Annotated in this window: 56 protein-coding genes; 23 read left to right on the top strand and 33 right to left on the bottom strand. The window is 65.9% G+C overall.

Going from position 1 to position 55699, the window contains the following annotated elements; all coding sequences use genetic code 11:
- Nucleotides 1-146: 146 nt before the first annotated feature.
- On the bottom strand, nt 147-1145 hold the full coding sequence (locus tag NS365_RS02195; protein ID WP_058598647.1) for a peptidylprolyl isomerase: 999 nt from the start codon (nt 1143-1145) through the stop codon (nt 147-149).
- Between the two features lie 293 nt (nt 1146-1438).
- Between NS365_RS02195 and secA the strand changes: the two genes are divergently transcribed.
- On the top strand, nt 1439-4174 hold the full coding sequence (secA, locus tag NS365_RS02190; RefSeq protein ID WP_058598646.1) for a preprotein translocase subunit SecA: 2736 nt from the start codon (nt 1439-1441) through the stop codon (nt 4172-4174).
- An 80-nt stretch (nt 4175-4254) separates the two neighbouring features.
- On the opposite strand, the gene NS365_RS02185 is transcribed toward secA, so the two are convergent.
- From NS365_RS02185 to NS365_RS02165, 5 genes are all read right to left on the bottom strand, one after another.
- Nucleotides 4255-4659: a hypothetical protein gene (locus NS365_RS02185; protein ID WP_153003619.1), complete on the bottom strand. Its 405-nt coding sequence runs from the start codon at nt 4657-4659 to the stop codon at nt 4255-4257.
- 51 nt (nt 4660-4710) lie between these two features.
- Nucleotides 4711-5751, bottom strand: coding sequence for a L,D-transpeptidase family protein (locus tag NS365_RS02180; RefSeq protein WP_058598644.1), 1041 nt, complete (start codon nt 5749-5751; stop codon nt 4711-4713).
- Nucleotides 5752-6106: 355 nt separating this feature from the next.
- Entirely contained in the window at nt 6107-7066 is a 960-nt protein-coding gene (locus NS365_RS02175; protein WP_058598643.1) for an acetyl-CoA carboxylase carboxyltransferase subunit alpha, read from the bottom strand.
- A 172-nt stretch (nt 7067-7238) separates the two neighbouring features.
- Nucleotides 7239-8192, bottom strand: a complete 954-nt coding sequence (gene xerD, locus NS365_RS02170) for a site-specific tyrosine recombinase XerD (protein WP_058598642.1) — start codon at nt 8190-8192, stop codon at nt 7239-7241.
- Between the two features lie 5 nt (nt 8193-8197).
- Entirely contained in the window at nt 8198-8404 is a 207-nt protein-coding gene (locus NS365_RS02165) for a hypothetical protein (protein ID WP_058598641.1), read from the bottom strand.
- A 213-nt stretch (nt 8405-8617) separates the two neighbouring features.
- On the opposite strand from NS365_RS02165, the gene NS365_RS02160 reads away from it, so the two are divergent.
- Complete coding sequence (locus NS365_RS02160; protein ID WP_058598640.1) at nt 8618-9202, top strand: shikimate kinase; 585 nt, start codon at nt 8618-8620, stop codon at nt 9200-9202.
- Nucleotides 9199-10326, top strand: a complete 1128-nt coding sequence (gene aroB / locus NS365_RS02155; protein WP_058598639.1) for a 3-dehydroquinate synthase — start codon at nt 9199-9201, stop codon at nt 10324-10326. Before NS365_RS02160 ends, aroB begins: the two co-directional genes overlap by 4 nt.
- A gap of 50 nt (nt 10327-10376) precedes the next feature.
- Here aroB and NS365_RS02150 read toward each other — a convergent pair whose 3' ends face one another.
- Together NS365_RS02150 and NS365_RS02145 are read right to left on the bottom strand one after the other, a co-directional pair.
- A complete protein-coding gene (locus NS365_RS02150; protein ID WP_058598638.1) occupies nt 10377-11090 on the bottom strand; it encodes a YoaK family protein in 714 nt (237 codons plus the stop codon).
- Nucleotides 11091-11109: 19 nt separating this feature from the next.
- On the bottom strand, nt 11110-11412 hold the full coding sequence (locus tag NS365_RS02145) for a BolA family protein (protein ID WP_058598637.1): 303 nt from the start codon (nt 11410-11412) through the stop codon (nt 11110-11112).
- Between the two features lie 151 nt (nt 11413-11563).
- Between NS365_RS02145 and NS365_RS02140 the strand changes: the two genes are divergently transcribed.
- The 4 genes from NS365_RS02140 (at nt 11564) to NS365_RS02125 (ending at nt 16233) form a co-directional block, all read left to right on the top strand.
- Nucleotides 11564-12199 carry a J domain-containing protein gene (locus NS365_RS02140; RefSeq protein ID WP_058598636.1) on the top strand — a complete coding sequence of 212 codons (636 nt, stop codon included), beginning with the start codon at nt 11564-11566 and terminating at the stop codon, nt 12197-12199.
- A 122-nt stretch (nt 12200-12321) separates the two neighbouring features.
- Nucleotides 12322-13308, top strand: a complete 987-nt coding sequence (cobS, locus tag NS365_RS02135) for a cobaltochelatase subunit CobS (RefSeq protein WP_058598635.1) — start codon at nt 12322-12324, stop codon at nt 13306-13308.
- 4 nt (nt 13309-13312) lie between these two features.
- A complete protein-coding gene (cobT, locus tag NS365_RS02130; protein ID WP_058598634.1) occupies nt 13313-15220 on the top strand; it encodes a cobaltochelatase subunit CobT in 1908 nt (635 codons plus the stop codon).
- On the top strand, nt 15217-16233 hold the full coding sequence (locus tag NS365_RS02125; RefSeq protein ID WP_058598633.1) for an esterase-like activity of phytase family protein: 1017 nt from the start codon (nt 15217-15219) through the stop codon (nt 16231-16233). Before cobT ends, NS365_RS02125 begins: the two co-directional genes overlap by 4 nt.
- Nucleotides 16234-16252: 19 nt before the next feature.
- Here NS365_RS02125 and NS365_RS02120 read toward each other — a convergent pair whose 3' ends face one another.
- The gene (locus NS365_RS02120; protein WP_058598632.1) at nt 16253-16945 is read right to left on the bottom strand and encodes a queuosine precursor transporter; all 693 of its coding nucleotides are present in this window, start codon (nt 16943-16945) and stop codon (nt 16253-16255) included.
- Nucleotides 16946-17105: 160 nt separating this feature from the next.
- Complete coding sequence (gene rpmB, locus NS365_RS02115) at nt 17106-17405, bottom strand: 50S ribosomal protein L28 (protein ID WP_058598670.1); 300 nt, start codon at nt 17403-17405, stop codon at nt 17106-17108.
- Nucleotides 17406-17677: 272 nt separating this feature from the next.
- On the opposite strand from rpmB, the gene NS365_RS02110 reads away from it, so the two are divergent.
- A complete protein-coding gene (locus tag NS365_RS02110; protein WP_058598631.1) occupies nt 17678-18457 on the top strand; it encodes a DUF3108 domain-containing protein in 780 nt (259 codons plus the stop codon).
- Nucleotides 18458-18563: 106 nt separating this feature from the next.
- Here NS365_RS02110 and NS365_RS02105 read toward each other — a convergent pair whose 3' ends face one another.
- Nucleotides 18564-19397: a PhzF family phenazine biosynthesis protein gene (locus NS365_RS02105; RefSeq protein ID WP_058598630.1), complete on the bottom strand. Its 834-nt coding sequence runs from the start codon at nt 19395-19397 to the stop codon at nt 18564-18566.
- 276 nt (nt 19398-19673) lie between these two features.
- Between NS365_RS02105 and NS365_RS02100 the strand changes: the two genes are divergently transcribed.
- The 4 genes from NS365_RS02100 to NS365_RS02085 all read left to right on the top strand — a co-directional run bounded on the left by NS365_RS02100 (nt 19674) and on the right by NS365_RS02085 (nt 24617).
- A complete protein-coding gene (locus NS365_RS02100) occupies nt 19674-21740 on the top strand; it encodes a M10 family metallopeptidase C-terminal domain-containing protein (RefSeq protein WP_058598629.1) in 2067 nt (688 codons plus the stop codon).
- A gap of 121 nt (nt 21741-21861) precedes the next feature.
- Nucleotides 21862-22374: a hypothetical protein gene (locus NS365_RS02095; RefSeq protein ID WP_058598628.1), complete on the top strand. Its 513-nt coding sequence runs from the start codon at nt 21862-21864 to the stop codon at nt 22372-22374.
- Nucleotides 22375-22885: 511 nt separating this feature from the next.
- Nucleotides 22886-23773 carry an aromatic amino acid exporter YddG gene (yddG, locus tag NS365_RS02090; protein WP_058598627.1) on the top strand — a complete coding sequence of 296 codons (888 nt, stop codon included), beginning with the start codon at nt 22886-22888 and terminating at the stop codon, nt 23771-23773.
- Between the two features lie 43 nt (nt 23774-23816).
- Complete coding sequence (locus NS365_RS02085) at nt 23817-24617, top strand: SDR family NAD(P)-dependent oxidoreductase (protein ID WP_058598626.1); 801 nt, start codon at nt 23817-23819, stop codon at nt 24615-24617.
- An 11-nt stretch (nt 24618-24628) separates the two neighbouring features.
- Here NS365_RS02085 and NS365_RS02080 read toward each other — a convergent pair whose 3' ends face one another.
- Both NS365_RS02080 and gloB read right to left on the bottom strand, forming a co-directional pair.
- Nucleotides 24629-25075: a cupin domain-containing protein gene (locus tag NS365_RS02080; RefSeq protein WP_058598625.1), complete on the bottom strand. Its 447-nt coding sequence runs from the start codon at nt 25073-25075 to the stop codon at nt 24629-24631.
- Nucleotides 25072-25839: a hydroxyacylglutathione hydrolase gene (gene gloB, locus NS365_RS02075; RefSeq protein ID WP_058598624.1), complete on the bottom strand. Its 768-nt coding sequence runs from the start codon at nt 25837-25839 to the stop codon at nt 25072-25074. Before gloB ends, NS365_RS02080 begins: the two co-directional genes overlap by 4 nt.
- Nucleotides 25840-26134: 295 nt before the next feature.
- Between gloB and NS365_RS02070 the strand changes: the two genes are divergently transcribed.
- The 3 genes from NS365_RS02070 to NS365_RS02060 are packed head-to-tail and all read left to right on the top strand — an operon-like array spanning nt 26135 to nt 28459.
- A complete protein-coding gene (locus tag NS365_RS02070) occupies nt 26135-26878 on the top strand; it encodes a class I SAM-dependent methyltransferase (protein ID WP_058598623.1) in 744 nt (247 codons plus the stop codon).
- 37 nt (nt 26879-26915) lie between these two features.
- The gene (locus NS365_RS02065) at nt 26916-27899 is read left to right on the top strand and encodes an aldo/keto reductase (RefSeq protein WP_058598622.1); all 984 of its coding nucleotides are present in this window, start codon (nt 26916-26918) and stop codon (nt 27897-27899) included.
- Nucleotides 27900-27958: 59 nt separating this feature from the next.
- Entirely contained in the window at nt 27959-28459 is a 501-nt protein-coding gene (locus tag NS365_RS02060; RefSeq protein ID WP_206612113.1) for a hypothetical protein, read from the top strand.
- 42 nt (nt 28460-28501) lie between these two features.
- On the opposite strand, the gene metW is transcribed toward NS365_RS02060, so the two are convergent.
- Nucleotides 28502-29155 (bottom strand): methionine biosynthesis protein MetW, encoded by a 654-nt coding sequence (metW, locus tag NS365_RS02055; RefSeq protein WP_058598620.1) that lies wholly within the window; start codon nt 29153-29155, stop codon nt 28502-28504.
- Nucleotides 29152-30336 (bottom strand): homoserine O-acetyltransferase MetX, encoded by a 1185-nt coding sequence (gene metX / locus NS365_RS02050; protein ID WP_058598619.1) that lies wholly within the window; start codon nt 30334-30336, stop codon nt 29152-29154. The genes metW and metX overlap by 4 nt, the downstream gene beginning before the upstream one ends.
- A 162-nt stretch (nt 30337-30498) precedes the next feature.
- On the opposite strand from metX, the gene hisC reads away from it, so the two are divergent.
- Entirely contained in the window at nt 30499-31602 is a 1104-nt protein-coding gene (gene hisC / locus NS365_RS02045; RefSeq protein ID WP_058598618.1) for a histidinol-phosphate transaminase, read from the top strand.
- Nucleotides 31599-32555, top strand: a complete 957-nt coding sequence (locus NS365_RS02040; RefSeq protein WP_058598617.1) for a prephenate/arogenate dehydrogenase family protein — start codon at nt 31599-31601, stop codon at nt 32553-32555. Before hisC ends, NS365_RS02040 begins: the two co-directional genes overlap by 4 nt.
- Nucleotides 32556-32600: 45 nt before the next feature.
- Here the strand turns inward: NS365_RS02040 and NS365_RS02035 are convergent, their stop codons facing one another.
- Both NS365_RS02035 and NS365_RS02030 read right to left on the bottom strand, forming a co-directional pair.
- Complete coding sequence (locus tag NS365_RS02035) at nt 32601-33536, bottom strand: Dps family protein (RefSeq protein ID WP_082684359.1); 936 nt, start codon at nt 33534-33536, stop codon at nt 32601-32603.
- 108 nt (nt 33537-33644) lie between these two features.
- A complete protein-coding gene (locus NS365_RS02030) occupies nt 33645-34679 on the bottom strand; it encodes a DUF2125 domain-containing protein (RefSeq protein ID WP_153003617.1) in 1035 nt (344 codons plus the stop codon).
- A 152-nt stretch (nt 34680-34831) separates the two neighbouring features.
- Between NS365_RS02030 and NS365_RS02025 the strand changes: the two genes are divergently transcribed.
- Nucleotides 34832-35344 (top strand): gamma-glutamylcyclotransferase, encoded by a 513-nt coding sequence (locus tag NS365_RS02025; RefSeq protein ID WP_058598615.1) that lies wholly within the window; start codon nt 34832-34834, stop codon nt 35342-35344.
- Nucleotides 35345-35353: 9 nt separating this feature from the next.
- On the opposite strand, the gene NS365_RS02020 is transcribed toward NS365_RS02025, so the two are convergent.
- The 4 genes from NS365_RS02020 to ftsE all read right to left on the bottom strand — a co-directional run bounded on the left by NS365_RS02020 (nt 35354) and on the right by ftsE (nt 38575).
- A complete protein-coding gene (locus tag NS365_RS02020) occupies nt 35354-36130 on the bottom strand; it encodes a lysophospholipid acyltransferase family protein (RefSeq protein WP_058598614.1) in 777 nt (258 codons plus the stop codon).
- Between the two features lie 73 nt (nt 36131-36203).
- Complete coding sequence (locus NS365_RS02015) at nt 36204-36929, bottom strand: YdcF family protein (protein ID WP_244498331.1); 726 nt, start codon at nt 36927-36929, stop codon at nt 36204-36206.
- Between the two features lie 25 nt (nt 36930-36954).
- On the bottom strand, nt 36955-37923 hold the full coding sequence (locus NS365_RS02010; RefSeq protein WP_058598613.1) for a cell division protein FtsX: 969 nt from the start codon (nt 37921-37923) through the stop codon (nt 36955-36957).
- Complete coding sequence (gene ftsE / locus NS365_RS02005; RefSeq protein ID WP_058598612.1) at nt 37916-38575, bottom strand: cell division ATP-binding protein FtsE; 660 nt, start codon at nt 38573-38575, stop codon at nt 37916-37918. The genes NS365_RS02010 and ftsE overlap by 8 nt, the downstream gene beginning before the upstream one ends.
- Nucleotides 38576-38788: 213 nt before the next feature.
- Here ftsE and NS365_RS02000 point away from each other — a divergent pair, with 213 nt between their 5' ends.
- Both NS365_RS02000 and hpt read left to right on the top strand, forming a co-directional pair.
- The gene (locus NS365_RS02000; RefSeq protein WP_058598611.1) at nt 38789-39160 is read left to right on the top strand and encodes a hypothetical protein; all 372 of its coding nucleotides are present in this window, start codon (nt 38789-38791) and stop codon (nt 39158-39160) included.
- Nucleotides 39157-39693 carry a hypoxanthine phosphoribosyltransferase gene (gene hpt / locus NS365_RS01995; protein WP_058598610.1) on the top strand — a complete coding sequence of 179 codons (537 nt, stop codon included), beginning with the start codon at nt 39157-39159 and terminating at the stop codon, nt 39691-39693. Before NS365_RS02000 ends, hpt begins: the two co-directional genes overlap by 4 nt.
- On the opposite strand, the gene NS365_RS01990 is transcribed toward hpt, so the two are convergent.
- Entirely contained in the window at nt 39630-40844 is a 1215-nt protein-coding gene (locus NS365_RS01990) for a GGDEF domain-containing protein (RefSeq protein WP_153003616.1), read from the bottom strand. The genes hpt and NS365_RS01990 overlap by 64 nt on opposite strands.
- Nucleotides 40845-41164: 320 nt before the next feature.
- Here NS365_RS01990 and NS365_RS01985 point away from each other — a divergent pair, with 320 nt between their 5' ends.
- Nucleotides 41165-41572 carry a response regulator gene (locus NS365_RS01985; RefSeq protein ID WP_058598608.1) on the top strand — a complete coding sequence of 136 codons (408 nt, stop codon included), beginning with the start codon at nt 41165-41167 and terminating at the stop codon, nt 41570-41572.
- A gap of 57 nt (nt 41573-41629) precedes the next feature.
- Here NS365_RS01985 and tam read toward each other — a convergent pair whose 3' ends face one another.
- The 5 genes from tam to argH form a co-directional block, all read right to left on the bottom strand.
- A complete protein-coding gene (gene tam, locus NS365_RS01980) occupies nt 41630-42418 on the bottom strand; it encodes a trans-aconitate 2-methyltransferase (protein ID WP_058598668.1) in 789 nt (262 codons plus the stop codon).
- A 328-nt stretch (nt 42419-42746) separates the two neighbouring features.
- Nucleotides 42747-45347 (bottom strand): TIGR02302 family protein, encoded by a 2601-nt coding sequence (locus tag NS365_RS01975; RefSeq protein WP_058598607.1) that lies wholly within the window; start codon nt 45345-45347, stop codon nt 42747-42749.
- A 320-nt stretch (nt 45348-45667) separates the two neighbouring features.
- The gene (lysA, locus tag NS365_RS01970) at nt 45668-46933 is read right to left on the bottom strand and encodes a diaminopimelate decarboxylase (RefSeq protein ID WP_058598606.1); all 1266 of its coding nucleotides are present in this window, start codon (nt 46931-46933) and stop codon (nt 45668-45670) included.
- A 34-nt stretch (nt 46934-46967) separates the two neighbouring features.
- Nucleotides 46968-47225, bottom strand: coding sequence for a hypothetical protein (locus NS365_RS01965; protein WP_058598605.1), 258 nt, complete (start codon nt 47223-47225; stop codon nt 46968-46970).
- A gap of 79 nt (nt 47226-47304) precedes the next feature.
- Nucleotides 47305-48681 (bottom strand): argininosuccinate lyase, encoded by a 1377-nt coding sequence (gene argH, locus NS365_RS01960; protein ID WP_058598604.1) that lies wholly within the window; start codon nt 48679-48681, stop codon nt 47305-47307.
- Nucleotides 48682-48723: 42 nt separating this feature from the next.
- Here argH and tlpA point away from each other — a divergent pair, with 42 nt between their 5' ends.
- The gene (gene tlpA / locus NS365_RS01955) at nt 48724-49404 is read left to right on the top strand and encodes a thiol:disulfide interchange protein TlpA (RefSeq protein WP_058598603.1); all 681 of its coding nucleotides are present in this window, start codon (nt 48724-48726) and stop codon (nt 49402-49404) included.
- 55 nt (nt 49405-49459) lie between these two features.
- Nucleotides 49460-50398 (top strand): hypothetical protein, encoded by a 939-nt coding sequence (locus tag NS365_RS01950; RefSeq protein WP_153003615.1) that lies wholly within the window; start codon nt 49460-49462, stop codon nt 50396-50398.
- Nucleotides 50399-50583: 185 nt separating this feature from the next.
- Here the strand turns inward: NS365_RS01950 and NS365_RS01945 are convergent, their stop codons facing one another.
- From NS365_RS01945 to NS365_RS01920, 6 genes are all read right to left on the bottom strand, one after another.
- Nucleotides 50584-51462, bottom strand: coding sequence for a 3-hydroxybutyryl-CoA dehydrogenase (locus tag NS365_RS01945; protein ID WP_058598601.1), 879 nt, complete (start codon nt 51460-51462; stop codon nt 50584-50586).
- A gap of 24 nt (nt 51463-51486) precedes the next feature.
- Entirely contained in the window at nt 51487-52416 is a 930-nt protein-coding gene (locus tag NS365_RS01940; RefSeq protein ID WP_058598600.1) for an electron transfer flavoprotein subunit alpha/FixB family protein, read from the bottom strand.
- Nucleotides 52417-52464: 48 nt separating this feature from the next.
- Nucleotides 52465-53211 carry an electron transfer flavoprotein subunit beta/FixA family protein gene (locus NS365_RS01935; protein WP_058598599.1) on the bottom strand — a complete coding sequence of 249 codons (747 nt, stop codon included), beginning with the start codon at nt 53209-53211 and terminating at the stop codon, nt 52465-52467.
- Between the two features lie 172 nt (nt 53212-53383).
- A complete protein-coding gene (locus NS365_RS01930) occupies nt 53384-53956 on the bottom strand; it encodes a cob(I)yrinic acid a,c-diamide adenosyltransferase (RefSeq protein ID WP_058598598.1) in 573 nt (190 codons plus the stop codon).
- A gap of 85 nt (nt 53957-54041) precedes the next feature.
- Entirely contained in the window at nt 54042-54230 is a 189-nt protein-coding gene (locus tag NS365_RS01925; protein WP_058598597.1) for a twin transmembrane helix small protein, read from the bottom strand.
- Nucleotides 54231-54323: 93 nt separating this feature from the next.
- Nucleotides 54324-55217, bottom strand: coding sequence for a DMT family transporter (locus tag NS365_RS01920; protein ID WP_058598596.1), 894 nt, complete (start codon nt 55215-55217; stop codon nt 54324-54326).
- Nucleotides 55218-55699 lie beyond the last annotated feature (482 nt).

Here is a 55699-nt window from a genome sequence, read left to right as displayed (position 1 = left end):
CGAACGCGCGCTTCCTGCCCGATGCGCCCCTGCGCCGCAAGGGCCGGCGAGCGAACGGGCGCACTTGGCGAAACGAAAACGCCCGCGAGGGATCGCGGGCGTCTGCAACGGGCTGTCGGGAGCGCACGATATGCGCCCCCGAAATCTTAGTTGGCGGGCTTGGCGGCGGCGTCGGGCGTGGCCTGATCGGCCTCGTCGGCGGCCTCTTCCGGGTCGGCGGCAGCGGCGCCCGACATGGCCTTTTCCATGGCCTCGACCTGCGCCTTCAGGGCGGGGTCCTCATAGGTGACCTTCTCGGCCTCGCGGGCGGCCTGCACCATGGCGATATACTTCTCGCGCATGACGATCTGGCGCACCTGATCCTTCACCTGGTCGAAGGCCGGCGGCTGCTGCTTGCGCTTTTCCAAGACCTTGATCACGTGCCAGCCGAACTGCGTCTGCACCGGCTCCTTGGTGTAGGTGCCCGGCTCCAGCTTGAAGGCAGCCTCTTCAAACGGCGGCACCATCTGGCCGGGGCCGAAGAAGCCGAGATCGCCGCCCTGCGGGCCGGTCGGGCCGGTGGACTTCTCAGCGGCGACCGCGTCGAAATCCTTGCCGGCGTCGAGTTCCTTGATCGCAGCCTCGGCCTCTTCCTTGGTCGGAACGAGGATATGCTTGGCGTGGATTTCCTCCACCGGCTTCATGGCCGCGACCTCGGCGTCGTAGCGCGCCTTCAGCTCGGCATCGGTGATGGCGGCCACGCCTTCCTTCTCGAAATAGGCGTTATGCAGCGCGCGCTCGCGCAGGAAGGCGATGCGACGGGCGACATCGGGCTGGTCCTGCAGCTTGGCCGCTTCCGCCTTTTCGGCCAGCGCCTTGATGTCGATCAATGCCGAAAGGACGGCGAGGCGCTGCTGCTCGGGCGGCAGCTGGCCGAACTGGCTGGCGAGATCGGCGGAAGCGGCCTGAAGATCGGCCTCGGTGATCACCTGCGAGCCGACCTTGGCCAGCACCGTCTCGGGCGGCAGGGGCTTGGCGGGCGCGGGCGCTGCGGCGGCGGGCGCTGCCGGCGCGGGCGTGTCCTGCGCCAGCGCGGGAACGGCGACGAGGGCCGTCATCAAGGCGAGGCTGGAGGCGGCGAGCCGGAGGCGGGTCAGGTCGAGCATGAGGCGAAGGAGCCTTTCAGGGAAAGCGGCCCGGGGCGAAGACGAATCGCCCAAGACGGCACAGGTCTCTTGCATACCGCAAAGAAGCGGCTTTGCGGTGTTTTGAGGGCCGCGCGGCACGAGGGTCGCGGCGTTGACATCGATCAGGCCCCCTCTTATCTCTCGCACAATTTAGAAGTCCAGCTGCCTTCATGCCGCCGTGATGGTGCGGGTGACGGGGCCGATCTCGGCTTGAAGCATGGGACGACGGGCGCGCCGCGCCCGATAGAGAGTTTCCTGGAAGGACGTTACGGATGGTGAGTTTCGCTGGCCTTGCCCGCAAGCTTCTGGGGTCGGCCAACAGCCGCCGGGTCCGCAAGTTCGACCCCACGGTACGCGCCATCTCGGCGCTCGAGCCCGAACTGTCGGCCCTGTCGGACGATCAGCTGCGCGCCCGCACGGAACAGTTCCGCGACGAGATCGCCAAAGGCAAGACGATCGACGATCTTCTGGTGCCGGCCTTCGCGACCGTTCGCGAGGCGGCCAAGCGCGCGCTCGGCCTGCGGCCCTTCGACGTGCAGCTGATCGGCGGCATGGTGCTGGCCGGCGGATCGATCGCCGAGATGCGCACGGGTGAAGGCAAGACGCTGGTCGGCACCCTGCCCGTCTATCTCGCCGCGCTGGAAGGCAAGGGCGTCCACGTCGTCACGGTGAACGACTATCTCGCCCGTCGCGACGCCGCCACGATGGGCCGGGTCTATAATTTCCTGGGCCTTACGGTCGGCGTCATCATGCACGGCATGTCGGACGACGAGCGCCGCGACGCCTATAATTGCGACATCACCTACGCGACGAACAACGAACTCGGCTTCGACTATCTTCGCGACAACATGAAATACGAGCGCTCGCAGATGGTGCAGCGCGGGCATCATTTCGCGATCATCGACGAGGTGGACTCGATCCTCATCGACGAGGCGCGCACGCCGCTCATCATCTCCGGCCCGCTGGACGACCGCTCCGATCTTTACCGCACGATCGACAGCTTCATCCCCCAGCTGACGGCCGAAGATTACGAGGTCGACGAGAAGCAGCGTCAGGTCTCCTTCACCGAAGACGGCACCGAGAAGCTGGAGCGCCTTCTAGAGGCGGCCGGCCATCTTGTCGGCGACTCGCTCTACGACATCGAGAACGTCACCATCGTTCACCACGTGAACAACGCGCTGAAGGCCCACAAGCTCTTCCAGCGCGACAAGGACTATATCGTCCGGGGCGACGAGATCGTCATCATCGACGAATTCACCGGCCGCATGATGCCGGGTCGCCGCTTCTCGGAAGGCCTGCATCAGGCGTTGGAAGCCAAGGAAGGCGTCACGGTCCAGCCCGAGAACCAGACGCTCGCCTCGATCACCTTCCAGAACTATTTCCGCATGTACAAGCGCCTCGCCGGGATGACCGGCACGGCGGTGACGGAAGCGGCCGAGTTCGCGGACATCTACAATCTCGACGTTCTGGAAATTCCGACCAACCTGCCGGTCAAGCGGTTGGACGAGGATGACGAGGTCTATCGCACGAACGAAGAGAAGTTCCGCGCGATCGCCAAGGAAATCCGCGCGGCCGCCGAGCGCCGCCAGCCGATCCTGGTGGGAACGACCTCGATCGAGAAGTCCGAGATGCTGGCCGAGCGCCTGCGCCAGGACGGGCTGAAGAACTTCCAGGTTCTCAACGCGCGCTATCACGAGCAGGAAGCCTATATCGTCGCGCAGGCCGGCGTTCCCGGCGCGGTGACGATCGCGACCAACATGGCCGGTCGCGGCACCGACATTCAGCTCGGCGGCAATCTGGACATGCGCATCGAGCACGAGCTGGCCGAGATGCCGGAAGGGCCCGAGCGCGAGGCCGCGATCGCCGCGATCCGCGAGGACATTCAGCGCCTCAAGCAGGAAGCACTGGCGGCCGGCGGCCTCTACGTGCTCGCCACCGAGCGCCACGAGTCGCGCCGCATCGACAACCAGCTGCGTGGCCGTTCCGGCCGTCAGGGCGACCCCGGCCAGTCGAAATTCTATCTGTCGCTTCAGGACGACCTGATGCGCATCTTCGGCTCCGAGCGCATGGACGCGATGCTGACGCGTCTCGGCCTCAAGGAAGACGAGGCCATCGTCCACCCGTGGATCAACAAGGCGCTGGAAAAGGCGCAGAAGAAGGTCGAAGCGCGCAACTTCGACATCCGCAAGAATCTTCTGAAATACGACGACGTGATGAATGACCAGCGCAAGGTCATTTTCGAGCAGCGCATCGAACTGATGGACGCCGAGTCGCTAGACGAGACCGTCACCGACATGCGCCACGAGATGATCGAGGATCTCGTCGCCAAGCGGATGCCCGAGCGCGCCTATCCCGAACAGTGGGAAACCGCCGAGCTGACCGAGGAAATCCGCGAGTTCCTCAATCTCGACCTGCCGATCGCCGCCTGGGCGGAAGAGGAAGGCATCGACGACGCGGACGTGCGCACGCGCATTCTGGAAGCCTCCGACAAGGCCTTCGCCGAGAAGGAGCAGCGCTTCGGCCCGGACATCATGCGCTATATCGAGCGCTCGATCGTGCTTCAGACGATCGACGCTCTCTGGCGCGAGCATCTCGTCAATCTCGATCATCTGCGCTCGGCCGTCGGCTTCCGTGGCTATGCGCAGCGCGACCCGCTGAACGAGTACAAGTCGGAAGCCTTCGAACTTTTCCAGTCGATGCTGACGCACCTGCGCGAACGCACGACACAGCAGCTCATGCGCGTCGAGATCGTGCGCCCCGAGGAAACCGCCCCGCTCGATATGCCGCCGATGCAGGCCCATCATATCGACCCGCTGACGGGCGAGGACGAGTTCGGCCACGGCGCCGAGCGCCTGACGGCCGACTTCACGCCCGCCGCCGAGGCCCCGCTGCAGATCGCCCCGAACGATCCGAGCACCTGGACCTCGATCAGCCGCAACGCCCCCTGCCCCTGCGGCTCCGGCAAGAAGTACAAGCACTGCCACGGCGCCTACGAGCAGATCGCCTGAGGCCAGGCAGCGAGAATGGAAAAAGGCCGGCGGAGACGCCGGCCTTTTTGCTGGACTGCAGGTGATGAGACGCTGCACCGTCAGCGCGTCACGACGATCGTGACAGAACCGATCGTCTCACGTCGCCGCCATACGGCATCGACCTCAATGCCTGACCGATGATGACGGCCGTCATAGATCGTGAGGCGATCGACACCCATGCTGAAGGTGGAGTATCCCCGCTCATTGGCGAACATGCATTTCAAAGGCCAGCAGCTTATAGATGCTTGCCCTTCTCCGCCTCGTATATGTGGGGGACGCAGGCTAAGCTCGATCCTCGGCCAAAACGACAAAAGGATTTCGCAATCCTTATCCGAAACGCACAGCATTTCGCCGGCAATCGGCTCCAAACTACCGATCATCGCGCCGAACCGGACCGTGTAGTGGAACGGCTCAGGCTGGCTGGGGGCCTTGTCTCGCGCCATAGCCGGCATGGTCACCAGCAAACCCGCGACAATCCATTTTGCCCCGAACCACCGGATACCCAAGCGAGCGGCTTACTGGTCTCGCGAGGCGTCGCTCGTGTTCAACACCCGCTTCTGCAACAGGTTCTTGAACATCGAGGTCTTGGCGTTCAGCGGCTTGCCGTCGCGGTCGTAGCCCTCGCGGCGATGCTGCTCGGCGGCGTAGGCCTCGGCGGAGATCGGCGAGCCGGTCTTGTAGACGAGGCTCGGTGTCGTCGCGAACTCTTCGGGCGCCATGGTGGAGGCGATCTTCTGTTCGAGCTCGTCGTCGGCCTTGCGCTTGGCGACGAGTTCGGCGGGCTCGGCGACGGCCGGGCATGTGCCGTCGGGATCGAGCACGCGGCCGTCGCTCAGCGTCGCGTCGAAGACATAGCGCTTCTCGCAGGTGGCGACCGCCACCGGCTTCTTGGTCAGCTCGAAGCGGTCCGTGCCTTCCTTCAGCATCTTCCAGAAGGCGTAATGCTCGGAATTCTTATGCCGCGCCATGTTCTTGGGCGTCATGCGGAAGGGCAGCGCCTGAAACTGGATCGCCTTCTGCCCGCCCTGAAAGGCGTGGCGAGCCAACGCGTAAAGCTCTTCCATCTGCCAATTGTCCATGGCGTAGCAGCCGGACGAATTGCAGGAGCCGTGCACCATCAGGTTCTGGCCGGTGGAGCCGTTGGCGCGGTCATAGGCGTTGGGATAGCCCATGTCGAAGGCGAGGTGATAGTTCGACTTCGGGTTCAGATGGCCGGGCGTGACGGAATAGAAGCCCTCGGGCGCCTGCCGGTCGCCTTCTTTCCGCTTGGGGCCGAGTTTGCCGGACCAGGCGCAGATCGGGTAGGTCTTGAGCAGCGCGAAGCTGCCGTCGCTCTTCTGCTTCCAGACCTCGAGTTCGGATTCTTCCTTATAGATCCGCACCATGATGGCGGAGTTCTCGCCCATCTGGTTGGTGCGGATGAGCTTGACGAGGCTGGGCGGCAGCGGGGCGTCCGCGCCCATCAGATCGCCGAAGTCGGCACCGCCCGTGCAGCCCGACAACGCCAGAAGCGAGCCGGCCAGGAAAGCAGCAGCAGCAAGGCGTCGTGCGGACATGTTCCGTCTCATCCCCTCGACCGGCCTCGTCCCTCTTCGGCTCGCCGGCAAACCGATGCATGGATCGGCACCGGAGCGCCGAAGCGAGGCAGCGCCGAATGGATCCACGCCGTCTCGTATCACCTCTTGTCGAGCCGGGACGGTTTCCAATCCCTTAACGCGCGATCACAAATGCATGTTATTCCCGGTGTCGAACTGACCTTCGCCCCGCCTTTGACGATGGCACGGCAAAGCGACGGATGGCCGGAACAAGCCATCCGTCTCGCCTTCCCTACAGGAAAACGCACTCGAAAAACAGTCACACCTCGTCCGGCGGCTCGCGGAGCTTGGCGAGCCGACCAAACAAGACGGGAGATCAGACCTTGAGGTCGCGGCCGATGGCGAGGAACTTCTCGCGCCGATCGCGCCGCAGCGCCGCTCCGTCAAGCTGTGACAGCTCGGTCAAGGCGGCCTCCACGCGCTCGGCCGCCATGTCGATCGCGGCGTCCTTGTCGCGATGCGCGCCGCCCAGCGGCTCGGGCACGATCTCGTCGATGACGCCGAAGCCCTTAAGGTCCTGCGCGGTGATCTTCATCGCCTGCGCGACATCCTTGGCGCGCGCGGCGTCGCGCCAGAGAATCGATGCGCCCGCTTCCGGCGAGATGACGCTGTAGATCGCGTGCTCCAGCATCAGAACGCGATTGGCGGCGGCGATGGCGATCGCCCCGCCCGAGCCGCCCTCGCCGATCACGAGCGAGACGAGAGGCACTTCGAGCTTGAGGCAAGTCTCCGTCGAGCGGGCGATGGCCTCGGCCTGGCCGCGCTCTTCCGCGCCGATGCCGGGATAGGCGCCGGCCGTATCCACCAGCGTCAGGACGGGAATGCCGAAGCGCTCGGCCATATCCATGATGCGCACGGCCTTTCGATAGCCCTCCGGCCGCGCCATGCCGAAATTGTGCTTGAGACGGGTCTGGGTGTCGGAGCCCTTTTCCTGCCCGATCACGGCGACCGAGCGACCCCGAAAGCGGCCGAAGCCGGCGATCACCGCAAAGTCCTCGGCGAAATAGCGATCGCCCGCCAGCGGCGTGAAGTCGGTGATGAGGCGGGAGATATAGTCCACGCAATGGGGCCGGTCCGGATGACGGGCGACCTGCGTCTTCTGCCAGGGCGTCAGCTTGCGATAGAGATCGACCAGCGCATCGGAGGAGCGCTTTTCCAGCCGCTGAATGTCCTCCGAAACGTCGAGACTGTCCTCGCCCGAGCCGATCTTCTTCAGTTCGATGATCTGGCTGTCGAGATCGGCGACGGGTTTTTCGAAGTCGAGATAATTGTGCATTCAGCAGCGGCCCGAAGCCGTCCTCGTGGCAGGGCCAGCGGCGCGCGGGCCTGGTTTCGTCGAAGCGCCGGCGATCGGCCGGACGGCGCCGCCATCCCTCCGGGGGTGTTCGCGTCGGCCGGCAAACTGGCGATCCGACCTCTTTGTGTCAAGACCTATGGGGCGGCGTACCCTATTCCTCGGCCGCCAGGGCCGAGAGCGGATGAAGATCGGTGACGAGCCGCAGGAGCCGCTCTTCCAGAACATGGGTGTAGATCTGCGTCGTGCCGATATCGGCATGGCCGAGCAGTTCCTGCACGGCGCGAAGGTCCGCGCCATTCTGCAGGAGATGGCTGGCGAAGGCATGGCGCAAAACGTGGGGCGATACGCGATCGGGCGAGATGCCCGCGCGAGCGGCCAGCGCCTTTAGATCCCGCGCGAAGCCCTGGCGCGTCAGGTGGCCGCTTTCCGACAGGGCCGGAAACAGCCAGGGGCTTTCATAAGAGCCGTCCCGCTCGGCGCTGGGCGAGGCTTTGAGCGCGGTGGCGAAGCGCTGAAGCGCGTCCCGCGCGCGCTCGCCGACCGGCACCATGCGCTCCTTGTTGCCCTTGCCGCGCACCACGATCAGCCGCTGGCGCGAACGCAGAACCGAGCGCGGCAGCGAGACGAGTTCCGAGACGCGCAGGCCGGTGGCGTAGAGAAGCTCCACCAACGCATGCATCCGCAGCGCGCGCGTCAACGCCGGGCTGGAGAGATCGGGCGCGGCGGCCTCCGCCTCCGCCCGGTCGATCAGCGCGTCCACCTCGGCCTCCGAGAGGATCTTCGGCAGGCTGCGCGCCCGGCGCGCACCCTCGATCGGCGAAGTCGGATCATCGGGCCGGATGGCTTCGGCATAGAGAAACTTGAAGAACTGGCGCAGCGCGCTGGTGCGCCGTTGCAGGCTGGAGGGCGCGAAGCCCTCCTCGTCCAGATGCTCGATATAGCGGCGGATCGATTCGGTTGATGCCGCGCACAAGGCGACCCGCTCGCCCGCCATAAATTCGCGCGCATGGTCGAGATCGCGCCGATAGGCTTGGAGCGTGTTGTCGGCCGCACCGCGCTCCACCGCCATCATTTCCAGAAAGCTCTCGATCCGCGCCCCGTCCATACCGCTCATCGCAGCCCCTCCACGGCAGGAGCGGACGAAGCCGGCGCGGGCGGGGCCACCGGCACCCGTCGTTCCTGAAGCGCGGGAATCGGCACGTCGATCGTCACCGGCACGATCTCGGGGCGCACGAAGGTGACGAGCGCCCACATGACCGCGAAGACCGCGCCCGCCAGGAGAGCGAGAACGATGAGAAGGCGTGTGAGTGTCGGCATGAACAGGCGTGGCTTTCCCTTCGGAGCGCGCGCTCCGTCTCGTCCCCGTGGGGCAATCTAGTGACACCCGGCGCGAAGCGACAGGTCTTTTCCCGAAGGCAGTGCCTGCGTATCCGGCCACCTGTTGTTTCGAACCCTCGGGTTCGCTTGACGGCTTGGGGGTTTTCTGGTCTCAGACCATCGCTTTACAAGCATTTTTGAAGCTTTCGTTCCATGACCGGTGCCGACCACGAGCCTCTGAAGCATGATGCCGTCGCCCGGTTGCGCGGTCGCTCGATCGTGCTCGTCGGTCTGATGGGCGCGGGCAAGACCCATGTGGGCAAGCGCCTCGCCGCGTTTCTCGATCTGCCTTTCGTCGATACCGACCAGGAAATCGAAGAGGCGGCGCGCATGACGGTCGCCGAACTCTTCGCCGCCTATGGTGAGCCGGAGTTCCGGGCGCTCGAAGCGCGCGTCGTGGCACGGCTGATCGATGGCCCGCAGCATGTGATCGCGACCGGCGGCGGCGCCTTCATCAACGAGGAAACGCGGCGCATCCTGAAGGAGCGCTCGGTCACGATCTGGCTGAAGGCCGATCTCGACACGCTGATGGAGCGCGTATCCAAGCGCCCGACGCGCCCGCTCCTGAAAACGGCCGATCCGCGCGCCACGATGAAGAACCTGATGGACGCGCGCTATCCCATCTACCGCACGGCCGACATCCACATCCATTCGCGCAACGCCAAGCGGGACACGATTGCACGCGAGATCGTGCAATCGCTCGCCGGCCGCTCCAGCCATCGGAAAGCCGCGTCATGACCGACGAGACCCCTTCGCGCCGCACCGTTCGCGTCGAGCTGGGGCCGCGCTCCTATGACATTCTGATCGGCTCCGGGCTTCTGGCCGAGGCGGGCCGCGAGATCGCGGCCCTCCTGCCCAAGGCCCGGCTCCTGATCGTGGCGGACGAGCGGGTGGACGATCTCCATGGCGCGGCGCTGCGCGCCTCGCTGGATCGGGCTGGCATCGGCCACGCGACCATGCGCCTGCCCTCAGGCGAGCCGACCAAGAGCTTTCCCCATTTCGAAGCGGTGGTGGACCGCATTCTGGAAGAAAGGCTGGAGCGGGGCGATGCGGTGCTCGCCTTCGGCGGCGGCGTGATCGGCGATCTCGCGGGTTTTGCGGCGGGCGTCGCGCGGCGCGGGATGCGCTTCGTGCAGGTGCCGACCTCGCTTCTGGCGCAGGTCGATTCCTCCGTCGGCGGCAAGACGGGCATCAACTCGCCGCGCGGCAAGAATCTCGTCGGCGTCTTTCATCAGCCCGCGCTGGTTCTGGCTGACACGGATGTTCTGGAAACCCTCTCGGCCCGTGAATTCGCGGCCGGCTATGCCGAGGTCGTCAAATACGGGTTGATCGACCGGCCGGACTTTTTCCATTGGCTGGAAGCCAAGCGCGGCGCGATCTTTGCCGGCGGGCCGGAGCGCGCCGAGGCCATCGCCGCGAGTTGCCAGGCCAAGGCCGAGGTCGTGGCGGGCGACGAGCGGGAGGACGGCAACCGCGCGCTTCTCAATCTCGGCCACACGTTCGGCCACGCGTTGGAATCGGTGGCGCGCTACGATGCCGAGCGACTGGTGCATGGCGAAGCCGTGTCGATCGGCATGGCGCTCGCCCATCGCTATTCCGTTCGTCAGGGCTTGTGCCCGGGGCAGGATGCCGAGCGCGCCGTGGCGCATCTGCGCGCGGCCGGCCTGCCGACCCGCATTCAGGAGATTCCGGGCTCCGGGTTCACGTTGGACGCGCTGATGAGCAAGATCGCGCAGGACAAGAAGGTCGTGCGCGGCGCGCTGACCTTCATCCTGACACGCGGCATCGGCCAGTCCTTCGTCGCCAACAATGTGGACCCGGCCGAGATCACGCGCTTTCTGGAAGCCGAACTCGCGGCTTAAGCGAACTCGCGGCCTGAGCGGGCGCGCGGCGCAAAGCCGCGCCTCGATCGTCAGCGAAGCGGAGCGCCGCCATGCGTTTCGCGGCGGAAGGGCCGCTTGGCCAGCCAGATGCGTCGCCAGCTTTGCGGAACCACGAGGCTGGCAAGCGCAAGACCGAGAGCCACGCCGGCCACCACCAGGATCGCCGCCCCCCCTGAGCGCTGCGTGACGAGAGCGCCTGTAAGCGCGCCTGATAGCATTCCCGTCCAGGGCACGATCTGCGTCCACCAGCCCTTCGTGTGATGGCCGAGCAGAAAGCGCCCGAGCCCCCGGCCGAAGCGCGATAAGGCACCGGAAACATAGGTGACGCCGAGCGCCTGCCCGTCGACTTCCTCCAGCGCGGCGTTGAGCGCGCCCATGGCGAAGACCAGCGCCGGCACGCCGTGAGACGGGTCGCGGAAGAGCAGCGGCACCAGCGCGAGCAGCCCGACCAGCGCCAGAAGCCCCGGCTGGCTTCCCCGCGTCCAGCGCATGAACAACACGCCAAATGCGTTGCCGACCACAAAGGTCGCGATGACGAGCCCGAGGCGCAGGATCGCGCCCCCCTCGCCCGAAGACAAAGCGATGGCCAGTCGCGTCGTATTGCCGCTCATGAAGGACACGAAATCGCCGGCCAGGAGAAAGCCGACGACATCCGTCATGCCCGCCAGAAAGCTGAGGCTGGCGGCGAACAGGAGGCCGGTGGCGAGGCGAAGACGGTTGCGACGGCGGAGCCGCGTGCGCATCGAAGGAAAGCCGCCCGGTTCAGGGGCGCGTCGGTTCGCCCGGCGCGGACGCCTCGATCGCCAGCGCGTGGACGCCGCCGGCCAGCTCCTCGGCCAGCGTCGCGTTTACCGCGCGATGCCGCTCCACCCGGCTTTTGCCCGAAAAGGCCTGCGACACGATGCGCACGCGAAAATGGGTTTCGCCCGTTCCGTCGAAGCCGCCATGATGATCGCTGCCGCCATGGTGGTGGCCGGCATGGAGATGGCTTTCGTTCACGACCGCCAGGGTTTCCGGGCCGAAAGCCTCGCGCAGCTTCGTTTCGATACGGGCCTGAATGGTCATGATCGCGCCTCACATTTGTTCAAACGGACAAGCGATCCACCACCCGGATCGACAAGCCCGCTCCCATAGGGGACAAGGAGCCTGTTGTGGACGGGTTTTCGCGTCTGTCAATTCTTGTTCGCGCTCCTCCGGGGCCCCATAATCGGCCGTGATGACACTCGACTCCAAACTCTTCGACCAGATCCGCGTCAAACCCGCCGGCAAGAAGGCCGCGGAGAAGGTGCGTGCGCCCGAATGCATGTGGGAAGGCTGCGACCAGCCGGGTACCCACAAGGCTCCGCGCGGGCGCGACCATGAAGGTCAGTATCTGAACTTCTGCGTCGACCATGTGCGCCTCTACAACAAGTCCTACAATTACTTCTCGGGTCTCGGAGACGACGACATCCAGAAATATTTGAAGGACTCGCTGACCGGCCACCGCCCGACCGCCCCGATGGGCACCAACAATTCGGCAGGCCCGCGCTCGGCCTCCGCCATGCCCTCCTCGCTTCCGAGCGGGCGTCCGCGCCGCGTCAACGCGCGCATCCACGACCGCTTCAACCTGTTCGAGAGCGGCGCGGCAGCGGCCAAGCCCGCCCCCGTCAAGAAGCCGCGCACGTTGGAGTCGAAGGCGCTGGACACGCTGGGCGTTCCTCAGACCGCCGATGCCGAGTCGATCCGCATCCAGTACAAGGCGCTGGTGAAGCAGTATCACCCCGATTCCAACGGCGGCGATCGCGGCTCGGAAGATCGCCTGCGCGAAGTCATTCAAGCCTACAAGCTTTTGAAGCAGTCGGGCTTCTGTTAATCCGGGACGAATCGGATCGTCCGGTCCGCTTTCGCTCCGCCTGGGCTTGTCCCGAAACGCAAGTGACGAAGATTGGTGGCGCACGGCCCTGATGCGGCCTTTCTCGCGCCGTTGGAGGTATGATGAGTGCAGCGGAACTGGAAGTGGCGAACCTCCCCGACGCCATGATCTCCGTCCGCGAGACCTTCGGTTTCGATAGCGACCTGAAGGTGCCGGCCTATAGCAAGACCGATCCGCACGTTCCCGAGATCGATCCGGACTATCTGTTCGACAAGCAGACGACGCTGGCGATCCTGGCGGGCTTCGCCAAGAACCGGCGCGTCATGGTTTCGGGCTCGCATGGCACGGGCAAGTCCACCCATATCGAGCAGGTCGCCGCACGGCTGAACTGGCCCTGCGTGCGCCTCAACCTCGACAGCCACGTGTCGCGCATCGATCTCGTCGGCAAGGACGCGATCACGGTTCGCGAGGGCAAGCAAGTCACGGAATTCCGCGACGGCATCCTGCCCTGGGCCTATCAGAACAATGTCGCGCTCGTGTTCGACGAATACGACGCCGGCCGCCCGGACGTGATGTTCGTGATCCAGCGCGTTCTGGAATCTTCGGGCCGGCTGACGCTGCTCGATCAGGCCCGCGTCATTCGCCCGCACCCCGCCTTCCGCCTGTTCGCCACCGCCAACACGGTCGGCCTCGGCGACACGACGGGCCTTTATCACGGCACGCAGCAGATCAATCAGGCGCAGATGGACCGCTGGTCGATCGTCACCGTCCTGAACTACCTGCCGCATGACAACGAGGTCGGCATCGTTCTGGCGAAGGCCAAGCATTTCCAGACCGACAAGGGCCGCGCCCAGGTCTCCAAGATGGTGCGCGTGGCCGATCTCACGCGCTCGGCCTTCCGCAACGGCGATCTGTCCACCGTCATGAGCCCGCGCACGGTGATCACCTGGGCCGAGAACGCCGAGATCTTCGGCGATATCGGCTTCGCCTTCCGCCTGACCTTCCTCAACAAGTGCGACGATCTGGAGCGGCCGCTGGTCGCCGAGTTCTATCAGCGCGCCTTCGGCGAGGACCTGCCGGAATCGGCCTCCAACCTGGTGCTCGACTAAGACCATGGCGCGCCCCGGAGACAATTCTGCCAAGGGGCAGCGCCCCAAGACCACCGACCGCGAGCCGTTCCGCCGCGCGGTCGCGGGCTGTATGCGCGCGATTTCGGGCGATGCGCAGCTCGAAGTCACCTATGGCAATGACCGCCCCGGTCTGACGGGAGATCGGGCGCGCCTGCCCGAGCTGCCCAAGCGCGCAGGCCAAACCGAAGTGGCCGTCGTACGTGGCCTGTCGGACGCCATGGCCCTGCGGAAGGCGCGGCACGACGCGCGCATCCACGCCACGCTCTCGCCCGACGGGCGCGGCGCGCGCGCCGTGTTCGACGCCCTGGAGCAGGCGCGCTGCGAGGCGATCGGCGCCAATGCCATGCCGGGCGTCGCGGACAATCTCGCCTCCATGCTGGAGGACAAGTATTTCCGCTCCAACCTCACTGATGTCACCGACCGCACGGAAGCGCCGCTGGAAGACGCCATCGCCCTGATGGTGCGCGAGCATCTGACCGGGCGGCCCGTTCCGCCAAGCGCGCGGGCTCTGGTGGATGTCTGGCGCGACTGGATCGAGGAAAAGGCCGGCCCGCAATTCGAACGGTTGGGCGACACGATCGAGGATCAGCGCCTCTTCGCGCGCACGCTGCGCGACATGCTCGTGTCCATGGAGATGGCCGAGGAACTCGCCGACGAGTCGGATGATTCCGACGAGGAATCGCCGGACGAGGCCGGCGACAACCAGACGCGCGATCAAGAAGACAGCGGCGCCGAGAAGGAAGCCGGCCAGGACGAGGCGGAGCCGCAGGAAGCCGAGGGCGAGGCCGAAAGCGAGGATGCGAGCGAGGCCGAAACCTCCGAGCAGACCAGCGACGAGCCGACCGAGGACGAGGACGTCGATTCGGAAACGCCCGGCGAATCGCGACGCCCGAACCAAGCGCTGCCGCGCGATCTCGGCGACACGGATTATCAGGTCTTCAACGAGAGCTTCGACGAGACGGTGGGCGCGGAAGAGCTGTGCGACGAAGCCGAGCTCGACCGGCTGCGCTCCTTCCTCGACAAGCAACTCGCCTCGCTGCAAGGCGCGGTCGGACGGCTCGCCAACCGGCTTCAGCGCCGCCTCATGGCGCAGCAGAACCGCGCCTGGGATTTCGACCTCGAAGAAGGCTATCTCGACACGGCGCGTCTGACGCGCCTCGTGACGGACCCCCTTCAGCCGCTCTCTTTCAAGATGGAGCGCGACACGGATTTCCGCGACACGATCGTCACGCTCCTGATCGACAATTCCGGCTCCATGCGCGGGCGGCCGATCACCGTGGCGGCGACCTGCGCCGACATTCTGGCGCGCACGCTGGAGCGTTGCGGCGTCAAGGTCGAGGTGCTGGGCTTCACGACCCGCGCCTGGAAGGGCGGCCAATCGCGAGAAGCCTGGCTCAAGGCTGGCAAGCCCCAGCGCCCCGGCCGGCTCAACGATCTCCGGCACATCGTCTACAAAAGCGCAGACGCGCCTTGGCGGCGGGCTCGGCGCAATCTCGGCCTGATGATGCGCGAAGGGCTCCTGAAGGAGAATATCGACGGCGAGGCGCTGATCTGGGCGCATAACCGTCTGCTGGCGCGCTCCGAGCAGCGGCGCATCCTGATGATGATTTCGGACGGCGCGCCGGTGGATGATTCCACGCTTTCGGTGAACCCCGGCAATTATCTGGAGCGGCACCTGCGCGCCGTGATCGAGGAGATCGAGACGCGCTCCCCGGTCGAGCTTCTGGCCATCGGCATCGGCCATGACGTGACGCGCTATTATCGCCGCGCCGTGACCATCTCGGACGCCGAGGAACTGGCGGGCGCGATGACAGAGCAGCTCGCCGCCCTCTTCGAAGACGAAGGTGCCCTGCCCTCGCGCCGTCATCGACGCGCTGCGGGCGCTCGTTGAGCCGCGCTCGCCGTCGCGCGGCCTGCGCTCTACTGGCGCTTCTGACGCTCGGTCCCGCCGGGGCCGAGCCGAGCGAGACCGTCGTCACCAGCCAGCCGATCACGCGCTTTCGTATCGGCTCCGACGAGACGCGCTTCGGCGCGCTCGACTACATCGGCGGCTTCAGCTACCGCTCGAGCGACCGGCGGCTGGAAGGCGTCTCCTCCATCCGGCTGCGCGATGGTGGACGGCGCTTCCTGGCCGTGACGGACACGGGCTATTGGTTTCGCGGCGCAATCCGGCGCGATGCGGACGGAAAGCCTCTCGGCATCGACAGCGCGCAGATCGCACCGATCCTCGACCGATCGGGGCGTCCGCCCGCGCGCAAGGGCGATGCCGACGCGGAAGGGCTGGCGCTGGATGGGAGCCGCGCTCTCGTCTCCTTCGAGCGGGATGCGCGGATTGAGCGCTTCGACGCCGACGCGCCGGGACGCGGCGGCCCCGTCGCCATGCCCATTTCTCGCCGCGAGCTTCGCTCGAATGGCGGCTTGGAAACCATCGCCGTCTCGCCCGCCTCCTCCCCTCTGAAGGGGGCTGCCATCATCGTGGCGGAGAACTCGATCGACGCGGAAGGCAATCTGCTGGCGGCGATTCTGGGCCTTGGAGCCAAGGGTCTCTTCAGCGTGCGCCATGACAAGGTCTGGTCGGCCACCGACGGCGCCTTCCTCGACAACGGCGATTTCCTGCTTTTGGAGCGGCGCTATGAGGGCTTCGGGCGGATCGGAATGCGCATTCGCCGCATCGATGCGAACGCGATCCGACCCGGCGCGATGGTGGACGGGCCTGTTATCATGGAAGCCGATTTCGGCAACGAGATCGACAATATGGAGGGGTTGGACGTCTGGACCAACGCGCGCGGCGAGACGATCCTCGCCGTGGTCTCGGACGACAACGGCTCCTTCTTCCAGCGCAATCTCTATCTGGAATTCCGTCTGCGCAACGATGCGTCCACAGAGGCGAGCCGGACGCCCTGAGGCATCCGGCTGCATGTCGTCAGGCCGAGACGGCCTGCGTGTCCCGGTAGGGCAGCACGCTGTTGATCACCACGCGGTAGGGCACGAGGCCGAAGATCGCAATCGTCAGCTTCACGCCGAAATCCCCCAGCGCCCAGGAAAGCCAGCGCGGGGCCTCCACCGGCAGCAGGCCGAAGAGCGGCGCGTGTTCCAGCGAGAAGGCATCATTCGGCCCGAGGAAGACGAAGAGCGGCGCGAAGGCGACGGTGAAGAAGGTGAGCGTGTCCAGCACCGTGCCGAGAATGCCGCTGGCGAGCGGTGCCTTCCACCAGGACATGAGACGCAGACGATTGAAGACGAGAATGTCCAGGAGTTGCGCCATCAGGAAGGCCGTGCCGCTGGCGAGCGCGATGCGCAGGAGACGCCCCGCTTCCGTCTCGAAGGGCACGAGGCCGAGCCGGTAGAGAATCGGCGGGAACAAGACGGAGCTGACAACCGCCAGACAGAAGCCGAGATACACGACCCGGCGCGCCATGGACGGACCATAGAGCCGGTTGTTCACATCGGTCACGATGAAGGCGAAGGGATAAACGAAGGCGCCCCAGGTCAGAAGGTCGGCGAGCTTCAGAGGCCCGATCTCGCCCTGCACGGGAAACTGAACGGAGACGTTGGAGAAGAGGACGATGATCGTCATGGCGATCACCGGCAGCACGTAGCGGCGCGAAGAGGTCACGGCTCGTTCCATTTTTTTAGGCTGGGGTATGGCACCAGCGGTCGATGGGAGCCCCCGACAAGTCGGGGGCGGCGCGTCGGGACGAAACACCGCCCCCAAAAACAAGAAGCGCCACCGCGAGCGGTAGCGCTTCCCAATCGGTCCCTCAGGGATCGAAGGATCAGGCGGCCTGGGCCTCGCCGGCGACCTTCTTGGCGATCTGGCGCTTCAGAAGGCGAGCGCGGGGCGACAGTTCGATCTCGGCGGCCTTCGCGAGGAAGGCGTCGAGGCCACCGCGATGCTCGACCGAACGCAGAGCATGGGCGCTGACGCGCAGGCGGAAACGCTGGCCGAGCGCGTCGGAGATCAGCGTGACCTGGCACAGGTTCGGCAGGAAGCGGCGACGCGTCTTGTTATTCGCGTGGCTGACATTGTTACCGGACTGGACGGCCTTGCCGGTTAGTTCGCAAGCGCGCGACATGGGATCACCTTTCAAACAAATCGATACGGCCTTGCGGGGCGCGCCGCCGCCGGACGGCAGCGCGATCATCGACCCCATGGCATGATCGGAAAATCGTGGGTTCCTATAGTCTCCGCGGCCTTCTGCGTCAACCCGCCGTCATAAAGCTGTGCCGGCCCCCTTGCGCCCGATCCCCCTCGAATCCCATCCTTTGGAAACGTCTATCGCCCTGCTCCGACCGTTCTTCCGAGAGCGCGGCTTCTGCTTCCGGCACTCCGGCCAAGGATTTCAGCATGTTCGCACGCCTCGCGCTTCTCGGCCTCGCCCTGACGAGCTTCGCCCCGGCGGCTGAGGCTCAGAGCGCCCTGAAGACCGAGTATCGCATTTCCCTGATCGGCCTGCCGGTCGGCCGCGCGAGCTTCGAGACGCGCCTTTCGCCGACGCGCTATTCGGTCAAAGGCCAGCTTTCCTCGGCGGGGCTTGCCGAACTCGTGTCCTCGACGCGCGGCACGAGTTCCGTGTCGGGCCGCATCACCGGCAACCGGCTTTTGCCCGAGCGATACCGGCTGCAATATACGAGCGACAAGAAATCCTGGCGCGCCGATGTGCGCTATCGCAACGGGCGCGCCGTCTCCTCCGACATCGCGCCCCCCGCGCAGAACCCGCCCCCGTCCGACTTCATTCCCGTGACGCCCTCGCAGCTCGCCAACGTCGTCGATCCCCTGGGCGGGTTGATGATCAAGCCGGGCAGCGACCCGGCCGCCATCTGCCGCCAGCCGGTTCCCTTCTATGATGGCTGGTCGCGGCTCGACCTCGTCCTGTCGCCGGGCGACGGCGAGCAGGATTTCCAAGCAGACGGTTATTCGGGCAAGGCCATCGCCTGCAACGCGCGCATCCGCCCGGTGTCGGGCTATCGGACCTCATCCAACGGCATCAAGTTCCTGCAAGGACGTACGATCCAGCTTTGGTTCGCGCCGATCGGCCAAAGCGGCATCTACGCGCCGGTCTATGTCCGCATTCCCACGCAGGTCGGCCCGCTGACGCTGACGGCGACCCGATTCGCCAAACCCTGAAAAATCAAGCCTTAGAGCCTGTTTGAAAACTCGGTCGGGTCGGCGCGACGGGTCTTTTCCGCCCCCGTTTCGTTGCCCCTCCACCGCCGAGTTTCCAAACGGGCTCTCAGAAATCGAGCACGCCTTCGATCAGGATCGACACGTCGCCGCCGATTAGAATGTCCTGCCCACGCGGGGCGACGTGAACGCGGCCTTGGCGCGCGATGCAGCGCCCCTGTGCGGCGACATAGGGTTGGGTCAGCCGCCCCTCGGCCTTCAGCCAGCAGGCGATGGCCGCGTTGAGCGAGCCGGTGATCGGATCTTCCTTCACGCCGTGCCAGATGTCGATCATCCGCACCTCGGCATCGACCTCGGAGCCCGTCGGATACGTTCCCAGAAGACCGATCGCCCGTTCCTCGGGAAAGCTTGCCCCGCTCGCATCCGCGCGCAGGACGCAGTCCGCATCGCGCAGTTCCAGGAACTCCCAGACGGGGCCGTTGGTAAGGAGCGCCGAGCGCAGAATATCGGCGGGGTCGATCCGCAGCGCGCGGGCGGCCGATTCGAGCCGGTCCGGGGCCAGCGGCTCGATGCGCGTCGGCGGCGCGACGAAGGCCGGGCGCTCGCCCGCCACGTCGATCTCCACCACGCCCACCGCGCATTCCTGCCGCACCAAGCCCGGCTCCTTGGGCACGCCGCCCGCATGAAGCCAGCTCATGCAGCTGCCGAGCGTCGGATGCCCCGCAAAGGGCAGCTCACGCGTCGTGGTGAAAATGCGTAGGCGATAATCGGCCGCGGGGTCGGACGGTGGCAGAAGAAAGGTCGTCTCGGCGAGATTCGTCCAGCGCGCAAAGCGGCGCATCTCCTCCTCCGACAGCCCCTCCCCGTCGAGCACCACCGCCAAGCCATTGCCCTGCGCCGCCAGCGGAGAGAACACATCGCACTGAATGAAACGCCGCCGCATGGATTGCCCTCGATTCTCGACCTGTCAGGTCGAGAGTAAGGTGCTATTCCAAGCGGAGACAAGCTTCAGGTTGGGCTGAACCTCGAGACTGATCCAAAGGTCTTTAACCCAAATCTTCGATCCACACGGCCTCAATGTTGCCCAAGCCACACGCCAAACGCGATATTTAGGAAATTATCTCTAGGTAATCGGAAGCAGATGAGTCGACGCAACACGCCTCGCGTGTTTTTCGCAGACTACCTGTCTTTCTGATCGTATCGAAAGCCCAACCGTCCCATGTGCATCTATTGCGGCAATCCCCTGCATCACATGAACGATGCCGCTGGGGTGATACAGGGTCTATCAGCCTTGAACAGCGATGCGCGCGGCAGCGGCACCTACAACAACAAACCCTCCTTCACCGTCGCCCAGGCTGCGGCTCAGATCGGCCGAGGCGATCTGACATGGAACGGTTCGGGCCAAGCCACTTTGGGCCTGTCGGCCGTCGTGACCTATGATTTCCGCACGAGCCCGCCCGCCAGAATGCCGGTCGATACGGGCGGCTTTTCCGCTTTCAATGATCAACAAATCGGGCAAACCCGACTGGCCCTGCAATCCTGGGCCGACGTGGCGAATGTCACCTTCCAGCAGGTGACGCCCGGGGCGGCGACAAGCGCCGGCGCCCAGGACAACGCGCAGATTCTCTTCGGGAATTACGCGTCGGGAATGTCGGGAGCGGCCGGCTTCACCTATTATCCTGACCCGTCGGGCCGATCGAACGTGGCTGGAGACAGCTGGTACAATTCCACCTACAGCTACAACACCGCCCCGACGCTTCTCGGCTATGGCCGGCAGGTTCTGGCGCATGAGATCGGCCATGCGCTGGGGCTCAAACATCCCGGCGACTATAATGCGACCGACAGCACACCCCTCACCTACGCGGCCGATGCCGTGTATTACGAGGACTCGCGTCAATACACCATCATGAGCTATTGGTCGGAAGCGCATACAGGTGGCCAGTTTGGCGAAGCCGATGCCTCTGCGCCCTTGATGGACGACATCGCCGCGATCCAGCGGTTGTATGGTGCCAACTCCACCACGCGCACGGGCAACGACATTTACGGCTTCCACTCCAATACCGGGCGGGACTTCCTGTCGGCGGCGGATGCGACCTCGAAGCTGATCTTCTGCGCATGGGATGGGGGCGGGAACGATACGTTCGATTTTTCCCTGTATCAGCAGAACCAGACGATCGACCTTCATGCGGGGGCCTTCTCGGATGTCGGCGGCCTTGTCGGCAATGTGTCCATCGCAGTCGGCGTCACGATCGAGAACGCGATCGGAGGTGCCGGCAACGACAGGATCACAGGCAACGCAGCCGACAATCAACTCTTCGGCAATGATGGCAACGACACGCTGATCGGCGGCGGCGGAAACGACACGCTGGATGGGGGCGCGGGCGACGACACGACGATCCTCGCGAATGCGCTTGCCTCCTACGACCACCGGATCGGCATCGACGGTTCGGTGTTGCTGCTCGAGAGCAACGGCGCGGGCGCTCGCGATGTCGTGCGCAATGTCGAGCATTTCCAGTTTTCCGACGGGTCGGTTCAGCTCGACCCCGGCCATCCGCTCTTCGATCCGTTCTATTACGCCGCTACGCAGCGCGACGTTTATGCGGCGGGGGTCGATCCCCTCGCGCATTTCAACGCCAGCGGTTTTCGCGAGGGCCGCAATCCCAATCCCTATTTCGATGTGAAAGCCTATCTCTCCGCCAATCCCGATGTCGCGAAGGCGGGCGTGAACCCGCTGGATCACTATGCGCAGAGCGGAGCGGCGGAGGGGCGCGACCCCTCGCTGAATTTCGATACGCGCCTCTATCTCCATTTCAACCCGGACGTCGCAGCGGCCCACGTCAACCCGCTTCAGCACTTTCTCACGGCCGGTCAGGCAGAGGGGCGCGAGAGCTACAAGGTCATCGGCCAACATATCGATGCGGACGATTTCGACGCCACCTATTATCTCATGGCCAATCCCGACGTGGCGGCCGCCCATGCGGATGCTCACCAGCACTATTCGGCCTATGGTTGGCGCGAGGGGCGCAACCCCAATATTCTGTTCGATACGCGCTTCTACCTGAAGCAAAACAGCGATGTCGCCGCGGCCAAGATCGACCCGCTGGCGCATTACGCGGCCAATGGCTGGCATGAGGGGCGTAACCCGTCCGCCGCCTTCAACACGACGAAATATCTCGCCGACAATGCCGATGTCGCTCAGGCCGGCGTCGAACCGCTTCAGCACTTCCTGACGCATGGCGTGCTCGAGAATCGTTCGATCGCGGATTTCAGCGCTCTGATCGCCTGAAAGGGCTTGCCCGCCTTTTCATTCGAGCCCCCTCGCGGCGGCGTGCCGCAGGGTGGCCTCGCATCCCGGTGCGGTTTCGATCGTTGGACGGCCAACGGAAATGCAACCACAGGAGCATCCAATGGCCAGCACGGCAGAGCATACCGATCCGAAGCTTTGGGAAAAGGTGAAGGACAAGGTCACGAAGGGCGCCAAGGGCGGCAAGCCGGGCCAGTGGTCCGCGCGCAAGGCACAGATGGCGACCGCCGAATACGAGAAGGAAGGCGGCGGCTTCAAAGGCGAGAAGTCCAAGGACAACAGCCTTCAGCAATGGCAGGACGAGGACTGGGGCACGAAGTCCGGCAAGAAGAGTGCCGAAACCGGCGAGCGCTATCTGCCCAAGAAGGCCCGCGAGGCGCTGTCCGACAAGGAATACAAGAAGACCAGCGACAAGAAGCGCGCCGACACCAAGAAGGGCGAGCAGCATTCGGCCCAGCCCAAGGACGTCGCCAAGAAGACCGCAGCTTATCGTGATGGCCATAAGGGCGGCCAAGAGCACACCAAGGCCGAGCTTTATGCGGAAGCCCGCAAGCGCGATATTCCCAACCGGTCCAAGATGAGCAAGGCCGAGCTGGAAAAGGCGCTGGCGCATTGACGCGGCGGCTCCGCGCCGTTCTTTCGCGGCGGCGCGGAGCTTTTTTTTCCACCACTGAAAGACCCGATCGCCAATGTCATACAAGCGATCGACCAGCAAGGAACTTGAGTGCGGACTGGCTGTGATGCGGCAGCCCCCCGCCCATGATCGCAAGCCAGCGACTAAGATCTGCGCAAGGATGCGGCTGCCAATGGCAGAGGGCCTGAAGCAGACGCTTTGACTGGAAAGCGGCAAGGGGGTCCTCGTTTATAAGCGAGCATCGACGCGCCGAAGGCTCCGGCAGAAAAATCCGATCTGCCCACCCCACCAGATATCGTCGGCAGGTTTCGGAACAGCCGATGCGAGCGCCCCAACGGGCCAGGTGACGGGCGCACGCTCGCAGGCTGTTTCCAACCCTTCGCTTCTCGGCTCGAAAAGGCGAGTCCGTCTGACTTCGCGCGCGAGGATACAACTCGCTTGGCTCCGTCGCGCGTCCCTTGCTATCGTGGAAGCGGTTTGACGGAGGGGCGAGATGGCGACGGCGCTGGGATTTTCGGCCATTTTGATGTGGTCGCTTTTGGCGCTTCTGACGGCGCGCAGCGGTGCCGTGCCGCCGCTCCAGCTCAATGCCATGTGTTTTGGGTTGGGAACGCTGGTCGGTCTCGCCGCGCTGAAACTGCGCGGCGTGCCGCTTTCGGTGTTCCGCCAGCCGCCCGCCGTCTGGGCGCTCGGCGTCATCGGCTTGTTCGGCTATCATGCGCTCTATTTCGCGGCCTTGCGCAGCGCGCCAGCGGCGGAAGCCAGCCTCATCGCCTATCTCTGGCCGCTTCTGATCGTCTTGGGCTCGGCCATGTTGCCGGGCGAGAAGCTGCGCTGGTTCCATCTGGTCGGCGCACTGCTTGGCCTGTCCGGAGCGGGCCTCATCATCGCCGGCAAGGGCGATGGCCTGTCCTTCGAGGGCGGGCATGGGGTCGGCTATGCATTGGCCGGCCTTTGCGCCCTCACATGGTCGAGCTATTCGCTCCTCTCGCGCCGCTTTCGTAATGTGCCGAGCGATGTCGTGACAGGCTTCTGCGCGGCGACCGCGCTTCTCTCCCTGCCCGCGCATTGGATGTTCGAGACGACCGTCTGGCCGGCCGACGGCGGCCAATGGCTCGCCGTCGTGCTTCTCGGCCTTCTGCCGGTCGGCGCGGCCTTCTATGTCTGGGACTATGGTGTGAAGCGCGGCGATATCCAGCTTCTGGGGGCGGCGAGCTATGCCGCACCGCTTCTCTCGACGCTGGTCCTCATCCTGTTCGGAGAGGCGCAAGCGACATGGGCGCTGGCGCTCGCCGCCTGTCTCATCACGCTCGGCGCGGTTCTGGCCGCGCTGCCGATGTTTTCCCGGCTGCGCGATGGCCGGCTGACGAACAGCGCTTAACCCCTAGTTCCACGGCTGCACGCCCCCAAAGGAAAGGCAGCCCATGTCCGCTTCGTCCCGCCCCCTCGCTCTCGTCACGGGAGCCTCTTCCGGCATCGGCACGGCCTATGTCCGGCATCTCGCCTCCACGGGATACGACATCCTGGCGGTCGCGCGTCGGCGCGAGGCGCTGGAGGCGTTGAAGAGCGAGATCGAAGCCACGCATCGCACGACGGTCGAGGTGCTGCCGGCGGATCTCGAATTGGACGAGGGCCTGTCGCGCGTGGCGGAGCGCCTGCGCCAAGGCAGCTTCGTCGCCATGCTCGTCAACAATGCCGGCTTTGCCGCGCGCGGGCGGATCGGCGAGATGGATCTGGCCGCCTTCGACCGGATGATCCGGCTCAATGTCATCGCCCTCGCCCATCTGACGGACGCGGCCATGGCGCGGATGCGCGTGGAAAACCGAGGCACGATCATCCAGATTTCGTCGGGCACCATGTTCATGCAACTGCCCGGCAACTCGGCCTATGGCGCGTCCAAGAATTTCGTCACGGGCTTCACGCGCACGCTCCAAGCCGAAGCCGAGGGCACGGGCATTCGCGTTCAGCTTCTGGTGCCCGGCGTCATCGCGACGGACTTCCACCGCGTCGCCGGCAACGATCTTTCGCGCTTTCCGCCCGAGCGCGTCATGTCGGCGGACGATCTCGTCACCGCCTCGCTGCGCGCGCTGGAACTCGGCGAGCCGGTCTGCATCCCGTCCGTGCCCGATATCACGGACTGGGACGCCTATGTCGCGGCCGAGCAGCGGCTGTCCGCCAACGCATCGCGCGACAAGCCTGCCGCGCGATATCATGTGACGAGTTGAGGCCGGCTCGGCTACCCGCCCCGCGCCGGGCGCGGCATGGGGCGCCAGTCCTTGGGGGCCATCTCGAAGCTCTCAAAACGGAAGCCGGGGGCGACGGTGCAGCCCACCAGCGTCCATTCGCCGAGGCTCGTCGCCGTCTGCCAGCAGCCGGCGGGAACGGTCAGCTGCGGCATCTCCCCGATCAGGATGCTCGGCCCCAGCCGATGCGAGGACGCGTCATGCCCGTTGGGCGAAAGCGTCAAGGCCAGCGGCGCGCCGGCATGCCAGTGCCAGGTCTCGGCCGCATCCGTGACGCGATGCCATTCCGAGGTTTCGCCGATGTCCAGAAGATAGAGGATGGCGGTGGAGCGCGAACGTCCCTCCCCGTCCACCGCCTCGTCCCGGAAGGTTTCGCGATACCAGCCGCCTTCGGGATGGGGCTGGAGCTTCAGCCGTGCGATGACGTCCCGCGCCCTCAATATCCGTTCCTCTTCTCGCGCAGCGCCGCGAAGATCGCGACGGGATCGGCCCCTTCCATGCCGAAGGCGGCGGCCAACTCGGGATCGTCCGCCCGCAGGAATGGGTTGGTCTTCTTCTCCCGCCCGAGCGCGACGGGTAGCGTCGCGCGGTGCTCGACCCGCAGCGCCTCGACCTCTTTCACCCGCTCCTGCAACAGGAGATTGCCGGGATCGACATCCACGGCAAAGCGGGCGTTGGTCGCGGTGTATTCATGGCCGCAATAGAGCATCGTGTCGTCGGGCAGCGCGCGCAGGCGCTGGAGGCTCTCCCACATCTGCGCGGGGGTCCCCTCGAAAAGCCGGCCGCAACCAAGCGAGAACAGGGCGTCCGCGGCAAAGAGCGCCTTTTCCCCCGGCAGGAAATAGGAAATCTCGCCCGCCGTGTGGCCGGGCGTGTCGATCACCTCCACCTGAATGCGCCCCAGCGCGAAGCGATCGCCCCCACGCACAGGTCGGTCGAGCCCCGGAATGCGCGCCGCCTCGTTCGCCGGGCCGATGATCTCGCAGCCGAACCGTGCCTTCAGCGCCTCGTTGGCGCTGACATGGTCGTCATGGTGATGCGTCGTCAGGATATGGGTCAGACACCAGCCTTCCTGCTCGAGCGCGCGCAGGATCGGACCTTCTTCCGGCGCGTCGATCGACAGCGTGATGCCGCTGTCCTGATCATGCAGGAGAACGCCGAAATTGTCCCGGCGGCAGGTGAATTGTCGGATCGAAGCGGCCAATGCGCTCTCCCTCGTTTCGCGGCTTAGAGCGCCTAACAAAACCTCTGGGCGGAGGCTGGCCGAGGGATTTTTGTCAATCCACGCGGAGCGAAGCGCAGTCGATGCCGGCGGCATCGGCGAGCATTCGCGACAAAGTGGTTGGCAAAAAGACCCGGCCAGCCGACCCCCGAGGTTTTGTTAGGCGCTCTTATGCCGCCAGAGATAGGGCATCACGGCCCAGCAACAAAACAGCGGTGCGAAGGCGCGCGCATTGCGTTAGGGTCGGACACGAAGTGCAACAGCCGCGAGCCTGCGATTGAACGCCGACATCACCGAATTGCGGGACTTCTATGCCACCCGCCTCGGCGAGGCCGCCGTGCGCTCGGTCGCGATGGCCTTAGGTCCGATCTGGAAGCCGATCCCGCAGGAGCGGCTGGTCGGCATCGGCTATGCCATTCCCTATCTCGACAAGCTGGCCACCGATTCGGAGCGCCGCCTCGCCTTCATGCCCGCCGCCCAAGGCGCGGTGAACTGGCCGGTGCATCAGCCCTCGCTGACCGCCCTCGTCCATCCGGCCGAGCTGCCGCTGGGTGACGCCTGCATCGACCGCATCCTCATGGTCCATGCGCTGGAATTTGCCGAAAGTCCGACGGAGATGCTGGGCGAAGCCTGGCGGGTCTTGGCGCCCGGCGGGCGGCTGGTTCTGGTTTTGCCGAGCCGGCGCGGCGTCTGGACCCGCTTCGAGCACACGCCTTTCGGCTCGGGCCGGCCCTGGTCGCGGACCCAGGCGACGCAGCTCCTGCGCGAAACCATGTTCACGCCCTCGGGCTTTTCCGACGCGCTGCACTTCCCGCCCTTTCGCCGCGCCGGTCTTCTCAACATCGCGCCGCTCTGGGAGCGGATGGGGCGGCGCGGCTGGCCGATCTTCTGCGGCGCCATCATCTTGGAGGCGACGAAGCTTGTGTATCGCGGCATTCCCGTCACGCATCGCGAGAAGCAGCGTCTGCGCCGCCTGCGCCCGGTTCTCCTGCCGCATGGCGCGCCCGCCCTTCACCGCTGACACGAGTTTTCCTTCCAGCCCTCACGGAGACATTTTTATGGAACAGCGCAAGCTCGGCCCCGACCTCACGGTCTCCGCTCTCGGCCTCGGCTGCATGGGCATGTCGGAATTCTACGGCGAGGGCGACGATGCCGAGTCGCTCAACGTCATCCACCGGGCGCTCGATCTCGGCGTCACCTTCATCGACACGGCGGACATGTATGGCGTCGGCCATAATGAGGAGTTGGTCGGCCGCGCGCTGAAGGGCCGGCGAGACAGCGTCATCCTCGCCACCAAGTTCGGCCATATGCGCGCGCCAACGGGCGAGCGGCTCGGCATCAACGGCCGGCCGGACTATGTGCGCAAGGCCTGCGACGCCAGCCTCCAGCGCCTCGGCGTGGAGCGGATCGATCTCTACTACCAGCACCGGGTCGATCCGAACGTTCCGATCGAGGACACGGTGGGCGAGATGAGCCGGCTGGTGGAAGAGGGCAAGATCGGCTTTCTCGGCCTGTCGGAAGCCGGGCCGCAGACGATCCGCCGCGCCCATGCGACCTGGCCCATCGCCGCGCTTCAGACCGAATATTCCCTCTGGAGCCGCGACCCGGAAGCGGACATCCTGCCGACCCTGCGTGAACTCGGCATAGGCTTCGTGCCCTATTCCCCGCTCGGACGCGGCTTCCTGACGGGGCGTTTCCCCACGCGCGAGGCGATCCCCGAGGATGACTACCGCCGCACCGCGCCGCGCTTTGCCGAAGGCAATATCGAGAAGAACCGCCAGCTCCTGCGCACGGTCGAAGGCGTTGCCGAGCGCCATGCCGCCCGCCCCTCGCAGGTGGCGCTGGCCTGGGTTCTGGCGCAGGGAGAGGACATCGTGCCCATCCCCGGCACCAAGCGCATGAAGTATCTGGAAGAGAACACCGACTCGGTGAACGTCACGCTGTCCGCCGACGATCTCGCCGAACTCAGCGAAACCTTCGCCCCCGGCAAGGTCAGCGGCGAGCGCTATGGCGAGGCGAGCTTGAAGATGGTGGGGCTGTAAGGGGTTCGCGTTATCGAGGCGACATGCGTGGCCTATAGAGAAGGCCGCGCGGCCCCGGAATGGTAGTTCTGCGTCTGGCCTGCGAGACGAGAAAGCTCTTCATGCGCACGCTCTCCGACATACAGGCGCAGTATCCTTATCTCCTGCATACGAACCGCGAACTCGGCCTGATGCTGGCCGGCATCAAGCCCGCCGCCTTCTTCGGAGACGCGTTGGATGCCCTCTCCCCCGTGCTGGTTCGCTATCTCAGGCGGTTCGACCGTCATGTCGCAGCCGGCCGTCTCGTTCGGCGGGACTGCTGCTTGGACCCGAGACCGCGGCTCCCGTGGAGAATGCATTGCATCTACTTTGCCCTACCCGCCGAAGAGTGGCGGATCGACGAGTTGATCGCTCTGCACGACGCGATGTTCATCGACCAGATTTGGTCGGTCGAGACCGAGCGGCGCGAGGGAGAACTCTTGGGCTATGAAGACTGGATGAACGATTTCCACCTCGCCCGACTGGCACGGCTGGCAGAGGAACGAGACACGGGCACGCTCGATCAAACCGTCGCGGGCTGATGCCTTTCCCTGCCTCGTCCTTATGGAGAAGGATGGCTTCCCTCACCGCTTCAAGACGAACACCGCCTGCTGGCCGAACAGGTTCCACAGCCACCAGGGCATCCGCACGCCCAGGCGCTCGCCGGACGCGTTGAGCGCGACGGCGGTCTCGACCTCGGCGCCCACTTCGCGCGCGAGGTCTACGAAATCGCGGATCGTGCAGAAATGGATGTTGGGCGTGTCGTACCAGGAATAAGACAGGCTCTTGGTCACCGGCATCCGCCCCTTGAAGAACAGGGACGAGCGCACCGACCAGTGGCCGAAATTCGGGAAGGAGACGACCGCGCGCCGGCCGATCCGCAGAAGCTCGGAGAGGACGAGCTTGGGATTGTCGGTCGCCTGGATGGTCTGGGACAGGATGGCGTAGTCGAAGGCGCCATCAGGATAATGGACGAGATCGCGGTCGGCATCGCCTTGGATCACCGACAGGCCCCGCCGCACGCATTCGTTGACACCGGGCTGCGACAATTCGATGCCGCGCACATCCACGCCGCGTCGGCTCTGGAGAATTTCCATCAGCGAGCCGTCGCCGCAGCCGATGTCGAGGACGCGGCTGCCGCGCGCGACGAGGTCGGCGATGAGTTCGAGATCGACGCGCCGGCTGGGCGCGTCCGCGACCTCGGCCGTGGCGGGAACGGGGGCGGCGGTCACGCTCATGGCAGAAGGCCTCTGGCCTTGGCGGCGGAAGAGACGAAGCCCTGCACCGCGCCGGTGAATTCCGGCTCGTCGAGAAGAAAAGCGTCGTGGCCTTTGTCGGTCTCGATCTCCACGAAGGAGACGGAGGCGGCATTGGCGTTCAGCGCATGAACGATCGAGCGGCTTTCGCTGGTCGGGAACAGCCAGTCGGACGAGAAGGAGACGAGGCAGAAGCGCGTCTTGGCCCCTCGAAAAGCCTCGGCCAGCTTGCCCCCATGCTCGCCCGCGATGTCGAAATAATCCATCGCGCGGGTGAGATAGAGATAGGCATTGGCGTCGAAGCGATCGACGAAGGTCATGCCTTGGTGGCGCAGATAGCTCTCGATCTGGAAATCGGCCTCGAAGCCGAAGCCGAGCTTTTCGCGATCCTGAAGGTTGCGGCCGAATTTGCGATGCAGCGCCGCTTCCGAGAGATAGGTCACATGCGCGGCCATGCGCGCGACGGCGAGCCCCTTGTGAGGGCGCGTGCCGTATTGAAGGTAATGCCCGCCGCGCCAATCGGGATCGGCCATGACGGCCTGCCGGCCGACCTCATGAAAGGCGATGTTCTGCGAGGAATGGCGCGCGCCGGTGGCGATCGGCAGCGCCGCGAAGACGCGCTCGGGATAAGCCACCGTCCATTGCAGGCACTGCATCCCGCCCATCGAGCCGCCGATCACGGCGAAGAGCTGGCCGATGCCGAGCCGATCCATCAGCATCGCCTGCGCGCGCACCATGTCTGGGATGGTGAGAACGGGCAGATCGAGCGCATAGGGCAGGCCGGTGGACAGATCGACCGAGGCCGGACCGGTCGAGCCCATGCAGGAGCCGATGACATTGGAGCAGACCACAAAGAAGCGATCCGTGTCGATCGGCTTGCCCGGCCCGATCAGCGTGGACCACCAGCCGGGCTTGCCGGTCACAGGATTGGGGCTGGCGGCGTACTGGTCGCCCGTCAGCGCATGGCAGACATAGATCGCGTTGGACTTGTCGGCGTTCAGCTCGCCATAGGTCTCGTAGGCGATGTGAAAGGGAGAGAGCGTGCGCCCGGCATCGAGGCGCAGCGGCTCGTTTTCGCCGAAATAGGCGACCTTGGACGAGGGCTGGCGGGCCTCGCGAATGCCGAGGTTTTCCCCGGTGACAGGATCGGCGATGATGGACATGACCTGTGCTATCGACTGCCGGGCGCGAAGGCAACAATCTTGCGCGCGCCCTCCCCTGCGCCCTGACGTTTCGGCCCGTGCCGGCTGCGGTCCTCGACAAGGCGGCGTGGCGGGTCTATGCGACCCCCAACGATTTTCGCCAACCTTGCAGGCTCGTTTCCCATGTCCGAACAGCGCGCGCGTCCCGTTCCCAAGCCCGGCGTTCTGGATATCCACGCCTATGTGCCGGGCAAGAGCCGCGCCCCCGAAGGCGTGAAGCTGCACAAGCTTTCCTCCAACGAGACGCCTTTCGGCGCTTCGCCCGCCGTACAGGCGGCGCTCGCCGAAGTGACGACCCATCTCGAACTCTACCCCGACGGGCAGGCGAACGCGCTGCGTCAGGCGATCGGCGAGGTGCATGGGCTGAACCCCGCCAACATCCTTTGCGGCAACGGCTCGGACGAGTTGCTCGGCCTGCTCGCCCAAGGCTTCCTGTCGCCCGGCGACGAAGCCGTTCACACCGAGCACGGCTTTCTCGTCTACGACATCTATATCCGCGCGGCGGGTGCGGTGCCGGTCGTCGCCAAGGAGCGGGACGAGCGGGCGGAGGTGGATGCGATCCTCGCCTGCGTGACCCCGCGCACCAAGATCGTCTTTCTCGCCAATCCGAACAATCCGACCGGCACCTATCTGCCGGCGGACGAAGTGCGCCGCCTTCATGCCGCCCTGCCCGCGCATGTGCTGCTCGTGCTCGACGCGGCCTATGCGGAATATGTCCGTCGCAACGACTATTCGTCCGGCCTCGAACTCGTCTCCGAGAACGAGAATGTCGTGATGACGCGCACCTTCTCGAAGATCCACGGGCTCGCCAGCCTGCGCATCGGCTGGATGTACGCGCCCGAAGCCATCGTGGACGCGCTGGACCGCATTCGCGGCCCCTTCAACCTCAACGCCATGGCCATCGCGGCCGGCGCGGCGGCCATTCGCGACCGCGCCCATGTCGAGAAGACCGTCGCGCACAACAATGAATGGCTGGAGCGACTGACCGTGGGCCTCTCCGCGCTCGGCCTGCGCGTGACGCCCTCGGTCGGTAATTTCGTGCTCGTCCACTTTCCGCAGGATTCCGGGCGCACGGCGGCCGAGGCCGACGCTTTCCTGACCGAGCGCGGTTTCATCCTGCGCCGCGTCACGGGCTACGGCTTCCCCCATGCGCTACGCATGACGGTCGGCTCGGCTGAGGCCAACGAAGGCGTTCTCGCCGCGCTGAAGGAGTTCATGGGCCGATGACCACGCCGCTTTTCGACAAGGTCGCGCTGATCGGCATCGGCCTCATCGGCTCCTCCATCGCGCTCAATATCCGCGACCGGGGCTTGGCCGGCGAGGTCGCCATCGCCACGCGCCGGCCCGAGACGCTGAAGCGCGCCGAAGAGCTGAAGCTCGGCACGAGCTACCATCTCGACCCGGCCGAGGCCGTGGCCGGCGCCGATCTCGTGATCCTGTGCCTGCCGGTCGGCTCCTGCGGCGCGGCGGCAGCGGCCATCGGCCCGCATCTGAAGCCCGGCGCGATCGTATCGGATGTCGGCTCGGTCAAGGCAGCAGTCGTCTCGGCCATGCAGCCGCATCTGCCGGGTCACGTTCATTTCGTGCCGGGCCATCCGATCGCCGGCACCGAGCAGTCCGGCCCGGACGCGGGCTTTCTGGAGCTGTTCGAAAACCGCTGGACCATCCTGACGCCGATCGAAGGCACCGACCCCGCCGCCACCGAGCGCCTCGTGCGCTTCTGGAAGGCGACGGGCGCGATGGTCGAGACCATGACGGCCGAGCACCATGACCTCGTGCTCGCCATCGTCAGCCATGTGCCCCATCTCATCGCCTACAATATCGTCGGCACCGCCGCCGATCTGGAGACGGTTACGCAATCCGAGGTCATCAAGTTCTCGGCCTCGGGCTTTCGCGACTTCACGCGCATCGCCGCCTCCGACCCGACCATGTGGCGCGACATCTTCCTGAACAATCGCGAGGCGGTTCTGGAAATGCTGGCGCGCTTCTCGGAAGACCTCGCCTCGCTCCAGCGGGCCATCCGCTGGGCGGACGGGGACACGCTGTTCGACCTCTTCACGCGCACCCGCGCCATCCGCCGCTCCATCGTGGAAGCGGGCCAGGACACGCAGGAGGCCAATTTCGGCCGCCTCAAGCCCCGCAAGGACCCGTGGAACGAAGGCTCCGCGCCGGGCGAATGAATGGAGAGCCGAGGCTGCGAAGCCTCGGCCCTGTCTCGGGTCGGTTCAGGGGCGCGGTGCCGGCGGCGTATTCGGCTTCGGCATTCCGGGCTTTGGCATTCCGGGCTGCGGCGGCGCGGCCTTGGGTGCCCCATCGGAGCGCGTGTCGCCCGTGTTCGCGCCATTCAGCTGGACCGGCTCGCGGTTGGCGGGAAGATCGATCGACCGCCCCGTGTTCAGCGGCTGCGCGTTGTTGGCGTCGGTCGGCGTCGTCTGCACATAGGCGCGCATCATCCACTGATACTTGGCGAGTTGCCCTTCCACCTCCTGCAGGATGTTGGAGGTCTCCGGGTCGTTTTCCTCAGACGCGCGGATCGCGCCGCGCACCTCTTCGCCCACCTGCTTGTAGGCCAGGGTGAACCAGCGCACGACCTCGCCGTCGTCGATGAAGCCGCCCGGAAACTCCGGCAGCGAAGAGGTCTGGACGATGGTCGTCGCGCGGCCGTCCGACGAGACGCCGATGGCGAGCAGGCGCTCGGCGACGAGATCGGCCATCTTGCCCCAGGCCGTGTGCTGCTCGTCGAGTTGCTCATGCAGGGGATAGAAGAACGGACCGGACACGTTCCAGTGCGCCTGCTTGGTCTGGAGTTGCAAGGCCTGCAGTTCCGTCAGCGTGTTCTGAAGCGCGCGCACCGAGGCTTTCAGACCCTCCTCGCCGCCATTGGGCGAGATGTAGGGCGCCGAACTCACCTGATTGTTGGGATAGGGCGATGAGTCCTGCGGCACGGCTGGCGGCGTGGCGGGAGAGCTTGATCCCTCCGCGCCGATCTCCCGCAGCTTGGGCGCGAGGGCTTGGCCCTCGGTCCCGGCGACGGACGCCGCCAGCTCTTGGCCCGAGGGTGCGGCTTGGCTGGATGGTGCGGGCGCTGGCTGCGCCAGCACCGGGAAAGCGATGAGAACGGCGGCGAGAGACAGGGCCGAAGACGAGAGCAAACGGTTCAAGAGACATCTCCGAAAGGATGGGATGTCCGTCCAACAGGCCGAGTCGAGCGAAGGTTTCAGCTATACGAAAGCGTATAGAACGAACCATCGAACCGGCGACCGTCTGTCTCAGATGCGCGGCAGGCGGCCGAGCGGGATGAAGCCGAGGCGCGCTTCGCCATTTCGCACCTGAACGTCCACCACGGTCTTTCCGCCCTCCTGCCGGCCGGCAAAGCCGACCGCGCCGGCGATCGTGGTGGCGAGCCCGCCGGTGCCGGGCACGAGGACACCGACCAGACCGGCGATGGCCTGCGGATTTTCGAGCGCGAGGCGGAAATCGCCCGAGAGTTCGCCCGTCGGCGACACGCTGAACGGGCCTGACAATTGCGCCCCGCCGCCGCCCGGCAACGAAAGTTCGAGAAGGCGGATCGTACCCGCCTGCCCGCGCAAAGCTTCCGAGACATTGGCGGCCGGAACGCCCGACCGCAGCCAGCCGGCCGCGCCGTCCAGCGAGAGATCGGCCGAGAGATCGAAGGGGGGAAGCGGCGGGATGCCGGGGATCGTGGCGGCGATCGCCTTGTCGGTGAAGGCGAGATCCAGCGCCGCGCCGTTCTGCCGCGCATGGGCTTCGAGATGCTGCGAACTGGCAATCGGCGCGCCGGCTTCCTGCCCGTTGCGGGTCGAGAGAACCGGGGCTTCCATCACCAGCGAGAAGCGCTCCAACCCTTCCGTCCAGAGCGTGCTGGAGGCCTGGGCCAGCGTCCAGTTCAGATGGAGCGGGGGCAGATCGGGCGTGTCCACCAGCGCGGGGCCGTCGAGTTCGGCGACGATATGGCTGGGGTCGTAGACCTGGGCGGCCGTGCGCAGCGCGCCGGTGGCGAGGCGCACGCCGTTCTGCTGCGCATCCACCGAAATCCTGTCGCAGGAGAGACCCAGCCGGAAGGGAAAGCCGAAGACCTGCCGGTTTTCGCACAGCACCACCGCGCCCTGGCCGGCTGCCGCATCCAGCGCCGAGGCGATGCGCCGGTCGAGCTCGCCCGCCAGCCAGTACCACCCGCCCGCGCCAATCGCAGCCAGAAGGATGACCAGCGCGAGAAGCCAGCCGAAGACGCGGCCGGCAGCCGAGCGTCGTGGAGCCTGCGCCGGTATGCTTGACCTTGCCATCGTCTCGTCCTTTTTCTCGCCAGAGGCGTCGTGGCCGGATTCGAGCCCGGCTGGCGCGCGTGGTTTCACAACCCGATTCGGCTCGGGGATGAGGCTGCATCCGTCAAACCGGGCAAGCGTGTGGCGTGCCCGCCAAGGGAATGGCAAGCGCTATGGGCGATTTGTGGGTGTTTGGCTATGGCTCGCTGATGTGGCGGCCGGGCTTTGCCTTCGAGGAGCGGGTGAAGGCCCGGCTCGGCGGCTTCCATCGCTCGCTCTGCATCTACTCCCATGTGCATCGCGGCACGCCGGAGCGGCCGGGCCTCGTCTTCGGGCTCGACCGGGGCGGCTCCTGCATCGGCATGGGATTTCGCGTTGCCGAAGCCAAGCGCGAGGAGGTGATCGCCTATCTGCGCGAGCGCGAACTGCCGACCAGCGTCTATAAGGAAACGACCCTGCCGATCCGCCTCGAGGACGGGCGCCCCGTGCGCGCCCTCGCCTACATCGTGGATCGCGGCCATACGCAATATGCCGGGCGGCTGGACGTGGACACGGCGGCCCGGCTGGTGGCGGGCGGGCACGGCCAGTCCGGCCCCAATGTCGATTATGTCCGCTCGGCCCATGAGGAAATCCGTCGGCTCGGCCTCACCGACCGCTGGCTCGGCGAGGTGGTCGCCCGGCTTTGATGGGCTGGCTCAGACCGTCTGCGCCAGATGCGCGGCCAGAAGCGGGCTCACCGGCAAGGCGGGCTGCTCGGCGATGGCCCGGCGCATCAGCGCGTCGGACGAGGCTTCGATCCGCCCTCCGAGGGTCTTCAGCAACGCGTCTCGCTTCAGGCCCGGGCCGATCGGCTCCAGAAACTCCGCGCGGATCGTGCCGGGCTGACGGCGCACCGCCTGCCGTGGCCAGAAGAGGCCGGAATTGAGGCCGACCGGCACGATGCTGAGGCCCAGCGCATCGTAGAGGAAGTGGATGCCGGGGCGATAGTTCGGCGCGGTGCCCGGCGCGGCGCGGGTGCCTTCGGGAAAGATGATGATCTGCCGCCCGTCCGCGATGGCTTTGCGCGCCTCGGCCAGAAGGCTCGGCAGCACCGCGCCGCGCCGCTTGCGATCCACGGGGATCATGCCCATGCGCTTGGCGTACCAGCCGAAGACGGGAATCTTCATCAGCTCCTTCTTGAGGATGAAGGTCGGCTTCTCGAACTCAGGCACAAGCGCGATCACCTCCCAGAAGGACTGGTGCTTGGACGCCACGATCACCGGGCCGGCGGGAACATGCTCCTGCCCCGTGATCACCGAGCGCGTGCCGGCCGTGAGGCGCAGGAGCCAGAGACTGGAGCGCGCCCAGAACTTCACCAGCCGCCAGCAGACCCGCTCGGGCACGATGAAGAAGATCGGCAGATACAGGAGAATCTGCCCCGCCAGATTGGCGTAGAACAGGATCTGAAACAGGATGGATCGAATAAGCGTCATGAACGGGATCGCAAAAGGCCGGCCGGGCTGCGCGCGAGGGCTCGCGCGCCGCTGTCATACGAGGCTTTGAGGATTATTTGAAGGACGCCTGAGAGCCGACATGCCCGGCCACGCGCCGCTCGCCGTCGGCGGTCACCACATGGTGCCAGGCGACGCGCGCCTTCACCGCCAGAACCTTGGCATATTCGGTCGCAAGAAGCCGGAGACCCAGCCGCGTCGGCCAGCCATCGGCCCGCCAGAGCTTATCGGGCGAGACGGGATAGGGAACCACTTCGGGAGCGTCCGGGACATCGGCCATTTCCAGGAGCGAACGCGGGATATGGTAGTCGCTGGTCACGAGCAGCAGGCGGCGGAAACCGTGCCGATGGGCCCAGCGGGTCGCCATTTCGGCATTGCCGATCGTGTTCAGCGCCTCGTAGTCGAGATCGACGCAGCATTCGAACAAGGCGCTGTCGGTGCCCGTGGTGCGCGCCAGAGCCTTGGCGCTGGTGCCGCGATTGACGCCGCTGACGAGAAGCCGCTGCCCCTCCCCGCTGCGCAGAAGCTCGATGCCCTGTTGCAGCCGCTGCTCGCCGCCGGTCAGCACCACGATCCCGTCCGCCTGCGCGGCCTCGGGGGGCGTCGTCAGAAGCGCCACGTCCCGCGCGAAGCGCACGAAACCGCCGGCGAGATAGGAAGCGGCGGCAAAGCCCAGAAGGAACACGGCCACGAAGAGACGCCGCCCGGTATGCCGCGTTCGACGCCGGCTTTCCGTGCTCCCGACCTCGCGCCTCAAACCCTCCGTGCCCGTCATGCCCATATAACGCCGGCTCTCGATTGTTCGTTCACGCTTCCACCGGCGAGAGCATGTCGATGGCGGCCAATTGCCGGATCACGGTCACGCGAGATGTGACCGCCGTCAACACCCCGATCAGCACGATCAGCAGGAGAACGCCGCCATAGCCGGTCCAGCCGATGGAAAAGGAGCCGAACAGGGCGCTGATCTGGTCGGCTTCGGGCGTCGCCTGATTGGCCGCCGTCCAGCGCCCGAAGAGGTAGAAGGCGCAGAGCGCGACCGCGCCGCCGGCCAAGGCGCCGATGAGGCCGAGCTTCAGGAAATGGCGCTGGAACTCGGCCGCGATGAAGGAGCCCCGCGCGCCGACGAAATGCAGCACCTCGATGATGTGCCGGTTGCCCGTCATGGCGCCGCGCGTGGCGAAGACGACGGTGAGCACGGTTGCCACCAGCACCAGCGCCAGAATGGCGATGCCGGTCCAGACGGTGGCATGGGCCATGGACACGAGGCGTGACACCCAGGCGCGGTGATCGTCGAGGCTGGCCTGGGGCACGGCGTCGCGGATCGCCTTGCCGAGCGCGGCGAAATCGGGCGGATCGTCCTCGTTGATGGCGATAATGACGAGACGGGGCACGGGCAGATCGTCGAGCTTCAGCCCTTCGCCGAGCCAAGGCTCCAGAAGCCGGCTGGTGGCCGCGTCGTCCATCGCCTCGGCCGACAGGATGCCATGGGTCGAGAGCGCCACCATCTGCACGCGGCTGAGCGCGGCGCCCATGTCCAGCCCCTCGTCGGGTCGGATCTGCACCGTGACCTCGCGCGCGATCTGAGATTGCCATTGCGCGGCCGTGTCGGACACCAGCGTCACCGCCCCGACCGTGAGGCTGGCCAGAAAGGTCATGATGGCGATGACGGTCAGAAGCGCGCGGCCCGCGACATTGCCGGGCGGCACGATGGGCGCGGCGCGCGCGCCGGCCGAGCGCGCGAGGGCCGGCAAGCGGGAGAGAACGCGATCAATCATAGATGTCGAGCCGCCCGTCTCCCAGCACCAGCCGCCGGGCTTCCACCTGCTCCATCAGCGCCAGATCGTGCGTGGCGATGACGACCGCGGTGCCGGTCCGGTTGAGTTCCATGAAGAGCCGCAAAAGACGGCGCGCCAAAGGCGGATCGACATTGCCGGTCGGCTCGTCGGCCAGAAGAATATCGGGCTGGTCGATCAGAGCGCGCGCGATCGCCGCGCGCTGCTTTTCGCCGCCCGAGAGAACGAGCGGGGGCGCGTCGAGCCGGTCGCCCAGGCCCACCCAGCGGATCAGGTCGATCACGTCCTGCCGGTAGCTCGCCTCGTCCTTGCCGCGCACGCGGAGCGGCAGCGCGACATTCTCGTAGGTCGTCATATGGTCGAGCAGGCGGAAGTCCTGAAACACCACGCCGATCCGCCGGCGAATGGCGGGAAGATCGGTGCGCTTCAATGTCGCGGCGTCGCGGCCGAGCACGGTGATCGTGCCGCGCGTCGGCCTCAGAGCCAGGAAGAGCATCCGCAGAAGGCTGGTTTTGCCCGCGCCCGAAGGCCCGGTCAGAAACTGGAACGAGCGCGCGCGGATCTCGAAGGTGAGATCGCGCAGCACCTCCGGCCCCATGTCGTAACGCAGGCCCACATTCTCGAACCGGATCAAGCCGTTCCGCCCTTTCGCATTCCCGCCCGCCCCGGCAGGGTCGCGGCCTTGTCTCACGCCCTGTCGGTTTGGCGCAACTTTCCGGCGCCATTCGGGCCGGCGAGGTCAGCCTCGGCGCAAGGTCTTTATGTCTTATTAACCATGCGAGCTTACCGATCGCTGACCAATCGGCGCCTTCGCCGGCCTTTATCGTACCAGCTTCAGGAGCGGCCCTTGCGCTCTCGTCACGCCTCCTCCGCCGCACGCGCCTACGACCAGACGCCTTGGCGCGAAAGCCGAAGCATCGTCATCGATCTCCAGGCCAGACGCATTTCTTCGGCCGCCCCGCCGGCCGAACCGGAGCCGGCTCCAGCCGGACCCTATCGCTGGGACGATTTCGAAACGGCCAACAGCAACGCCGCGCCCTTGCCCCGCTCGCGCGACCTCGGCTCGCGTCGCAGCGTCGCGAAGGACATGAGCGTCGAGACACGGCTGATGATCTGTCTTTTCGCCTTCCTCTTCCTCTTTGCCGCGCCCGCGCCTATGTCGCCGCAGGCAAAGCCGCAGGTGAAACAGTCCGTGCTGGCAGGAAGGGTACATCCATGATCCGCGTGCGCGGCAAGACGATCGAAACGCTCTTCTCCGAAGAGGACATCGCCCGCGAGATCGAGCGCATGGCTGCCGAGATCGCGGCTCACAAGCCCGAGAACCTGCTCGTCGTAGCCGTGCTCAAAGGCTCGTTCATCTTCGCGGCCGATCTCATCCGCGCGCTGCACCGCCATCATGTGGCGCCAGAGATGGAGTTCATCCAGCTCTCCTCCTACGGCACGGGGACGGTCGGCGGGGACGTACGCATCGTGCGCGATCTCGACGGGCAGATCGCCGGCCGCAAGGTGCTGATCGTGGACGATATTCTGGAATCGGGCCGCACGCTGAAATTCGCGCGCGACCTCATGCTCTCGCGCGGGGCGACCGGCGCGGAAATCGCCGTGCTTCTCGACAAGCGTATGCGCCGGGTGATCGAGCTGGAAGCCGATTATGTCGGATTCGACTGCCCCGATCACTTCGTCGTCGGCTACGGGATGGACGTCGCCCACACGTTCCGCGAACTGCCCTTCGTCGGCCGCGTCGTGAGCTGAGAGTTCAACAGGACGACCTGATTGCGCCCCCGCGCCTTGGCCTCATAGAGGGCGAGGTCGCAGCGGCGCACGAGCGACTGAAGCGAATCCCCAACCGGCAGCGCTTCCGCGACGCCGATGCTCGCGGTGCAGGTGAGGCCCGGCACGCCGGAAAACCGGGTGCCCATCACAGCCAGCCGAACCGCTTCGGCGATCTGAGTCGCGCCGGCCGCATTACAGGGCATGAAGGCCGCGAACTCCTCTCCGCCAATGCGTCCGGGCCGGGTCGAGAAGCCGTGCGCCGTCAGAGTGGCCGCGACCACGGCGCTGACCTTGCACAAGACCTCGTCGCCGGCCTGATGGCCGTAGGTGTCGTTGACCGACTTGAAATAATCGAGATCGAAGCACAGAATCGAGAGCGGAGACCGCCCCAGCTCGCAGGCCGCCAAGCCCTCACCCAGCGCCTCGAAAAACGCGCGGCGATTGAGAAGCCCAGTCAACGGATCGCTTTGCGCTTGGCGCAGCAAGGCGCGGTCCGCCTCTTCCTTCAGGAAAAGCAGGAAGCCCACCCCTCCGCCGACGCAATAGATATAGGCGGCCACAAGTCCGCTCGTTTGAGGAACGGACGGATCGTTCAGAGACACGCCGTCGAAAAAGCCGGAATAGGATCGGACGGCCGACGCCACGCAGTTCAGCAGGAAAACCCCGAACATCATCCAGACCAGCCGCGTGCGATGCGCAGGTAGAACAATCGCAAGGCTCGTGTAGAGGCACATCAGGCTGACGAACCCGCTGGCGATCCCGATCAGATAGGGCTGGCTCCAAGTCCCGAGATGGACGAAGCCGATGCCGATAAGGGCGATGCAGACGGGTATCACGCTTTGGAGCCGGCCGAGCCCCCGCAAGCGCGCGATCGTGGCGCCTTCCAAGCTATAACCCAGGAACACCATACTCGTCGGCAGGATCAGCGATAGGGCTGGAGGCAGAAGACCAACCAGCCCCAGGAGCAGGCAGGCGGAACCGTGCAGAAGGCGACCCAGAACAAAGCCACGAATGGCCTCCGCATAGTGAGCGTCGGCGCGATAGGCCGTTAGCAGGAGGCATACCACCATGTCCACCAGGAACATGAGCTTGAAGAGAGTGGGGACGTCCAAGACGAGAGCTGGACTCACGGAGGCACCTAAGCTTGGTCGAGACGCGGTTCGAGCCTCATGCTCTCGCTGATTTCCGTTAGGATATGCTGAAAGCGCCAGACAATATCAGGTATTTCGGATTCACATCTTTCAGATACATAAGCTTTCTACTGTCGCATGATCTTCCGCCATCCGTATCATCTCGCCGGATGTCGATCTCACGCCGATTGAAGTTTTTACCCTTCTCTAACCACGCTTCGTAAGGCTTCGCACAAGGATGATGCCGGATAATCCGATCTAGGGGCCGGTCTTGCCCAAAGCCGGGCGGCCCCGGCCGATGTGTGGGAGTTTGACGGATCATGGCAAGAATCCTCATCGCGGAAGATGAAGCAGGCGTCCGACTCCTCGTGGCCCGTGCTCTGCGCATGGAAGGACATGAGATCGTCATGGCCGAGGATGGCGAAATGGCCATCGATATCCTCGCCGAGGAAAACGGGCGTTTCGATCTCATCCTGTCGGACATCCGCATGCCGGGCATGACCGGCATCGAGCTGGCCTATGCCGCGCGCTCGGCCTTCCCCGACCTGCCGATCCTGCTGATGACCGGCTATGCCGAGCAGCGCGAAGCGGCCGAGGATCTCTGCCAGATCATTCTCGGCGTCGTGGACAAGCCCTTCACGCTGGCCGAAATCCGGATGCGCGTGGCCGTCGCCCTGCGCGATCCCAGCGCCGACGAAGACATGTTTCTGATGCGCCGCTACGGCTGAGTGGCGTCAGGGACAGGCAAATGCGAAAGGGCCGCGAGGCCCTTTTTTCATGCGTGATCACCGACGCCGCGCCACGAAGAACAGGCGGGGAAAGGCCAGAAGCCGCTGTCCGTCGGCTCTCGCCTCGTAGCGCCGCTCCATCTCTTCGGTATAGCGCTGGAGAAACCGTGCTCGCGCGTCTTCATCGAGCGGATCGATAAAGGGCTTCAGCCCCGTCGAGCGGAACCAGTCGGTGATCGCGGCCGCGCTCTCCATCGGATGCTCGTAGATCGTGGTCCAGACATCGACCTCACTCGCCTGCGGGATCAACCAGTCGTAATAGCTGCTGCGCGCGGCGACATCCTCCCGCGCCTCCGACATGCCCGAAAGAAGCCCGGCAAAGTCCGGCTCCGCCGCGATGTCGCGCATGGCGATCTGCGCCGGTTCAGTGAGATTGTCCGGGATTTGCGCGGCGAGAAGTCCGCTCGGCGCGACATGGGCGAACAGGCGGGGGATCAGCCTGTCATGCCCCAGCACCCATTGCAGCGAGGCATTGGCATAGAGAAGATCGAAGGGCGCGGCCGGCTCGAAGGCGCCGATATCGGCCCGCTCGAACCGGCAGTTGGGCAAGCGCCAGCGCGCCGTGTCCAGCATGGCTTCCGACGTATCGAAGCCGGTGATCTCGGCGTCGGGAAAGCGTTGGAACAGGAGTTCGGTCGAGTTGCCCGGGCCGCAGCCGAGATCGGCGATGCGAAGGCCCCGCCCGCCCTCGGGCGCATCCAGCCGGCAGCGGGCCAGTAGGTCGCGCGCGGGCCGCGTGCGCTCGTCCTCGAAACGGCTGTAGAGTGAAGGATTCCATTCCGCCATGACGGGCCTCCTTGCCTGACGCAGCGTCTCATAGACCCGCGCGAGGCTGGTGGCGAGAGGCGGTCGGCCTGCCGTGAAGCGCTCGGAGTTGGGGGCGAAACCACCGCGCGGAGGATGGTCGACGGATTTTCGTTCGATCACGAGGAGCGGAGCGCGGCCGATGCCGGCGGCAGCGTCCAGCATTCGCGACAGGGCGAGCGGCGAGACGCTCCGGCCAAGCGACCTCGCGAGATTTTGGCTCCAGCTCGAAGACGCAGGAAACGCATGGGCCGACTCATTCGGCCCGGTGTATGTCTCGGCAGAACGGCACCCGCCAGCGCAACGCCCCTCAAGGCGTGCGCAGGAGCCGTTCCAGATAATCCTTCTCTTCCTGCGGCGAGAGCTGGCGGCCCAGACGGTCGCGAATCTGGTCGAGAATCTGGCGGGCGCGCTGGATGTCGATCTCGTCGGGCACGCCGACATCGCTGCCGAAATCCGGCCCCTGCGTCTGGCGCTCGCGCCCGAGCGGGTCGAGCCCCGAGCGCTGGCGGCCCGGCCCCGTGCCCTGGCCCAACTGCCCCTGCCCCGGCTGCTGACCTTGGCCCGGCTGCTGACCCTGACCTTGGCCCTGTCCCATGGCCTGCTGCATCTGGCGCATAGCGTCCTGAGCGCCGCGCCGCAGCGCGGCCATGGCATCGCCCTGCTGGCCGACGGCCTCCTCGCCATTGCCTTGGCCAATCGCGCCTTCGGCCTTGCCCATGGATTGCCCGGCTTTGCCGAAATCCTCGCTCGGCTGCATCCCCTGGCCCTTCATCGCGTCCTGAAGCGCCTGAAGATCCTTCTGCAACTGGCCCTGCTCGCGCTGGAGGCGCTCGCGCATGGCTTGAAGCTGCTCCTGCGTCGGCGCTTGGCCACCGTCACCGCTGGGGCGCTGCCCTTCCTGGCCCTGCTGGTTTTCGCCCATGCCGCGCTCGGCCTCCATCTGGCGGCGCATCTCCTGACGGCCCATTTCGAAGGTCTGGTCCATCAGGCGCTGCTGGCGCTGGAGCATCTCGCCGAGCTGGTTCATCTGCTGCTGCATCGGGTTCTGCGCCTGCTGGCCCTGCTGGCCGGGGCGCATGGCCTGAAGGCTCTGCATCATCTGGTTCAGCTCGGAAAGAAGCTGCTGCGCGGCATCGCGTGAGCCGGAGCGCGCCAGATTCTCGATCCGGTCCAGCATCCGGTCGAGGTCTTGGGGGCGGATCTCCTGCATCTCGCCCATCTGGCTCTGGTTCTGCGGCGGGATGTTGCGCATCGCCTCGGCCATGGCCTGGAGATATTGCTGCATGGCCTGACGCAGTTCCTGCGTGAGCTTGGCGATCTCCTCCTCGCTTGCATTGTTGCGCAGCGCCTCGGCGAGATTCTCCTGCGCGTCGCGCAGCTGGCGCTCGGCGACGGACAGACCGCCCTCCTCGATCCCCAGCGCGATGGACCAGAGGAAATCCACGACCGACAGAAGCGACCGATCGTCCCTGGCTTGTGCCAAGCGCTCGCGCGCGGCGCGCAGCGCCAGATAATCCGTCGCCTTGGGAATGAACTCATCGCCGCGCAGCGTCACCGCATCGAGCATATCCACCACGCGCCTTGCGGCGTTGGCATCGAGCGCCAGAATTCGGCGCTGCTCGATCACCGCGCGCGCCAACGGATCGTTGAAGCGTCGCTCGGGGATCGTCACCTCCACCGGCTGCGACTCGCCGATCTGCCCCGCATCGTCGCGCACCTGAAGCGTCATCGCCATCTTGGCCCCGGCATAGGGGCTTTCGGAGAGATCGATCGCCGTGCGCCCCTTGGCCTCACCCTTGGTGCGGCGGGGCGTGGCGAGCGTGATGTCGGGCACCGGCACCAGCGGTCGCGCGCCGGGAGCGACGGGCTCACGCACCTGCAGAAGCGCCTTGCCGGCGCTCGCACCGTAATCGTCGGACACGATGAAGGCGATGTCGAGATTGTTGCCGCGCCCGCGCTTGGGCTCGCCGTCGAAGCGCACCGTCGGCGGGTTGTCCGGCAGCACCGCGAAGCGCCAGTCCCGCAGCGTGCGCAAGGTCGTCTCGACGCGCACCGAGCCATTGGCATCCAGCGGCAGCTCATATTGCGCGGCGCCCGAAGTCGTGGCCGCCTCGGTTTGGCCGGCCGCCGCCTCGGGCGTGACCGGCGCCAGCGCCACGGCCTCGCCACCCTCCGGTGTGAAGACGACCTTGGTGCCCTCCCCATCCGACAGACGCAGCGAGAGGATCGTGCCTTCCGGCACATCGACCGCGCTGCCTGCGCTGTCGCCCGACAGGAAGATCGGGGCGCGCCCGGTATAGCCGGGCGGCGTTGCCCAGGCATCGACGCGGGCCGCCGCCAGAAGAGGCACCTCGCCGCCTTCCAAAGCGTCGCTCACCCGCCCGCCGCCGGGGCCGAAGGAATAGGCGAATGCCGTGACGAGAAGAGCCGCCAGCAGCGCGCGCAGGCCCAGCGGGTCGAGGAGATAGGTGCGCGTGCGCGGATGCCCGCCGCGCAGCTGCGACAGGCGCGCGGCCATGCGGCGCTGGTGCTCGCGCCAGAGCGCCAGTGCGAACGGATCGTCGCCGGCTGCCCGGTCGGCCTGCACCTGCAAGGGCTGGTGGAGAAGCTGGCTCTCGGCCTCGATCCGCCGGATCACCTCGGCCCGGCTCGGCCAGCGCAGCGTGCGCGCGCGCCAGAGGATGGCACCCAGTCCTGCGACAAAGGCGACGAGCAGCGCGATCCGCAGCCAGAAGGGCGCGGCGGCAAACAGGCCGAACCAGGAGAGCGTCAGAAAGCCCGCGACCAGCGCGGCGAGCCCCATCAGAACCGGCCATGCGCGCTCCAGAAGCAGCGAGGCGACGGCGCTGGCGCGCGCCCGGAACGGGCCACGGGCGGCGGTCGGGGAAGGAGAAACAGGCTCAACCATCGCGCCGCTTTCAGGCAAAGGGGGCCGCCAGCACAGGGCCGATGGCTTGAAGAAGGCAAGGACAGGCGGGCGGGCCTCGGTCCCGTCTCCCACGCGAAACCCATAGGCTTCGGGCAACGCCGGAACGGAATGCGGATCGCCCGGCCCATCAGCCGCTCGTCCGAGATAACCTAACAGTTTCTATGGCGAAGACGAGGCCGTCGCGAAGGCGTGAACGGGCAAGCGGCCCGGCGCGGCCACGCGCCGCAACCAATGCAGACGCGTTCGGCAAAGGGCGACAGGGCGGCACGCGTAAGCGCCGCCCGGCCCACCGCGATCCGTCAGAGCCAGTCCGGCACGCGGTCGAGCGCGATGATCTCGTCCACGCTCATGCGCGGCCGGATCACGGCATAGCGGTCGTCCTTCACCAGCACTTCGGGCACCAGCGCGCGCGTGTTGTAGGTGCCGGACTGAACCGCGCCGTAAGCGCCGGCCGAGGCGATGGCGACGAGATCGCCCGGCTTCAGAGCCGGCAGCGAGCGCTCCTTGGCCATGAAGTCGCCGCTCTCGCAGACCGGGCCGACGACATCGACCGTCACATAGTCGGACTGGCCGTCCGGCTCCACGACCGGGCGGATCTCGTGCCAGGCCTCATAGAGCGTCGGGCGGATCAGATCGTTCATCGCGGCGTCCACGATCACGAAGGTGCGCCCCGCCTCTTCTTTCACATAGACGACTTCAGAGACGAGAATCCCGGCATTGGCCGCGATCAACCGGCCCGGCTCGAAGATGACCTTGGCACCCAGCGCGCGCACATGCTTCTTCACCGTCTCGGCATAGGCCGGCGGGCCGGGAGGGGGCTCGTTGGACGCGCGATAGGGCACGCCGAGGCCGCCGCCGAGATCGATATGGGTGATGGAATGGCCCTTGGCGCGCAGGCGGCCGACGAGTTCGGCGAGCTTGGCGAAGGCGAGATCGAAGGGCTCCAGTTCCGTGATCTGCGAGCCGATATGCATGTCGATGCCCGATACCGCGATGCCCGGCAGCGAGGCGGCCAGATCATAGACCGCTTCCGCCCGCTCGAAGGCGATGCCGAACTTGTCGGACTTCTTGCCCGTCGAGATCTTGGCGTGGGTGCGCGCGTCCACATCCGGGTTGATGCGGAAGGAGACATGGGCGGTGCGCCCCAGCGCCACGGCGCGCTCGGAAATGGCGCGAAGCTCGGGTTCGGATTCGATGTTGAAGCAGAAGATGCCGGCGTTGAGCCCGGCGTCGATTTCCTCGGCCGTCTTGCCGACGCCCGAAAACATGATCTTCTCGGGGGGAATGCCCGCCAGGAGCGCGCGCTTCAACTCGCCGCCCGAGACGACATCCGCGCCCGCGCCGAGTCGGGCCAGCGTCTTCAACACGGCCTGGTTCGAATTGGCCTTCATCGCGTAGCAGACGGTCGCGTCGATATCGGCGAAGGCTTCCGCAAAAACGCGGTAATGGCGCTCCAGCGTGGCGGTGGAATAGCAGTAGAAGGGCGTACCGATCTCGGCCGCAATCTGCCTGACATCGACCCCCTCGCCATGGAGGATTCCGTCACGATATTCGAAATGGTTCATGGAAATGGCCGGGCGCGGGGAGACGAAGGGGGGACTAGTTAAGCAGGCCGTCGAGAAAGAAGGGTTTCTTGTCCGCGCCGGGATTGCGGGTCACTTCGGTCGGCACGACCGAAAGCGTGGAGGCGAGCGGCGTCGCCTTGGGCAGGCGGGCGGTGCCGTCGGGCGCAGCCACCACGGCCCGCGAGACCTGACCGTCCGCGCGTTTGGCGACGGGCACGGATTTCACGCCGCAGCCGGCCAAAGTCCCGGCCAATGCGAGCCCGAGCGCCAGAGTGATGCAGCGTCTGTTCATGCCGTCCGTCCGTTCTGCCGGAGATGGGGGCCGGAACGCGCCGGCCGCCCTTGATGCATAGACTGTCCCCGCCGGGAAATCACCCCTCGGCGGATAGGCGCTCGCGCCAATGGCGCACCTGCGCGCGCACGTTGTCCGGCGCGGTGCCGCCGAAGCTCGTGCGGCTGGCGACGGAGGCGTCCACCGAGAGAACCGAATAGATCGCATTGGTGATGCGCCCGTCGAGCTGGCGCAGATCCTCCAACGGCAGGGCTTCCAGCGCCACGCGCCGTTCCTCGGCCATGGCGACGGCGCGGCCTGTCACGTGATGGGCCTCGCGGAAGGGCAGGCCGAGCTCGCGCACCAGCCAGTCGGCGAGATCGGTCGCGGTCGAGAAGCCGGCCCCGGCGGCGGCGCGCATCTTCTCGGCGTTCACCTGGAGATCGCTGACCATGCCGGTGACGGCGGCGAGCGCTAGGGCCAGATTGTCGATCGCGTCGAAGACCTGTTCCTTATCTTCCTGCATGTCCTTGGAATAGGAAAGCGGCAGGCCCTTCATGATGGTGAGCAACGCCACGAGCGAGCCGTTGATGCGGCCCGTCTTGGCGCGCACCAGCTCGGCCGCGTCCGGGTTCTTCTTCTGCGGCATGATGGAGGAGCCGGTGGAGAAGGCGTCGGACAGGCGCACGAAGTCGAATTGCGGCGTCGACCAGATCACGATTTCTTCGGCCAGACGCGACAGATGCGTCGCCGTGATCGAGGCGGCGGCCAGGAATTCCAGCGCGAAGTCGCGGTCGGAGACCGAATCCAGCGAATTGCGCGTCGGCTCACGGAAGCCCAGCGCCTCGGCTGTCCGGTGCCGGTCGATCGGGAAGCCGGTGCCGGCGAGCGCGGCGGCGCCCAGCGGCGATTCGTCCATGCGCCGGATCGCGTCCTGCACTCGGCCCCGGTCGCGCGCGGCCATCTCGACATAGGCGAGGCAATGATGGCCGAAGGTCACGGGCTGGGCGGCCTGGAGATGTGTGAAGCCCGGCATCACGGTTGCGGCATGTTCCTCGGCCCGGTCCACCAGCGCTTCGATCAGAAGACGCAGCGCGCGGTCGAGATCGCCGGCCGCGTTCTTCACGAAGAGTCGGAAATCGACGGCGACCTGATCGTTGCGCGAGCGCGCGGTGTGCAGGCGCCCGGCGGCGGGGCCGATCAGCGCGGAGAGACGCGCCTCGACATTCATGTGAATGTCCTCGTGCGCGACCGAGAACTCGAAGCGGCCCTCGTCGATTTCGTCGTGGATCTGTTCGAGGCCGCGCCTGATTTCCGCCGCGTCTCCTTGAGAAATGATGCCTTGGGCGGCGAGCATGGCCGAATGGGCAATCGACCCGGCGATGTCTTCGCGGTAAAGCCGCTTGTCGAAGGAAATGGAGGCGTTGATCGCTTCCATGATCGCGCTGGGGCCCGAAGCGAAGCGTCCGCCCCACATTTCGTTGCTTGTCTTGCCGCTCACGAAAAGGCCCTTCTGCCGATGTCGGACCTCCCATCCCAGCCGCCCCGGACGCCGAAGCGTGGAACGAAAGGGATCGTCGGCCTTGCTCTCCTGGCCGGCGTTCTTGCCGGTGCGCTCGGCGTATACGTGATGGAAACGCGCTCTGGCAACGCAAGCGTGGCGGGCACCTGCCCGCTCAAGGACGGTTTGCGTCAGTCGCTGGACAAGGCGGCGCATGGCGAGGTCGCGGCGGTCGCGCTGCTCGACCAGCCCATCGACGTTTCCCATCTCGCCTTCAAGGACGCGAACGGCCAAGCCACGAGTCTTGGCGCGATGAAGGGTCAGTCGCTGCTCGTCAATCTCTGGGCGACCTGGTGCGCGCCCTGCCGGGCCGAGATGCCGGCGCTGGACGAGCTGGAGAAGACGGCGGGCGACGAGAGCTTCGCCGTGGTGCCGATCAATATCGACATGGGCGACGTCGCCAAGCCCAAGGGCTTCTACGAAGAAACCAAGCTCACCGCCCTGCCCTTCTTCCGCGACGAGACGATGGGCGTCTTCAACGAGTTGAAGAAGGCGAGCGCGGCAGTGGGCCTGCCGGTGACGCTGCTGGTCGATGCCGAAGGCTGCGCGCAGGCCGCGATCAACGGCCCGGCGCATTGGTCGAGCCCGGATGCGCTGGCGCTGGTGGATGTGTTGAAGGGCGCGGGAAGCGGGAGCTAGAACATTTCCAGCGAAAGCCGGATCGGCTTTCGCTCGCGGGCAATGCGAGAAGAAAGTGCCAGAGCACATCAGGCGAACCTATGTTCGACGGATGTGCTCTGGCGGGGCGGGGCTCCGACATGCGGGACTGTCCGCGCGGCTGGAGTTCGAGGGTATTTCTTGTCCGTGCGTCTCGAAAACCGCCTTTTGCCCTTCCATCGGCAGTCGGGATATTGTCGCAACAACGACGCGGCTGTTAGCGCTCAGCGAGTTCCGTCAGGAGAACATCGCCATGCCGATGACCCGTCTCGAATTCGAAAAGTCCTTCTTCAACCCGGAGAATAAGATCGTTCGTCGCGCCTTCATTCTGGAAGCCCTCGCGAAGGGCCCCAAGTGGCGCGAATGGGCCAAAGCGGGGAGAACGCAGACCGTGCCCGCGATCTATAACGATCTCGTTTTCGCGGCCTGCTACGGCTTCTTCCGCAACAGCCCGACCCGCAATCGTATTGCGCAGATGCGGGATTTCCTGTGGTGTCGTGGCGCGACGGATTGCGGCTTTCTTGTCAATCCATTCCATCAGGCGAGCGATGCCCGCAAACAGGTTGGACAGACGGCAGTATCCGTTACCCAGGATTTCGCGAAGGCGGAAGCGGCCGCGCAGATCCCCGGCAGCGTCGAGAAAGTGAAGATCCCGGATTCGGCCGCCACGAACATCTACGCATCGATCTACAGCGAAATGTGGCTTCCCAACGGATCCATGAAAGCCTTCATTGCCGGCGCCGATCAGGGTGCGGCCATCGCCAATATCGGACCGAATGTCGCGACCATCGCCTCCGACGAGGGGATGTCGCTCTGGCTGACTTCGCTGGCCAAGCGTTTTGCCGGGACGACATCGGGAGCCGCCCGCTATGGTGAGACCTTCAACACAGACTATCTCGGACTCACCGGCCCCGACGCGGCAGGCACGGTCGGCAGGATTGGCACACGGCGCATCGCCATCGGAGCGCATCGCTGAGTCGTATTTCGGGGTTGTGCGGAGTTTCCCTCATCGTCACCTTGGATGAAGAATCGGGAAGGTTGAGGCGGCCTTAGAGCCGGAGCGCAGGAGTGACTGGCGGCAAGAGTGGACCGGACCTGCGGAGCGAAGCGCGCGTGGTTTCGCTCCGCGCTTTCAACCTCGCTCTTGTCGATCCATAGGCGCTAGCGTGTCGGCACCGGCGTCTCGCCGCGATAGTCGTAGAAGCCGCGCTTGGTCTTACGGCCGAGCCAGCCGGCCTCGACATATTTCACCAGAAGCGGGCAAGGGCGATATTTGGAATCGGCCAGCCCGTCGTGCAGCACCTGCATGATCGACAGGCAGGTATCCAGGCCGATGAAGTCGGCGAGCTGGAACGGGCCCATCGGATGGTTGGCGCCGAGCCGCATGGAGGCGTCGATCGATTCCACCGAGCCGATGCCCTCGTGCAGCGTGTAGATCGCCTCGTTGATCATCGGGATCAGGATGCGATTGACGATGAAGCCGGGAAAATCCTCCGACACGATGATCGTCTTGTCGAGCTTCTGCACGACGGCCTTGGACGCCTCGAACACCGCATCATCGGTGGCGATGCCGCGCACGAGTTCCACCAGCTTCATCACCGGCACGGGATTCATGAAATGAATGCCGAGGAAGCGCTCGGGCCGGTCGGTGCCGGCCGCCAGCCGCGTGATCGAGATGGAGGAGGTGTTGGAGGCCAGAATCGCGTCCGGCCGCAGCACCGGGCAGACCTGCGCGAAGATGCGCCGCTTGATCTCTTCCTTCTCGGTCGCCGCCTCGATCACGAGATCGCAGGGGGCGAGATCGTTGACGCCATCGGCGGCCTTCAGCCGGGCCAGCGCTTCGTCGCGCTCGGTGGCGGCGATCTTCTCGCCCGCCACTTGCCGGTCCAGCCCCGCCTGCACCTTGGCGACGCCCTGGCGCGCCTGCTCGAAGCTGACATCGTAAAGCACGACGTCGAACCCGGCGAGCGCGCAGACCTGCGCGATCCCCGTTCCCATCTGACCCGCGCCGATGACGCCGACGGTTCGCACTTCGCTCATGGCAGCGACCTTTCGGTGAGAGGATCAGAGCTTGCCGGTCAGTTCCGGCACGAGCGTGAAAATATCGCCGACCAGCCCATAATCCGCGACCTGGAAGATCGGCGCGTCCTCATCCTTGTTGATGGCGACGATGACCTTGGAATCCTTCATGCCGGCGAGATGCTGGATCGCGCCCGAGATTCCGGCCGCGACATAAAGATCGGGCGCCACGACCTTCCCGGTCTGGCCGACCTGCCAGTCGTTCGGGGCATAGCCGGCGTCCACCGCCGCGCGGCTGGCGCCCACGGCCGCGCCGAGCTTGTCGGCCAGCGGCAGCATGACCTCCTCGAACTTCTCCTTGGAGCCCAGCGCGCGGCCGCCCGACACCACGATCTTGGCGCCCGACAGTTCGGGCCGCTCGGAATGGGCGACCTCCTGGCCGACGAAGCGCGACACGGCCGGATCGCTCGCCCCTGAAACGTTTTCGATAGCGGCCGAGCCCCCCTCGCCCGCCGCCGCGAAGGCGCTGGTGCGAATGGTCAGAAGCTTGACGGCATCCTTCGAGCGCACCGTCTCCACCGCGTTGCCGGCATAGATCGGACGCTCGAACGTGTCCGCGCCATGCACCGCGATCACATCCGACACCTGCATCACGTCGAGAAGCGCGGCGGCGCGGGGCAGAACGTTCTTGGCGGAAGCCGTCGCCGGGGCGACGATCGCGCCGTAGGCGGGGGCCAGTTGCACGATCAGCGCGGCCAGCGGCTCGGCCAGCGCATGGCCATAGAGCGCGGCATCGGCCAGAAGCACCTTGGCGACGCCCGAGAGCTTGGCGGCGGCATCGGCCACCGGCGCGCAGCCCTCACCGGCTACGAGGAGATGGACGTCAGCGCCGAGTTGGCTTGCGGCCGTCAGCGCCTTGGCGGTCTCGCCCGAAAGATGCGCGTTGTCGTGTTCGGCGATCAGAAGCGTGGTCATGGAACGAACCTCGAAATCCAAAAGAAGCAGCGGCGGAAGCGGGTCGGATCAGACCAGCCCGGCGCCCTTGAGAGCGGAAACCAGCTCGTCCACCGAGCCGAGCTTGACGCCGGCCTGACGCCCCTTGGGCTCGGCAGTCTTAAGGACTTCCAGCCGGGGCGTGGTGTCGACGCCGAAATCGGCGGCGCTCTTTTCCTCCAGCGGCTTCTTCTTGGCCTTCATGATGTTGGGCAAGCTCGCATAGCGCGGCTCGTTGAGACGAAGATCGGTGGTGACGATCGCGGGCAAAGTCAGCCCGACGGTCTGCAAGCCGCCATCGACCTCACGCGTCACGCTGGCCTGACCGTCCGCGATCTCGAGCTTGGAGGCGAAGGTGCCCTGGCCCCAGCCGAGCAGGCCGGCGAGCATCTGGCCCGTCTGGTTGCAGTCGTCGTCGATCGCCTGCTTGCCGAGGATCACGAGATCGGGCTGTTCCGCCTCGACCACACCCTTGAGAATCTTGGCCACCGCCAGCGGCTCGACCGTGCCCTCGGCCTTCACCAGGATGCCCCGGTCGGCGCCCATGGCGAGCGCGGTGCGGATCGTGTCGGCCGCCTGCGCGGGGCCGATCGAAACGGCGACGATCTCGGCCGCTCCGCCCTTCTCCTTCAGGCGAACCGCTTCTTCCACGGCGATCTCGTCGAACGGGTTCATGCTCATCTTGACGTTGGCGAGCTCGACACCCGTGCCGTCCGCCTTCACGCGGATCTTCACGTTGTAGTCCACCACACGCTTCACGCAGACAAGAATCTTCATGCCGTTCTTTCCTCGCAGCCGGCCCTGGAGCAGCCCCCTGAGTCGGACGATCCGTGTTTCCTGGCTCTTTCTTATGAAGCACCGACCGTCGCTTCAAGTCGAAGTCGCGCCCGCGAACCAAACTAGATGACTTTTACGTTCACGTCAAAATTTTCGAATGACGGCCCAAACGTCAGCGGTTCGCGCCCGGCACCCAGAGAACGTCGCCCCGGCCCTTGTCGTTGGCATGGCGCGCCATGACGAAGAGAAGGTCCGACAGGCGGTTCACATAGCGAATCGCGGCCGAAGAGACGCGCTCGCCGCCGACCTCGCCCAGTGCCACCATCAGCCGTTCGGCGCGGCGCGCCACGGTGCGCGCGAGATGGAGATGGGCCGCAAGCGGCGTGCCGGCCGGCAGCACGAAGGAGCGCAGCGGCTCCAGTTCGACGTTCAGCCGGTCGATCTCGCGCTCCAGCGCATCCACTTGGGGCTGGATGATCGACAAGCGCTGAAACGGCAGGGGCTCGCCGGTTTCGGGGGTCGCCAGATCGGCGCCGAGATCGAAGAGGTCGTTCTGAATGCGCGCCAGAAGCGCGTCCACCTCACCCGTCGCGTGCAACCGGGCCAGCCCGAGCACGGCGTTGAGTTCGTCCACCGTGCCGTAGCTCTCGACCCGCGCATCCGCCTTGGAGCGTCGCTCGCCATTGCCGAGCCCGGTGGTGCCGTCGTCGCCCGTGCGCGTATAGATCTTGTTCAGCCGTACCATGACCGCCCGTTCCCCGTCGTCCGCCGCCGTTTGTCGCGAAAGACGCAAACTAGGGCAAGGGGGCCGAAAGGCTCGGCAATGAGCGCTAACGCGCGAAGTAAATCACCGCCACGATCACCGCGACGGCGATGGCCTGCAGCATGACGCGCATTCGCATCAGCTTCTGCGACGTGTTGCCCGGCCCGCCCACCATCATGTTGCGAAGCCCCATGAGCAGAACCACGGCGACGGCGACCATGAAAGCAAGAGCGACGAAGGACAGGACACTGGACATGGGGCGGCCTTTGCCGGGCGGAGGAGCGTGTCGCAGATATAAGCGCTGCGACGGGCGGGCGCGAGCGCCAAAGGGCGCGACCTCGCGTCCCCCCTATTCCCGCCGCCGCGCGGAGGTTCGTGTCGCGAGCCACACGCCGGCAGCCGCCACGAGCATTCCCAGAAGTTGAACCGCTGTCAGCCGCTCCCCGAACAGGACGAACGCCATGAGGGCCGTCACCGAGGGCACGAGATAGAACAGCGAGGCGACGCTCGAGACCGAGCCGTTGCGAATCAGGACGAGCAGCAGCATGACCGCGCCGATCGACAGGGCGAGCGTGAGCCAGGCGAGCGAAAGCACGAGTTCCAGCGTCCAGTCCACCCGCATCGTCTCGAACAGGAACGCGGCGAGCGCCACCGGCACGAGCGCGCCGACATATTGCGCGCAGGCCCCGACGCGCAGGTCCAGTCCGGTGACGAACCGCTTCTGCCAGACCGTGCCGAGCGCGATGGCGACGACGCCGATCAGCGCGGGAACGAGCGTCGCAGGCCCGAAGGCCGCGCCCGTTCCCAGCTTGGGGGCGACGACGAGGAACACGCCGACAAGGCCGATGGCGAGCCCCGTCTGATGGCGGCGCGTCAGACGCTCGCCCAGGGACGCGCGGGCGATCAGCGCGGTGAAGAAGGGCTGGAGCCCGGCGACGAGCGCCGTAATGCCGGCCGGAAGTCCGTGGCGCACGGCAAAGAACACGCCGCCGAGATAGACGCCATGGATGAGGCTGCCGGCAAAGGCGGCATGGCCGAGAGGACGCAGGGGAACGCCCCGCCTGCGCAGGAGATAAAGCGCCACCGGCAGCAGCAGCAGAATGGCCAGCGCGAAGCGCAGCGCCAGAAAGGTGAAGGGTTCGGCATGGGGCATGGCGTATCGCGCGCCCACGAAGCCGGTGGACCAGAGCAGCACGAACAGAACGGGGAAGGCCGGCAGAAGCCGCTGGGTCAGGCCACTCATGTCAGGTCTCGCGCTCCCGCATCGAACAGGACGGCGCGGTGGAATGTGAACATGTCCTGCATGGCGCATCCGAAGGATCGGGCGACATCGCCCGCCGTGCCAGATCGCCCAACGCCGCCTCTCGATCGGACAAGCGTTTCTCCGGTCTCGCTTGGGTGAGCGGATACAAGACCTGTCCTTGGTCCAAGACAGTCCCGGCTTGGGCGATAGCAGGTCGGGAATTGGCGAGAAAGGCAAATCCGCCTGTCTCCCCCGCGACTGGAAAGAGGAGGCGGAGCCTTGCGAAGCGTCCGGGCCGAGGCCTCGGCAGGCTTGGACCATGAAGATTGATGGCGCTACCCGCACAGCCCCCCCCCCTGTCTCTTATCAACACTTGACGCTACCGACGAATTACCCTGTTTACACTTCTGTGTGTGACTCACCCTTATACACAAAAATCACAGTACAGCACACTGCATCACATAACCACGTCATACACAGCA

The organism is Aureimonas ureilytica (assembly GCF_001475935.1).
Lineage (GTDB): Bacteria > Pseudomonadota > Alphaproteobacteria > Rhizobiales > Rhizobiaceae > Aureimonas > Aureimonas ureilytica_A.
This window is presented reverse-complemented; position numbering and strand designations above follow the sequence as displayed.

Excerpts from the sequence above, each read along its gene's own strand:
- NS365_RS02195 (WP_058598647.1), bottom strand. The coding sequence starts at position 1,145 with ATGCTCGACCTGACCCGCCTCCGGCTCGCCGCCTCCAGCCTCGCCTTG.
- secA (WP_058598646.1), top strand. The coding sequence starts at position 1,439 with ATGGTGAGTTTCGCTGGCCTTGCCCGCAAGCTTCTGGGGTCGGCCAAC.
- NS365_RS02180 (WP_058598644.1), bottom strand. The coding sequence starts at position 5,751 with ATGTCCGCACGACGCCTTGCTGCTGCTGCTTTCCTGGCCGGCTCGCTT.
- NS365_RS02175 (WP_058598643.1), bottom strand. The coding sequence starts at position 7,066 with ATGCACAATTATCTCGACTTCGAAAAACCCGTCGCCGATCTCGACAGC.
- xerD (WP_058598642.1), bottom strand. The coding sequence starts at position 8,192 with ATGGACGGGGCGCGGATCGAGAGCTTTCTGGAAATGATGGCGGTGGAG.
- NS365_RS02165 (WP_058598641.1), bottom strand. The coding sequence starts at position 8,404 with ATGCCGACACTCACACGCCTTCTCATCGTTCTCGCTCTCCTGGCGGGC.
- NS365_RS02160 (WP_058598640.1), top strand. The coding sequence starts at position 8,618 with ATGACCGGTGCCGACCACGAGCCTCTGAAGCATGATGCCGTCGCCCGG.
- aroB (WP_058598639.1), top strand. The coding sequence starts at position 9,199 with ATGACCGACGAGACCCCTTCGCGCCGCACCGTTCGCGTCGAGCTGGGG.
- NS365_RS02150 (WP_058598638.1), bottom strand. The coding sequence starts at position 11,090 with ATGCGCACGCGGCTCCGCCGTCGCAACCGTCTTCGCCTCGCCACCGGC.
- NS365_RS02145 (WP_058598637.1), bottom strand. The coding sequence starts at position 11,412 with ATGACCATTCAGGCCCGTATCGAAACGAAGCTGCGCGAGGCTTTCGGC.
- NS365_RS02140 (WP_058598636.1), top strand. The coding sequence starts at position 11,564 with ATGACACTCGACTCCAAACTCTTCGACCAGATCCGCGTCAAACCCGCC.
- cobS (WP_058598635.1), top strand. The coding sequence starts at position 12,322 with ATGAGTGCAGCGGAACTGGAAGTGGCGAACCTCCCCGACGCCATGATC.
- cobT (WP_058598634.1), top strand. The coding sequence starts at position 13,313 with ATGGCGCGCCCCGGAGACAATTCTGCCAAGGGGCAGCGCCCCAAGACC.
- rpmB (WP_058598670.1), bottom strand. The coding sequence starts at position 17,405 with ATGTCGCGCGCTTGCGAACTAACCGGCAAGGCCGTCCAGTCCGGTAAC.
- NS365_RS02110 (WP_058598631.1), top strand. The coding sequence starts at position 17,678 with ATGTTCGCACGCCTCGCGCTTCTCGGCCTCGCCCTGACGAGCTTCGCC.
- NS365_RS02105 (WP_058598630.1), bottom strand. The coding sequence starts at position 19,397 with ATGCGGCGGCGTTTCATTCAGTGCGATGTGTTCTCTCCGCTGGCGGCG.
- NS365_RS02100 (WP_058598629.1), top strand. The coding sequence starts at position 19,674 with ATGTGCATCTATTGCGGCAATCCCCTGCATCACATGAACGATGCCGCT.
- NS365_RS02095 (WP_058598628.1), top strand. The coding sequence starts at position 21,862 with ATGGCCAGCACGGCAGAGCATACCGATCCGAAGCTTTGGGAAAAGGTG.
- yddG (WP_058598627.1), top strand. The coding sequence starts at position 22,886 with ATGGCGACGGCGCTGGGATTTTCGGCCATTTTGATGTGGTCGCTTTTG.
- NS365_RS02085 (WP_058598626.1), top strand. The coding sequence starts at position 23,817 with ATGTCCGCTTCGTCCCGCCCCCTCGCTCTCGTCACGGGAGCCTCTTCC.
- NS365_RS02065 (WP_058598622.1), top strand. The coding sequence starts at position 26,916 with ATGGAACAGCGCAAGCTCGGCCCCGACCTCACGGTCTCCGCTCTCGGC.
- NS365_RS02060 (WP_206612113.1), top strand. The coding sequence starts at position 27,959 with ATGGTAGTTCTGCGTCTGGCCTGCGAGACGAGAAAGCTCTTCATGCGC.
- metW (WP_058598620.1), bottom strand. The coding sequence starts at position 29,155 with ATGAGCGTGACCGCCGCCCCCGTTCCCGCCACGGCCGAGGTCGCGGAC.
- metX (WP_058598619.1), bottom strand. The coding sequence starts at position 30,336 with ATGTCCATCATCGCCGATCCTGTCACCGGGGAAAACCTCGGCATTCGC.
- hisC (WP_058598618.1), top strand. The coding sequence starts at position 30,499 with ATGTCCGAACAGCGCGCGCGTCCCGTTCCCAAGCCCGGCGTTCTGGAT.
- NS365_RS02040 (WP_058598617.1), top strand. The coding sequence starts at position 31,599 with ATGACCACGCCGCTTTTCGACAAGGTCGCGCTGATCGGCATCGGCCTC.
- NS365_RS02030 (WP_153003617.1), bottom strand. The coding sequence starts at position 34,679 with ATGGCAAGGTCAAGCATACCGGCGCAGGCTCCACGACGCTCGGCTGCC.
- NS365_RS02025 (WP_058598615.1), top strand. The coding sequence starts at position 34,832 with ATGGGCGATTTGTGGGTGTTTGGCTATGGCTCGCTGATGTGGCGGCCG.
- NS365_RS02020 (WP_058598614.1), bottom strand. The coding sequence starts at position 36,130 with ATGACGCTTATTCGATCCATCCTGTTTCAGATCCTGTTCTACGCCAAT.
- NS365_RS02015 (WP_244498331.1), bottom strand. The coding sequence starts at position 36,929 with ATGGGCATGACGGGCACGGAGGGTTTGAGGCGCGAGGTCGGGAGCACG.
- NS365_RS02010 (WP_058598613.1), bottom strand. The coding sequence starts at position 37,923 with ATGATTGATCGCGTTCTCTCCCGCTTGCCGGCCCTCGCGCGCTCGGCC.
- hpt (WP_058598610.1), top strand. The coding sequence starts at position 39,157 with ATGATCCGCGTGCGCGGCAAGACGATCGAAACGCTCTTCTCCGAAGAG.
- NS365_RS01985 (WP_058598608.1), top strand. The coding sequence starts at position 41,165 with ATGGCAAGAATCCTCATCGCGGAAGATGAAGCAGGCGTCCGACTCCTC.
- tam (WP_058598668.1), bottom strand. The coding sequence starts at position 42,418 with ATGGCGGAATGGAATCCTTCACTCTACAGCCGTTTCGAGGACGAGCGC.
- NS365_RS01975 (WP_058598607.1), bottom strand. The coding sequence starts at position 45,347 with ATGGTTGAGCCTGTTTCTCCTTCCCCGACCGCCGCCCGTGGCCCGTTC.
- lysA (WP_058598606.1), bottom strand. The coding sequence starts at position 46,933 with ATGAACCATTTCGAATATCGTGACGGAATCCTCCATGGCGAGGGGGTC.
- NS365_RS01965 (WP_058598605.1), bottom strand. The coding sequence starts at position 47,225 with ATGAACAGACGCTGCATCACTCTGGCGCTCGGGCTCGCATTGGCCGGG.
- argH (WP_058598604.1), bottom strand. The coding sequence starts at position 48,681 with ATGTGGGGCGGACGCTTCGCTTCGGGCCCCAGCGCGATCATGGAAGCG.
- tlpA (WP_058598603.1), top strand. The coding sequence starts at position 48,724 with ATGTCGGACCTCCCATCCCAGCCGCCCCGGACGCCGAAGCGTGGAACG.
- NS365_RS01945 (WP_058598601.1), bottom strand. The coding sequence starts at position 51,462 with ATGAGCGAAGTGCGAACCGTCGGCGTCATCGGCGCGGGTCAGATGGGA.
- NS365_RS01940 (WP_058598600.1), bottom strand. The coding sequence starts at position 52,416 with ATGACCACGCTTCTGATCGCCGAACACGACAACGCGCATCTTTCGGGC.
- NS365_RS01935 (WP_058598599.1), bottom strand. The coding sequence starts at position 53,211 with ATGAAGATTCTTGTCTGCGTGAAGCGTGTGGTGGACTACAACGTGAAG.
- NS365_RS01930 (WP_058598598.1), bottom strand. The coding sequence starts at position 53,956 with ATGGTACGGCTGAACAAGATCTATACGCGCACGGGCGACGACGGCACC.
- NS365_RS01925 (WP_058598597.1), bottom strand. The coding sequence starts at position 54,230 with ATGTCCAGTGTCCTGTCCTTCGTCGCTCTTGCTTTCATGGTCGCCGTC.
- NS365_RS01920 (WP_058598596.1), bottom strand. The coding sequence starts at position 55,217 with ATGAGTGGCCTGACCCAGCGGCTTCTGCCGGCCTTCCCCGTTCTGTTC.